The sequence below is a fragment of the Companilactobacillus jidongensis genome (assembly GCF_003946575.1).
Lineage (GTDB): Bacteria > Bacillota > Bacilli > Lactobacillales > Lactobacillaceae > Companilactobacillus > Companilactobacillus jidongensis.
The window spans coordinates 57672-115342 of the sequence record NZ_RHOP01000007.1 but is presented as its reverse complement, the minus strand read 5'-3'; the positions used below and the strand labels follow the sequence as shown (position 1 = coordinate 115342).

Annotated in this window: 47 protein-coding genes and 1 other RNA gene (2 of these 48 cut by a window edge); 15 read left to right on the top strand and 33 right to left on the bottom strand. The window is 35.6% G+C overall.

Features of this window, described 5'->3' with window-relative positions; all coding sequences use genetic code 11:
* A protein-coding gene (locus tag EKM68_RS06240; protein WP_125588906.1) for an Rqc2 family fibronectin-binding protein crosses the window boundary here: on the top strand, nucleotides 1-407 show its 3' end. The gene continues 1243 nt to the left of window position 1, outside the view; 407 of the gene's 1650 nt are visible here — the last part of the coding sequence; its start codon lies off the left edge, out of view; it ends in the stop codon at nucleotides 405-407.
* Nucleotides 408-426: 19 nt separating this feature from the next.
* Here the strand turns inward: EKM68_RS06240 and EKM68_RS06235 are convergent, their stop codons facing one another.
* The 7 genes from EKM68_RS06235 to EKM68_RS06205 form a co-directional block, all read right to left on the bottom strand.
* A complete protein-coding gene (locus tag EKM68_RS06235) occupies nucleotides 427-2823 on the bottom strand; it encodes an ATP-binding protein (protein WP_125588904.1) in 2397 nt (798 codons plus the stop codon).
* Nucleotides 2817-3902: a carbamoyl phosphate synthase small subunit gene (locus EKM68_RS06230; RefSeq protein ID WP_125588902.1), complete on the bottom strand. Its 1086-nt coding sequence runs from the start codon at nucleotides 3900-3902 to the stop codon at nucleotides 2817-2819. The genes EKM68_RS06235 and EKM68_RS06230 overlap by 7 nt, the downstream gene beginning before the upstream one ends.
* Nucleotides 3903-3951: 49 nt before the next feature.
* Nucleotides 3952-4479: a bifunctional pyr operon transcriptional regulator/uracil phosphoribosyltransferase PyrR gene (gene pyrR / locus EKM68_RS06225; RefSeq protein WP_125588899.1), complete on the bottom strand. Its 528-nt coding sequence runs from the start codon at nucleotides 4477-4479 to the stop codon at nucleotides 3952-3954.
* 103 nt (nucleotides 4480-4582) lie between these two features.
* Nucleotides 4583-5497: an RluA family pseudouridine synthase gene (locus EKM68_RS06220; RefSeq protein ID WP_404810797.1), complete on the bottom strand. Its 915-nt coding sequence runs from the start codon at nucleotides 5495-5497 to the stop codon at nucleotides 4583-4585.
* Nucleotides 5487-5951 carry a signal peptidase II gene (gene lspA / locus EKM68_RS06215; protein ID WP_125588895.1) on the bottom strand — a complete coding sequence of 155 codons (465 nt, stop codon included), beginning with the start codon at nucleotides 5949-5951 and terminating at the stop codon, nucleotides 5487-5489. Before lspA ends, EKM68_RS06220 begins: the two co-directional genes overlap by 11 nt.
* Nucleotides 5951-7633, bottom strand: a complete 1683-nt coding sequence (locus EKM68_RS06210) for a formate--tetrahydrofolate ligase (RefSeq protein ID WP_125588893.1) — start codon at nucleotides 7631-7633, stop codon at nucleotides 5951-5953. Before EKM68_RS06210 ends, lspA begins: the two co-directional genes overlap by 1 nt.
* Nucleotides 7617-8018 carry an EbsA family protein gene (locus EKM68_RS06205; RefSeq protein WP_125588891.1) on the bottom strand — a complete coding sequence of 134 codons (402 nt, stop codon included), beginning with the start codon at nucleotides 8016-8018 and terminating at the stop codon, nucleotides 7617-7619. The genes EKM68_RS06210 and EKM68_RS06205 overlap by 17 nt, the downstream gene beginning before the upstream one ends.
* Nucleotides 8019-8045: 27 nt before the next feature.
* Here EKM68_RS06205 and EKM68_RS06200 point away from each other — a divergent pair, with 27 nt between their 5' ends.
* The gene (locus EKM68_RS06200) at nucleotides 8046-8438 is read left to right on the top strand and encodes a reverse transcriptase-like protein (protein WP_125588889.1); all 393 of its coding nucleotides are present in this window, start codon (nucleotides 8046-8048) and stop codon (nucleotides 8436-8438) included.
* Between the two features lie 77 nt (nucleotides 8439-8515).
* Nucleotides 8516-9529, top strand: a complete 1014-nt coding sequence (locus EKM68_RS06195; RefSeq protein ID WP_125588887.1) for a lipoate--protein ligase — start codon at nucleotides 8516-8518, stop codon at nucleotides 9527-9529.
* 65 nt (nucleotides 9530-9594) lie between these two features.
* Here EKM68_RS06195 and EKM68_RS06190 read toward each other — a convergent pair whose 3' ends face one another.
* Nucleotides 9595-11022, bottom strand: coding sequence for a C69 family dipeptidase (locus tag EKM68_RS06190; protein WP_125588885.1), 1428 nt, complete (start codon nucleotides 11020-11022; stop codon nucleotides 9595-9597).
* Nucleotides 11023-11210: 188 nt separating this feature from the next.
* Here EKM68_RS06190 and EKM68_RS06185 point away from each other — a divergent pair, with 188 nt between their 5' ends.
* On the top strand, nucleotides 11211-12155 hold the full coding sequence (locus EKM68_RS06185; RefSeq protein WP_125588883.1) for a magnesium transporter CorA family protein: 945 nt from the start codon (nucleotides 11211-11213) through the stop codon (nucleotides 12153-12155).
* 5 nt (nucleotides 12156-12160) lie between these two features.
* Here EKM68_RS06185 and EKM68_RS06180 read toward each other — a convergent pair whose 3' ends face one another.
* The 4 genes from EKM68_RS06180 to EKM68_RS06165 form a co-directional block, all read right to left on the bottom strand.
* The gene (locus tag EKM68_RS06180; RefSeq protein ID WP_125588881.1) at nucleotides 12161-13279 is read right to left on the bottom strand and encodes a THUMP domain-containing class I SAM-dependent RNA methyltransferase; all 1119 of its coding nucleotides are present in this window, start codon (nucleotides 13277-13279) and stop codon (nucleotides 12161-12163) included.
* Nucleotides 13280-13349: 70 nt separating this feature from the next.
* Nucleotides 13350-13705: RNase P RNA component class B (gene rnpB / locus EKM68_RS06175), an RNA gene on the bottom strand.
* A gap of 21 nt (nucleotides 13706-13726) precedes the next feature.
* The gene (gene gpsB, locus EKM68_RS13805; RefSeq protein WP_318530721.1) at nucleotides 13727-14416 is read right to left on the bottom strand and encodes a cell division regulator GpsB; all 690 of its coding nucleotides are present in this window, start codon (nucleotides 14414-14416) and stop codon (nucleotides 13727-13729) included.
* A gap of 54 nt (nucleotides 14417-14470) precedes the next feature.
* On the bottom strand, nucleotides 14471-15022 hold the full coding sequence (locus tag EKM68_RS06165; protein ID WP_125588879.1) for an SLOG family protein: 552 nt from the start codon (nucleotides 15020-15022) through the stop codon (nucleotides 14471-14473).
* 132 nt (nucleotides 15023-15154) lie between these two features.
* Between EKM68_RS06165 and recU the strand changes: the two genes are divergently transcribed.
* Together recU and EKM68_RS06155 are read left to right on the top strand one after the other, a co-directional pair.
* Complete coding sequence (gene recU / locus EKM68_RS06160) at nucleotides 15155-15793, top strand: Holliday junction resolvase RecU (protein ID WP_125588877.1); 639 nt, start codon at nucleotides 15155-15157, stop codon at nucleotides 15791-15793.
* A complete protein-coding gene (locus EKM68_RS06155) occupies nucleotides 15790-18225 on the top strand; it encodes a transglycosylase domain-containing protein (protein WP_125588874.1) in 2436 nt (811 codons plus the stop codon). The genes recU and EKM68_RS06155 overlap by 4 nt, the downstream gene beginning before the upstream one ends.
* Nucleotides 18226-18272: 47 nt before the next feature.
* Here EKM68_RS06155 and EKM68_RS06150 read toward each other — a convergent pair whose 3' ends face one another.
* The 6 genes from EKM68_RS06150 to EKM68_RS06125 form a co-directional block, all read right to left on the bottom strand.
* A complete protein-coding gene (locus EKM68_RS06150; protein WP_125588872.1) occupies nucleotides 18273-18923 on the bottom strand; it encodes an endonuclease III domain-containing protein in 651 nt (216 codons plus the stop codon).
* A complete protein-coding gene (locus EKM68_RS06145) occupies nucleotides 18923-19546 on the bottom strand; it encodes a DnaD domain protein (RefSeq protein ID WP_125588870.1) in 624 nt (207 codons plus the stop codon). Before EKM68_RS06145 ends, EKM68_RS06150 begins: the two co-directional genes overlap by 1 nt.
* Before the next feature lie 109 nt (nucleotides 19547-19655).
* Nucleotides 19656-20135 carry a cell wall elongation regulator TseB-like domain-containing protein gene (locus EKM68_RS06140; RefSeq protein ID WP_125588868.1) on the bottom strand — a complete coding sequence of 160 codons (480 nt, stop codon included), beginning with the start codon at nucleotides 20133-20135 and terminating at the stop codon, nucleotides 19656-19658.
* Nucleotides 20136-20197: 62 nt separating this feature from the next.
* Nucleotides 20198-23002 carry a helicase C-terminal domain-containing protein gene (locus tag EKM68_RS06135; protein ID WP_125588866.1) on the bottom strand — a complete coding sequence of 935 codons (2805 nt, stop codon included), beginning with the start codon at nucleotides 23000-23002 and terminating at the stop codon, nucleotides 20198-20200.
* 18 nt (nucleotides 23003-23020) lie between these two features.
* Nucleotides 23021-26656, bottom strand: coding sequence for a helicase-exonuclease AddAB subunit AddA (gene addA / locus EKM68_RS06130; RefSeq protein WP_125588864.1), 3636 nt, complete (start codon nucleotides 26654-26656; stop codon nucleotides 23021-23023).
* Nucleotides 26649-30185 (bottom strand): PD-(D/E)XK nuclease family protein, encoded by a 3537-nt coding sequence (locus EKM68_RS06125; RefSeq protein ID WP_164509370.1) that lies wholly within the window; start codon nucleotides 30183-30185, stop codon nucleotides 26649-26651. The genes addA and EKM68_RS06125 overlap by 8 nt, the downstream gene beginning before the upstream one ends.
* 102 nt (nucleotides 30186-30287) lie before the next feature.
* On the opposite strand from EKM68_RS06125, the gene mvk reads away from it, so the two are divergent.
* Genes mvk through fni form a run of 4 tightly spaced genes read left to right on the top strand, consistent with a single transcriptional unit; the run spans nucleotide 30288 to nucleotide 34352 of the window.
* Nucleotides 30288-31247, top strand: coding sequence for a mevalonate kinase (gene mvk, locus EKM68_RS06120; protein ID WP_125588860.1), 960 nt, complete (start codon nucleotides 30288-30290; stop codon nucleotides 31245-31247).
* Nucleotides 31240-32205: a diphosphomevalonate decarboxylase gene (gene mvaD / locus EKM68_RS06115; RefSeq protein ID WP_125588858.1), complete on the top strand. Its 966-nt coding sequence runs from the start codon at nucleotides 31240-31242 to the stop codon at nucleotides 32203-32205. Before mvk ends, mvaD begins: the two co-directional genes overlap by 8 nt.
* A 25-nt stretch (nucleotides 32206-32230) precedes the next feature.
* Nucleotides 32231-33310, top strand: a complete 1080-nt coding sequence (locus EKM68_RS06110; RefSeq protein WP_191987373.1) for a phosphomevalonate kinase — start codon at nucleotides 32231-32233, stop codon at nucleotides 33308-33310.
* Nucleotides 33303-34352, top strand: coding sequence for a type 2 isopentenyl-diphosphate Delta-isomerase (fni, locus tag EKM68_RS06105; protein WP_125588854.1), 1050 nt, complete (start codon nucleotides 33303-33305; stop codon nucleotides 34350-34352). Before EKM68_RS06110 ends, fni begins: the two co-directional genes overlap by 8 nt.
* On the opposite strand, the gene EKM68_RS06100 is transcribed toward fni, so the two are convergent.
* From EKM68_RS06100 to EKM68_RS06090, 3 genes are all read right to left on the bottom strand, one after another.
* Nucleotides 34341-35693 carry an RsmF rRNA methyltransferase first C-terminal domain-containing protein gene (locus EKM68_RS06100; RefSeq protein ID WP_125588852.1) on the bottom strand — a complete coding sequence of 451 codons (1353 nt, stop codon included), beginning with the start codon at nucleotides 35691-35693 and terminating at the stop codon, nucleotides 34341-34343. The two genes, fni and EKM68_RS06100, sit on opposite strands and share 12 nt — an antisense overlap.
* 7 nt (nucleotides 35694-35700) lie before the next feature.
* Nucleotides 35701-36672 (bottom strand): hypothetical protein, encoded by a 972-nt coding sequence (locus EKM68_RS06095; RefSeq protein WP_125588850.1) that lies wholly within the window; start codon nucleotides 36670-36672, stop codon nucleotides 35701-35703.
* Nucleotides 36673-36770: 98 nt separating this feature from the next.
* Complete coding sequence (locus EKM68_RS06090) at nucleotides 36771-37532, bottom strand: hypothetical protein (protein ID WP_125588848.1); 762 nt, start codon at nucleotides 37530-37532, stop codon at nucleotides 36771-36773.
* 203 nt (nucleotides 37533-37735) lie between these two features.
* Between EKM68_RS06090 and lepB the strand changes: the two genes are divergently transcribed.
* The 3 genes from lepB to EKM68_RS06075 all read left to right on the top strand — a co-directional run bounded on the left by lepB (nucleotide 37736) and on the right by EKM68_RS06075 (nucleotide 39839).
* Entirely contained in the window at nucleotides 37736-38398 is a 663-nt protein-coding gene (gene lepB / locus EKM68_RS06085; RefSeq protein ID WP_125588846.1) for a signal peptidase I, read from the top strand.
* A gap of 62 nt (nucleotides 38399-38460) precedes the next feature.
* Entirely contained in the window at nucleotides 38461-38646 is a 186-nt protein-coding gene (locus EKM68_RS06080) for an LBP_cg2779 family protein (protein WP_025024457.1), read from the top strand.
* Between the two features lie 308 nt (nucleotides 38647-38954).
* A complete protein-coding gene (locus EKM68_RS06075) occupies nucleotides 38955-39839 on the top strand; it encodes a helix-turn-helix domain-containing protein (RefSeq protein ID WP_125588844.1) in 885 nt (294 codons plus the stop codon).
* Here EKM68_RS06075 and EKM68_RS06070 read toward each other — a convergent pair.
* Nucleotides 39829-40449, bottom strand: a complete 621-nt coding sequence (locus EKM68_RS06070) for a TetR/AcrR family transcriptional regulator (protein ID WP_125588842.1) — start codon at nucleotides 40447-40449, stop codon at nucleotides 39829-39831. The genes EKM68_RS06075 and EKM68_RS06070 overlap by 11 nt on opposite strands.
* A 115-nt stretch (nucleotides 40450-40564) precedes the next feature.
* Here EKM68_RS06070 and EKM68_RS06065 point away from each other — a divergent pair, with 115 nt between their 5' ends.
* Both EKM68_RS06065 and EKM68_RS06060 read left to right on the top strand, forming a co-directional pair.
* Nucleotides 40565-41266 (top strand): ABC transporter ATP-binding protein, encoded by a 702-nt coding sequence (locus tag EKM68_RS06065; protein WP_125588840.1) that lies wholly within the window; start codon nucleotides 40565-40567, stop codon nucleotides 41264-41266.
* Between the two features lie 8 nt (nucleotides 41267-41274).
* The gene (locus EKM68_RS06060; RefSeq protein WP_125588838.1) at nucleotides 41275-43827 is read left to right on the top strand and encodes an ABC transporter permease; all 2553 of its coding nucleotides are present in this window, start codon (nucleotides 41275-41277) and stop codon (nucleotides 43825-43827) included.
* A 59-nt stretch (nucleotides 43828-43886) separates the two neighbouring features.
* On the opposite strand, the gene EKM68_RS06055 is transcribed toward EKM68_RS06060, so the two are convergent.
* From EKM68_RS06055 to EKM68_RS06005, 11 genes are all read right to left on the bottom strand, one after another.
* Nucleotides 43887-45083, bottom strand: a complete 1197-nt coding sequence (locus EKM68_RS06055; RefSeq protein WP_125588836.1) for a DUF2075 domain-containing protein — start codon at nucleotides 45081-45083, stop codon at nucleotides 43887-43889.
* A 49-nt stretch (nucleotides 45084-45132) separates the two neighbouring features.
* On the bottom strand, nucleotides 45133-45318 hold the full coding sequence (locus EKM68_RS06050; protein WP_025024462.1) for a 2-hydroxymuconate tautomerase: 186 nt from the start codon (nucleotides 45316-45318) through the stop codon (nucleotides 45133-45135).
* 94 nt (nucleotides 45319-45412) lie between these two features.
* Nucleotides 45413-46786 (bottom strand): hypothetical protein, encoded by a 1374-nt coding sequence (locus tag EKM68_RS06045; RefSeq protein ID WP_125588834.1) that lies wholly within the window; start codon nucleotides 46784-46786, stop codon nucleotides 45413-45415.
* 9 nt (nucleotides 46787-46795) lie between these two features.
* A complete protein-coding gene (locus EKM68_RS06040) occupies nucleotides 46796-48208 on the bottom strand; it encodes a hypothetical protein (RefSeq protein ID WP_125588832.1) in 1413 nt (470 codons plus the stop codon).
* A gap of 106 nt (nucleotides 48209-48314) precedes the next feature.
* Entirely contained in the window at nucleotides 48315-51902 is a 3588-nt protein-coding gene (locus tag EKM68_RS06035) for a MucBP domain-containing protein (RefSeq protein WP_125588830.1), read from the bottom strand.
* Between the two features lie 21 nt (nucleotides 51903-51923).
* Complete coding sequence (locus EKM68_RS06030) at nucleotides 51924-52982, bottom strand: SLAP domain-containing protein (RefSeq protein ID WP_125588828.1); 1059 nt, start codon at nucleotides 52980-52982, stop codon at nucleotides 51924-51926.
* A 24-nt stretch (nucleotides 52983-53006) separates the two neighbouring features.
* On the bottom strand, nucleotides 53007-53210 hold the full coding sequence (locus EKM68_RS06025) for a preprotein translocase, SecE subunit domain protein (protein WP_125588826.1): 204 nt from the start codon (nucleotides 53208-53210) through the stop codon (nucleotides 53007-53009).
* A gap of 18 nt (nucleotides 53211-53228) precedes the next feature.
* Nucleotides 53229-54698: a peptidoglycan-binding protein gene (locus tag EKM68_RS06020; protein WP_125588824.1), complete on the bottom strand. Its 1470-nt coding sequence runs from the start codon at nucleotides 54696-54698 to the stop codon at nucleotides 53229-53231.
* A 49-nt stretch (nucleotides 54699-54747) separates the two neighbouring features.
* A complete protein-coding gene (locus tag EKM68_RS06015; RefSeq protein WP_125588822.1) occupies nucleotides 54748-55809 on the bottom strand; it encodes an SLAP domain-containing protein in 1062 nt (353 codons plus the stop codon).
* Between the two features lie 12 nt (nucleotides 55810-55821).
* Complete coding sequence (locus EKM68_RS06010; protein ID WP_125588820.1) at nucleotides 55822-57021, bottom strand: C39 family peptidase; 1200 nt, start codon at nucleotides 57019-57021, stop codon at nucleotides 55822-55824.
* Nucleotides 57022-57279: 258 nt separating this feature from the next.
* Nucleotides 57280-57671: the 3' portion of a recombinase family protein gene (locus tag EKM68_RS06005; protein WP_164509369.1), read on the bottom strand. 250 nt of this gene lie beyond the right edge of the window; only the last 392 of its 642 coding nucleotides appear in the window; the start codon falls outside the window, past its right edge — the gene reads right to left on this strand; it ends in the stop codon at nucleotides 57280-57282.

Below are 57671 nucleotides of genomic sequence, written 5' to 3'. Positions count from 1 at the left end.
AACGCAGTAAAAACGCTCGTAAGAAACGTAAGAAAAAGATCGGTGAACCGTTTAAGACGACTAATGGAATTGAAATAGTCGTTGGTAAGAACAATCTTGAGAATGATCAATTAACGATGAAGCTTTCACAGAAGAATCATTATTGGTTCCACGTTAAAGATATTCCTGGTTCTCATGTTATTTTGAAGACTAGTGACCCTGATGAACAATCAATCACTGAAGCTGCGACAATTGCCGCATACTATTCCAAAGCACGTGATTCATCTAAGGTACCGGTTGATTATCTCCAAATCAGAAATATTCGTAAACCCAATGGCGCAAAACCAGGATTTGTTATTTTTGAAGGTCAAAAAACAATTCTTGTTGATCCAGATAGAGATTTAGTAAATAAATTAAAAGAAGACTAGCCACTGGCTAATCTTCTTTTTATTTCAATAGTTTTGCAAGTTGCTCTTTGGTATCTTCGAAGTTCAAAAGATTGTATTTCTTATCATCGACTGTCATCAGATAACGACTATCTTGATTATTGTATATCTCTTCAAGAGTCTTATTGTCATCAATCTTGTTACCAAGAATCAATTTAACCAACGTGTCAATAACATGTACCGAACTAGCTAACTCATGTCGAATAATATCTTCAGTCATTCCTTCAAACGACTTGGAAACGATCCAATGATCATTGCTCTTAACAAACTCAAAGTTGAAAACATTAACTTCATGATTATCTTCCAATTCTTGATCGATCAGTTTAGAAATCGCACTACGATCATTAATTGGCAAGAAGTTATTGTATGAGCTAATTTCAAATGAATGACCATTATTTTCACGACGATAAATCACTGATGGAACGAGATAATTATTACCATCTGTCACTACCATAGCGCGCAATGAAATTTCACCAGGTATCTCAATACTCTTTAGTTGCTTGGCATTAATTTGAAAAACATCATCAGACTGATCTACATCAGTTAAATGTCTTGAAAAGTCAATTACCTTGAAGACTGTTTCTTGGGGTATCAAATCAAGTGACTTCATTTCCATATATGGGTCATCGATTTCAATAACTTTTTCTCGCAATGACAACGGTGCTGTCCAAGGCTCACGACCAATCACAATAGCTTCTAATCCATTTTGCGTAATAGATTGAACTAACTGCATTAGAACAAACTGTCTGATCATAATATCAGTCTTAGATGTGATAATAGGTGAACGAACAATAATTTTATTTTTATCATTCAACTCCAAATCACTACTAATACCTGCAGTCACGAAAAAATTTTGATTATGATAATTTCGATTAGAAACAGAAATAGCTCGCTTACTTTTAACAACAGTTTTAGTCACAACATCATCATTGTCCAATAGTAACTTGCTTTGACCGACACCTTTAACTCCCATTTCTACCAAACGTTCAATATTTTCAGTACCGATTTCATCATCGTCAATAAGACGCTTGATCTCCATGAGATTTTTTAGGACGGTCAAGTAAGGCATATTGATACCAGTGATTTCTGACAACACTGGCATTTCAAATTTGCGTCTCAAGGCTTCGAGTAAAACATCTAGCATCCAGTTAGTTGGATGAATGATTTTTTCGAATAGCTCATCATCATCTAATTTTTGTAATTGTGAACGTCTGTGAATATTATGATTTAATTTATCATTCAGCGCACCCTTATTGAACACCTCTTCAATACTGAAACCATTAACGACAATACTTGAGTCGGAAGTCTTACTTGGTCCTAAATACTTTTGACCGGGTTTTGACCACTGAGGGAAACGTGATGTGATGTGGTCAACGAATGGCTCTGAAGCACCGTTGAAACCACGTCCACCGTCTAATTGTAGTTTATCCAAATGATAACCTAAACTTAGTTCTACAACTGATGTAGCAATTGGATAACTTGTCGCATATTCAAGGAACTTAGTCTCCTCACTTAATCGTGGTATGAATTCAGTTATAAAGTATTCATTCGTTTTATGATTATAAGCAAAATGCACTGTACAGACACCGACAATATCAAAAGCTTGTGCAAGCTTCAATGAAGCTGTTCGCATCTTCTGAAGTTTGGAGTCATTCAATGAAATTGCTGGTGAGATCAGATTGGAATCCAAATGATGAATACCAATTGGTTCAATATCTTCGATCGTACCAATAAGTGCGGAATTATCGAACTTATCTCGGACCACAGTAAACGAATATTCACTGAATCCACGAATGCTTCGCTCAATTTCAATCCTTGAATCTTCAATATCTTCCAGAGCCATAAAATTATCTAACTCAAACAAATTATTAATATTAGTCCATCCACTTGAGTGACGGTTCGAATAACGCCTTCTGGCAATAATTGGAAATCCGATCGAACGAATAAAACTATAGATTTCTTTTTCATCATCAGACGAAACAAAATTGATTACTGGTAAATTATTATCTGTCAATTTTTTAATAAACAATTCACGCTTAAAAGTAGCTAATGATGCCATGTAATTTGAACCAAGAATTTTAACCTTGCCAATTTTACCATTCAAACTAGATACAATTCCTAAGGCATTACGATCGCCTACAGTTGGTAGAATTGCATCTGGATGGAATTTCTGTATATACTGCAAAACATGTTCACCAGTTACCCGTTCAACCACTATACGATCAAAAAATTTACCTGCGGATAATAATGAAGTTGGATCCTCAACAATAACGGAAGTTTTATATCCCAGCTGATGCAAAATTTCGACAGTGTCGTACATTGCAGTCGACAAATCAACATTCTTATCGCTGGTCGTCGGGCCGATGATCAATATATTATGTGGCTCTGTTTCTACCATTGATCAATACCTCCGTCCTGAAATTTGATTGAATCGATTAGATCAATAAATTCATCAAAAACATAATAGCCATCGTTAGGACCTGGTGCTGCTTCTGGTTCAAATAAAACACACATAATCGGCAAGTACTCATGACGTATACCTTCTATGCTTCCGTCCGCAACACAAATGTTGGTTACAATAAAATCTGACGAACCAATGTATTTTTCATCAATTGTATATGAATGGTTATGATTAACAAAATCAATTTTACCACTGGCTACTTCCTTAACTGCCAAGGAAGATTCATGATGTGGTTGAGCAAGCTTAATTATCTTGCAGTCATTAGCCAATGCAATTAAGAGATTTCCTAATCCAATTCCAAGAATAGGATATTTTTTTTGTAGCACTTGAATAGTTTTAATGGTTTGCGGAATATCGCTTGGTGCACCAGGACCATTAGAGAAGATAATCCCATCAGGATGTAGATTTTCGATTTCTTCTGATGTGGCGTTGTAATTTACAATAACTGAGTTACAGTCACGGTACGATAATTGACGTAAAATAGAATATTTTAATCCCAAATCTACTACAACGATTTTTATACCCATATTGGGATTAGGATATGATTGTCTAGTTGATACACGTTTAACCAAGTCAGGTGGTAATACTAGTGCCTTAATTTGATCGATAGCATGCTCATCGTGGGTATCCATGATGCTAGCCTTCATTTCACCGTGTTCCGCTATATGCTTAGACAGGGCTCTAACATCAACGTTCTTAATACCGGGTATTCCTAAACTAGTGATCCAATCTCCAAAGGAAACTGAACCGTCAATGGTTGTATGACTCGAGGAGCCTATTACAACTCCCTTACATTGAGAATTAATAGACTCATAAAAATCACGATTAATCCCTGAACTACCAATTGAGGGTATCGTAAAAGCCAGTATCTGGCCCTCAGCGTCAGGATCCGTCACTGATTGTTCAATACCGGTACGATTGTTAGAAATTATTAATTGTCCAGTCGTAATAATAGATGAACCGAAACCAACTCCTGGAAAAACTGTTCCATCTTCTAAAATTAAATAACGCTTCATTTAATGCAACTCCTAAAAAAGTTAATTAATAGTTCTCACTAATAATTAATTACTCGATTTCAATCTTATCCTCACCATCGATTTCCTTCATAGAAACCTTGATTTTTTCTTTTTGAGAAGTAGGGATATTTTTACCAACAAAATCAGCACGAATTGGCAATTCACGATGTCCGCGATCAACCAATACTGCTAGAGAAATTTTTTTAGGACGTCCGACGCTCATAAGGGCATCCATAGCTGCACGAATAGTTCTACCTGTGTACAAAACATCGTCAGTCAAAATAACATGTTTGTTATTGATATCAATGCCGAGCGGTTGTGGCTCAACGTCCGCAGGATTTTTTTCTTCATGCGTAACATCATCACGATAAGGTGTAATGTCTAATTCTGCGACTGGAATACTGATATTTTCCAATTGTTTAAGACGTGATTCAATTCTGTGAGCAACGTAAACTCCACGCGTTTTGATCCCCACCAATACCAAGTCATCGATTCCTTTATTTCGTTCAATGATTTCATAGGTAATACGAGTCAATGCTCGTGTCATAGTTTGTCCGTCAATTATCTCTTTAGCCATTACAACTTTCTCCTATTCTGTAAAAAAGGCACTCACAACGTGAGCGCCTTAATTTATTTCCCACTATATTAAATTCTAACTAAATTTATACAAGAGTACAATGTCAAAGCTTATTAGTACGTAACTTTTCTAAAGTTTCTTTGAATATTTCTGGTGGTTCAACTGAAAATTCCATCCATTTGTGAGTTCTAGGATGTTCGAACCCTAGAGTTTCAGCATGAAGATATTGACCATTACCAGGGATTGTATTCTTAGGTGCATATAATGGATCACCCGCAACCGGATGACCAATGTATTGCATATGTACTCTAATTTGATGAGTACGACCTGTTTCCAATTTTAGTTTGAGAAGTGAGTAATTTTCAAATTGTTCTAAAACTGTAAAATGTGTCACCGCATGACGACCATCATCTACCACAGCTTGTTTTTTACGATCATTCTTAGAACGACCGAGTGGTGCATTGATTTTTCCATTAACTTCCTTAAAGTTACCATGAACGATAGCAAGATATTCACGTAAGTTAGTTTTTGCTTTAAGTTGTTTCATCAAAGATTGTTTTGCCAAATTATTTTTAGCAATCATTAATAGTCCAGAAGTATCCTTATCAATTCGGTGTACAATTCCCGGACGGATCATATCATCATCATTGATCTTACTATGATACAGGATTGCATTAACAAGTGTACCATCACGATGACCGGCTGCAGGATGCACTACCATCCCTTGAGGCTTATTTACAACAAGAACATCTTCGTCCTCATATACAACGTCGATTGGAATGTTTTGTGGAATTGCCTCAATTGGTTCTTCTTCAGGTACTGTGATATTAATTTTATCACCAGCGGTTAATTTCATCCCTGTCTTGGCTGCAGGTTGCCCATTAACGAGAATGTTACCATCCTTAATGAATTTTTGGATCTGTGAACGTGTTAGATCTTCTAAACTATCGTTCACAAAATTATCTAATCTAGTTCTTTTTGTATCTTCGAACACTAGATCAATTGGATTATTTACTATTTTTTTCACCCTCCGTCATAAATATTAATGAAACAATTATAAGTATTACTCCTATTGTAATATAAGTATCAGCTAAATTAAAAATTGGAAAATTAATGAAATCGAAACTAAACATATCAACTACAAAGTGACGTGTAAAACGGTCAATAGCATTTCCAACTGTTCCAGCTAATAAGAATAACAGAGAAAAGCGATAAATATAATCTTTTTTATCAGATTTAATAAACAAATAAAGTAAAACGATGACTGCCACAATCGTAACGATATAGAAAAAAATCATTTTTCCTTCTAACATACTCCACGCTGCACCGGTATTAGTAATGTGTGTCAGCGATAAAATTCCAGGAATAAATTCGTGAAAACTCATTGTGGGGATGTTTGCAACAACATAATACTTCAGTGCTTGATCGCCAATGATCAGGGCTATGAAAAGTGCGACATAAACTATAAGCACTAGAATAACCCACTAATTCTGCCATCATTGTCAACATCCATATTCAATGCGGCTGGTTCTTTTGGTAATCCGGGCATAGTTAAAATGCTGCCGGTCAGTACAACCACAAATCCGGCACCTAGCTTAGGAACGATTTCTTTGACATGTAGCGTGAAGTCCCTAGGACTGCCCAATTTTTTAGGATCATCACTCAGCGAATATTGTGTTTTAGCAATACATACTGGCAAGTCATCCCAAACATTATCTTTTAATACTTGTAATTGACGCAGGGCTTTAGGGCTATATTCGACATTATTGGCACCGTATATTTCTGAAGCAATCGTATCGATTTTTTCAATTGTTGGTTGAGCATCTTCATATAGACGTGTGTAATTGGCCTCTTTATCAGTGGCTTTTACAACCATTCTAGCCAAGTCTAATCCACCTTGACTACCATTGTTGTGAATATCTGCCAATCCAACTTCAACTCCAAGTTCATCGCAAAGTGTTTGAAGTAATTTGATTTCATTATCAGTATCAGTCGCAAACTTGTTGATAGCAACGACAACTGGAATATGGTAGTAACGCATATTTTTAACATGACGTTTTAAGTTTTTAAAGCCAAGATTCAAAGCATTCAAATCTTCATTTTCCAAATTTTTCAGTGCTTGTCCGCCGTTGTATTTCAAAGCACGAATAGTCGCAACAATTACAATTGCATTAGGAGCATGGTCAAGCTTTGGAGTGACAATATCCATAAACTTCTCACCACCAAGATCAGCACCAAATCCTGCTTCAGTAATTGTATAGTCACCAAGCTTCATGGCTAACTTAGTTGCCAAAATACTATTGCAGCCATGTGCAATATTTGCGAAAGGTCCACCATGGATAATGGCTGGTGTATTCTCAAGTGTTTGAACCAAATTTGGCTTCAAAGCGTCTTTCAACAACATGGTAATGGCACCTTCAACATGTAGGTCACGCACAAAAATTGGTTTCTTATCATACGTATATGCTATCAAAACGTTGGAAATACGTTCTTTTAAATCATCAATATCTTGTGATAAACATAAAATTGCCATTAATTCACTTGCAACTGTAATTTCAAAATGATCCTGACGGGGAATTGAATTCGCCGGACCACCAAGTCCAATCGTAATGTTGCGCAGTGAGCGGTCGTTAATATCTAGAGCACGTTTCCAAATAATACGGCGTGGGTCAATATTTAATTGATTTCCTTGATGAAGATGGTTATCGATCAACGCTGCCAAAGTATTAGTAGCACTAGTCAAAGCATGCATATCACCGGTGAAATGCAGGTTAATATCTTCCATAGGAACAACCTGGGCATAGCCACCGCCAGTAGCTCCCCCCTTCATTCCCATTACAGGGCCAAGTGAGGGTTCACGTAAGGCCAAAATCGACTTTTTACCTATAGCCTGTAATGAATCCGCAAGACCAATAGCAACGGTTGATTTGCCCTCTCCAGCAGGAGTTGGATTGATTGAAGTTACCAAAATCAACTTTCCATCATCATTCTTCATTGCTTTACGAATACCATTTGCTGAAATCTTAGCTTTAAAATGACCATAAGGTTCAATATCATTAGGATCCAAACCGACTTTTCCAGCAATTTCACTAATATTCTTCATTTTTTCGTGCTCGTTTATTTGAGCTATTTCAATATCACTTGGAAATGACATTTGCATCACCCGCTTCTTTCTTAATTTTCTTCAAAATTTTCTTAGTAGAAGTAATCTTCAATGGAAAATAATCATGATTTTCAAAAATAAATTCCAGAGTCCATTTACTATCATTTTTCAATTTGACCTCAGATTGATCAAATACTCTGGCCTTGTAATAATTGGGCTCTTTGATAATAACTGAACCATTATCAAATTTTACCCATGAATTAGTTATAATATAAATTACGAGAGCGATTCCTAAAATCCATGCTAAAAATGGAAGTATACTGAAGCTAAATACTTCTAACTGTAATACAACACCCAAGCACAATATACTCAATGCAAACGACCACATGATAATTCCCCATGAACCCGTGGGTTGAACGAAATATTTCTTTGACATAATTACTCCTGAAAGGTTTTTAATAAGATGATTAAATTGTACACCGACGCCGGTTTAAATTCTAATTTAAATCTAGCCGCTACCGCCTATGTTATAAAGTATAACGATCAAACAATCAATCGTGTACAGCCACAAGATCCAAATGATAATCACTATCTCGAGTTTTTGGCACTAGAATTAGCATTAAGAGAGCTTTTAGAACGAGAATGGGATGATGACATTCTCTTCATTCACTCAGATAGTAAAATTCTAACAGATAGTATAGACAAAAAGTATTCTAAGCACTATCAATCTATCCTGAACGATATTTTAAAACAACTCACAAACTTCCCCTCATACTTTGTGAAACATATCTCAGACAAAGATAATCGAGCCGCACACAGCTTGGTTCATCATGAGTTGATAAAATTGCGCAAGTGAATGGTTTTTGTATGTAAGATTTGTGAAAAATGTGATACTATTAAATCGCTTACAAAAATACTCAAGGGGGCTTTTTCATGTATTACGTTGTAATGAAGGACAGAGATATTCGTGACAATCTGGCCACAGAACAATATTTAATGAACAATGTCGAATTTGACGAACCACTTGTACTCTTCTATATTGAAGGACCATGTATCATTGTTGGCCGTAACCAGAATACAATGGAAGAAATCAATCCAGATTATATCAAAGATAATAATATTACAGTTACTCGTCGTCTATCTGGTGGTGGTGCTGTATATCAAGATCTTGGTAATCTATGTTTCAGCTTTATGGTTGACTCAGATGATAAGAATTTCGGTGATTTTAAATCATTCACACAACCTATTATTGATGCATTACACCAAATGGGCGCAACTACTGCTGAAGTTTCAGGCAGAAATGACTTACTAGTTGATGGTAAGAAGTTCTCTGGTAATGCTATGTACTCAAGAAATGGCAAAACATTCTCACATGGTACATTATCACTAGATGTTGATTTGGATGTCTTAACAAAAGCTCTACATGTTCAAAAAGACAAAATTGCTTCAAAAGGTATCAAGTCGATCAGAAGTCGTGTAACTAACGTTCGCCCTTACCTTGATAAAGAATATCAAAATCTTACAACTGAACAATTCCGTGACAAACTATTATTGGAATTATTCCACGCTAATTCACTAGATGATATCAAAGATCACGAGTATGTAGTGACTTCAGAAGATCAAAAAGAAATTGATAAGATCAAAGAGAAATTCTACTACAATTGGGATTGGGTTTATGGTAAATCACCTGAATTCACTGCTAAACAAAGAAAGCACTTTGATATGGGTACTGTTGATGTCCGTTATAATATCGCTGATGGTAAAATTGCCGACGTTCAAATCTATGGTGATTACTTCGGTATGAAAGATGTCACTGATATTAAGAGTAAGTTACTTAATACAAAATTTGATCGTGACGATATTCTAGCAGTGCTTGATAAATTTAATTTAGATGACTACTTTAAAGGCATTCCAGAAACTGAATTATTAAATCTATTTACACCATAAACAAAAACTTGTAAATAAAAATCTTCCTGATCATTTTTGATCAAGAAGATTTTTTTGATTTATTATTATAAATTTTGACCTTTTTCCCAAGTTGTCTTAGAAAGCATCAAGCCCTGTTTAACAACATCGTCAAATAACTTATGTGTACGACTAGAAACTTCAGCAGCTGTTTCAATACTACTTTTAGTTAAGAAATCTGAAACATCCCCACTTAAGGATTCAACTGCGTTATCAGTAGTTTCTAATCGTTGACGAGCATATGATTGACAACCATCAAGATACGCATGAATCATATCTGAATATTCATGATAATGTGGTTCGATCATGACAGACAATGTCTTTTCTAACCAATATACATTATTAACGTCAACATCATTAGTCGTGTTTTTGTAATCAACTGGTGTGTCAGTGATATTAGTGTAGAACGGTACATAAGGACTATAAGCAAAGAAACCAAGTGACAACCATTGTACACCAGCATATTTTGCGTCAACATCATTTCTGATTTGAAGAATTGATGACGCTTGATTACGATCCATCGCAATTGAACGGAATTGTCGTTGTTCAGCTGCTGTTCCAGAAGCAAAGGTACCAAATGGATCATACTTTGTTCCATTGTAGTGTGATGACAAGAAGTATTGAACATCTTCAATTGCAATCTTCTTACTTGGCCTTCTGGTCAACGGCATATCTTGAGCAGTTGGTTCCTGTTCAATTTCAGGATTGAATAATTTTTGACCATACCAAGTACGAGGTGTGTTGTAATATGCATCAGCTTCACTCTGTGTACCAAAAATCTCACGGAAGTTAAAATGACCTGGTTGTGGATTCAAATTATGTTTTTCAACAAAACTGACTAAGTCAGTTGCTACTAAGAAGTTATCTGTATCATTAACATCAACTTCTTGCATGACTGTTTGATTAGGTACAATGGCATAGGTATCTTCTGGCAAACGCATTGCTGCCCAGTGATGACCACCAGCTGTTTCTAAAAGCCAAATTTCGTCTTTATCATTAAAGGCAATACTATTACATTCGCCCGTACCATATTTTTCTAGTAAGGCACCTAAACGAATAGCACCTTCCTTAGCAGTCTTAACGTATGGCAAAACTATCGTCAACATTGCTTCTTCATCAATACCATCGTGAACTAGTGGATCATAACCCAGAACTCGGGCATTGGTTGCCGTCGTTTCAGTTGAGCTCATCCCTACATTATACTCATTGATACCAGCCTCTTCATATTGACCATCACTTTGATCAGCCTGTGGTGTAGCGGTGTAACGAAAAGCGTGATCAGGTAGTGGTACCCTTACATTAGTAGTTATTGAAACATACTCAGCATTCTTTTGATTCTTTGCTTCATGAGCAACAAACTTAATCGGATTGATTGGACCATAACCGTCTTCATTACGGGCGACAATAGTTGAACCATCCATACTAGCAGCTTTACCAACTAGAATTTCAGTACAATCAGAACTTGTATTTTTCATTTACGTTCACTCCCTCTTTGTTAAATAGTATAGGATTAAAGTTTACTCTATACCAGAGTAATTATTAAAAAAATTATAATTAATTCAGAATGACATTAATTGATCAAACTAAATAATCTCAACTATTTTAAATTGCAAATAGTTGAGATTATTTTTTATGCTATTATTGTTTTCGAGGGAGAACTACTATGATAAATTCACAAAAGCTGAACCAGGACTTAACATTGATCGATATTCACTCCAAAGAAAATTTAAGTGACCAAGATCGTACCGAATTAATTGAAAAATATGAGATTACAAATGAGATCCTTGATTACGCTGATGATACAAATGAACGTGCTCGTCTTGAATTAGATGAGCACACCAACACCTTTTTGATTGTCTTCAATGTCCAAAGAGAAACTGTCATTGATGATAATTTATCGGATATTACTCTACCAGTTTCCTTTGCCATCAAAGATGATCAACTATTCCTATTCACTAACAACGACACGCATTACTTGGTAGATTATATTACTAAGGCTGATAATCACTTCACAGGCGACTTAGATGATCGCATATGGGAAATTATCTTCAATACATTTGACCAAGTTACAAGTGATTACAACGACCGTATGAGTGAAATTAATCAAGATCGGAATAAAATCCAAGAACACATCAAACACAGTCGTTCTTCTAAGAATCAAATTCTAGAATTAGCCGGACTAGAAGATTTGATTACGTATATCAGTACAGCTATCAATGGTAATTTTAATGTTGTTAAACAAATCGAGATTATTTCATCAGGTAAAATCCAAAACATTAGTTTGTCCAAAAAATCTAAAGAACACTTACATGATTCAATTGTCGAAATCGAACAGATTCGCGATCAAGCCAGTTTGAGTTCTGACATTATTGATCGAGTTTCTAATACGTATAACAATATTTTAAATAACCAAACAAATACGACCATGAAAGTACTGACAGTTTACACAATTGTCTTAAGTATTCCCACGATCGTATCAGGTTTTTATGGTATGAATATGAAACTGCCAGTCGCTGACAAGTGGTGGTCATGGTTCTTCTCACTTATTGTAACCGCAATTATGATTTTGCTAATCCTTTGGGACCTACATCGTCGTGATAGTTTATAACCAAATTAATGACGTCGAGTTGCCCAATATTGATAGTAATCTGCTCTGATTGAACCATTGTAGAGCTTACGTTTTTTAGTAGCTCTTTCACCGTAATATTTTTCAAATTCCAAATCACTAGTTAAAATATATTTACTCCAAGTGGGAGCGGTCCTAAAGACTTCTCCCATTTCTTTGTATAGTTTTCTAACGTTTTCCATATCACTCATACGTTGACCATATGGAGGATTGGCGATGATAACTCCATCTTCGCCTTCGATCTTCAAATCTTTCACAGCAACTTGCTTAAATTGAATATCGTGAAGAACTCCGGCGTCATGAGCATTAAGTTTGGCAACATCGATCATTGAACCATCGATATCACTAGCAAAGATATTTAATTCAACATCTTTTTCTCCAGCTCTAGCTTCTTCTTTTAGATTACTTAGAATTTTTGGATCGAACCAATCGAAATCTTCAAATACGAAATGACGCTGAATACCAGGAGCAATATTTCTAGCTAAACGAGCAGCCTCAATGGCAATTGTACCTGAACCAGTTGTTGGATCGATGAATGGCATATTTGGATGCCAAACTGTCAATAGGATCATGGCAGCCGCAAAATTTTCTTTCAATGGAGCGGCACCGTGTTCAACGCGATATCCACGTTTGTAAAGTGATGCTCCTGTTGTATCAAGGGTCACTTCAACTTCATCCTTATGGATACGTGTTTCAATTTGGAAAGTTGCACCAGATTCTGGCAATCTTCCACGGCGCATGTAAATATCAGCCATTTTGTTAACAATGGCTTTTTTTGTAATTGCTTGAATATCACGTTCGGAATGAAGCGCAGACTTAACAGTTCTAGCTTTAATTGGGAATGCCGCATTCAACGGCAACCATTGATCCCAATCGATTGCATAAACTTTGTCGAATAGTTCTTCAAAGGTTGTGGCTTTAAAAGTACCGATCAAAATCTTGATTCTATCGGCGCTACGTAACCAGAGATTAGCTTTAGCTACGTCTTCGTATTCACCTTCAAAATATACTTTGCCATTTTCTGTTTGAGTCTCATAACCTAAATCTTGTAGTTCACGTGCGGTTATAGCTTCAAAACCGCTTGACATCGTTGCAATTAATTTCATTTCTACCTCTTCATGAGTTAAATTTTTATACAAAAAAAGGACGAACAAGTCGTCCCTTACCTTAGTAAATTTCTATAAGCCACGTTCTGTTCATGTATCGGCTAGGCACTCCGATACAGTTAGTAATCATCTATCTACAATTACGCCTTCACAGTAGATTCATTTCTCGTTATGAAGCGCCCCTACCAAAGTTTGGGTTGCCCACTCGCGGGGTTTACCTCGTTCCACTATTACGGTTTCCCGTAATACTACGTCTCTGTGGCACTTTCAAGCTAGTAACACATGGTCGAAACTTTAGTGCTTTCGCTGCCGTTACCATAAGGTACCTTGGCTTATTGGGCCAAGCACGAACACTACAAGCATCTCAGCTCGTGTGGGCGTGGACTTTCCTCAGCTTAGATAACTAAGCCGCGATTACTCAAAATTTACCGATGAATTCATTATACACTAAAATTGATTAAAATTACCATTATTATTCATATTTCCATTATTTCCGTTAAAACCGTTGATATTTTGACCTTGACGATTAGATTGGAAATGATTAGGATCATTAAATCCTTGTTGTTGATTATTAATTGGCGATTGTTGTGGTTGCATACGAGGATTGATCTCATTGTGTCCACTTTCCACACCATTACCAGCCATGTTATTTGGAACAGCAGCAGAAGCAAATTGTTTTACTTCATGATTGCTTTCGTCTGGAAGTCCATTAGAAAAATCATGACCAAATACACGATTCTCCAAATTGGAAATTCTTCTCAAAATATCATAGTTAGTTGAGGATTCAGCGGTTGCACTTGATGCAGCTTGATTCTTCACTTGTGGTTGTGGTCTTGAAACACGATTCTTAGGCATTTGTTGCTGAGCTTGCTTTGGTTGTGGCTGTTGGCCTTTTGCACCAAGCTGTGTCTGAAGACTTTCGTTTTCTGATTGAAGACGATTCAACTCATTTGAATAAGCTTCATAATCCTTGATGATTCCATCTAAGAATTGATCGACTTCAGTTGGATCGTATCCTCTCATTTTTGTTTTAAATTCTTTTTGAAGAATATCGTTTGGTTGGAAATTTAAAACAAAATTATTATCATTACCTTGTGGATTTTGATTAAATCCATTCATTTGATTCATATTATTCATATTGAACACCCCAGTTTGTGTTAATTAATTATACCAAAAGAAGTAACTCTTAGGCTAGTTATCAAACATTATATTAGCAAAATCTTGCATTGTGTCAAAATCTACCAGTTCTAATTCATAGTTATTTCCCGCGGAACGATAATTCTGGATAGCTTCATAATCAAACTTTGGCTTCCCACCGCTATCCGGATCGTAAAAAATTATCGCTCCATCAGTATGTTTCAACATAAAATTCTGCCATGTTCGCAACTGTACACTTGAATGATAACCTAAATTAGATAATTTGTTAGTATAGTCAGCATTTCTTAAAAAAATATTTAGTAATTGCTGATTATTCTCATTCCATTTTGCACCAAATTCAGAAAATGGCAACATAACTGCGTGTTTTATGTCATATCCTTTATCTTTTACATCTTTTACTGCCTTACCAACAATTTGTTCAGTCCCCATCTGTGCACCAGTCAAGACCCATTCCATACCGTCCTCGGCATAATTAGTTATTCGCTCTGCAAAAAACTTTTGAATTACTTTTGCCTTTGGATCGTCCGGTTTGAATAAACCTATCTCGTAGGATCGATATCCAGTTATCCATAAATTTTTAATCATTAAATAAATCTCCTTGAATAAGTTACTGATATATTGCTGTATAATGTTCTAAATCAAAACTGATTAGATGAAAGGCGCCCGCCTTTCCCCACAATGCAATCATGGTATAATGCTCAAGTAGGAGTTGATATTTTGAAATTTAATTACCCTGATGGCAGGTCATTTAACACTTCGCCATCACCTGCATCAAGCAAGCCCTCCGTTGATACCTCAGCCAAAAAGAAATTGATTTTTGGTGATCGTGGTATGACTCTAGAGGAAGAAATAAACGAAAGCAACAAATATTACCGTAGTCATGATGTTGCTGTAATTTATAAAAAACCAACGCCTATACAAATTGTCAAAGTAGATTACCCTAAACGAAGCCGTGCAGTAATCAAGGAGGCCTATTTTAGTAAAGCATCCACAACTGATTATAACGGGGTCTATGAGGGTCACTACGTTGACTTTGAGGCTAAGGAAACAAAGCATAAAAATACTTTTCCATTAAAAAACTTTCATCAACATCAAATCGATCACTTGAAAGCTTGTCAAAAACAAGGTGGAATATGTTTTGTTATCATCAAGTACGTTGCTTTAAAACGGTATTTTATTATGCCTGCAGATAATTTATTTGAATATTGGGACGGACAAAAGCATGATGGTGCTAAATCGATTCAGCTAAAACAAATAGTTGAATGCTCTATCGAAATAAGTCCTAATTATAACCCTACTTTACCCTATATTAACGCTGTTCAACAGCTTATAGAAAGTGGGAGGGAGAAAAAATGAGTAAAAAGAAAAACAACGCTCCTTCATCTAATACAATCGCCAAATCAATTTTTAAATGGATCTTTGCCATTATTGGCGTGTTGGCAGGACTCTTCATTGCTGTCTTCATCTATTATGCGATAAGTGCTCCTGTTGTCAGCCAAGAAAACCTTCAAAGTGGTGGTTCTTCTACTATTGTGGATACAAATGGAAAAACCATCGCCTCACTAGGTGCCAACAAAAGAAATTACGTAACAATCGACAAAGTGCCCCAAAGAGTTCAAGATGCTGTCATTTCCATTGAAGACAAAAATTTTTATAACGAGCCTTTGGGTGTTGACCCAGTGAGAATCGTTAAGTCAGCAATCACCAATATAACTAGAGGAACACTACAAGGTGCCAGTACTTTAACACAGCAATTGATCAAGTTGACTGTGTTCTCGACTGATGCTAAAGACCAGACGTTCAAACGTAAAATGCAAGAAGCTTATCTGGCAATGCGCGTCAGCCAAAAATTCTCCAAGCAACAAATTCTTGAGTTCTATCTTAATAAGGAATACTTCAATAATGGTATTGGTGGTATCAAGACTGCTTCTAAATACTATTACGGCAAATCATTGGATAAATTAACAATTGCTCAGACAGCACTACTTGCTGGTATTCCTAATGCACCAAGTAATTACGATCCCTATGTTCATCCTGAAGCAGCTAAGAATCGTCGTAATTTAGTTATTTATGCGATGTATGAAAATAATAAAATTACTAAGGCCGAGGAAACAGAGGCTTTGAACACGCCGATCGATGACGGCTTACAACCATATAAAAAAGTAAGCAATAGCAACGATACCAAACGTATTGTTTCTGATCCTTACATTAAGGAAGCCATTACTGAAGTTAAGAAAAAGGGATTTGACCCCTATCGTGATAATTTGAAGATTACCGTCAACATGGACTATGCGGCTCAAAAAAAACTGTACAGCATCGTTAATTCAGGTACAGTAAGTTTCCAAGATTCAAAAGAACAAATTGGTGCAACCATCGTCAATCCTAATAACGGAAATGTTATTGCAATGATCGGTGGAAGAAATCTTTCTAATATCCAATTTGGTCTCAACCGTGCAGTTCAAACTTCTCGTAGTAATGGTTCAACCATGAAGCCTATCCTGGATTATGGACCGGCAATTGAATACTTGAATTGGTCAACCTACCATCAAGTTGAAGATACAGCCTATACCTACGCTGGTACCGACATCGAGTTGAAAGACTGGGATGAGGAATATGAAGGACAGATCAGTATGCGTGATGCCCTGGTAAATTCTAGAAACATTCCAGCTATCCGTACTTTAGGTGATGTTGGATTATCCAAAGCAAAAGGGTTTGCCAATAATCTTGGTATGAATCTCAAGAGCAGTGATCCATTAAGTGTTGGTATTGGTGCCGAGGCATCCAGTTTGCAAGGTGCTTCAGCCTACTCTGCCTTCTCAAATGGCGGAACTTATTACAAGCCAACATATGTATCTAAGATCGAGACCGCCGATGGTATCACACACAGGTACAGTTCTAAGGGCAAACGTGTAATGAAATCATCAACTGCTTACATGATCACTGATATGCTCAAAGGTGTACCAACTGAATATGCTACATACGCTAATATCTCAGGGCTTCATCAAGCAGGTAAAACTGGTACAACTAATTATGATGATAGTGCTATTGCAGCTAATTCAGCTCTCAGTGGCACTGCTAAGGATGCCTGGTACAATGGATTTACTAAGAACTATTCAATGAGTGTTTGGACCGGTTATGACTCACCTAATAGTTCAGGTATTTCAATGACGTATCAGAGCGTACCCGGCAAGGTCTACAAAGAAATGATTCAATATCTTCAAAATAGATCTGACAGTACTAACCCTAACTGGAAGAAACCTAGTTCAGTCGTAAGATTAAATATTCTTAATAACGGATCAACATCAGCCACAGTTGCCCCTTCATCAAGTGGTTCAACTAGTGAATTATTTGTTAAAGGATATGCTCCGAATAATCCATACAAGGGTACTGAAAGTTATTCTTCATCATCAAATAGTACTTCTGAATCCAGTTCTAATGATGCAACAACTACTAGACCATCAAGCAGTAATTCAGAATCAACTGATGAAAATAACGATACCAATGAGAATAATTCAACCACGACTGGTACAGGTACAGGTACAACCAATAATAACAGTACTTCAACTGATAATAATCAAAGTGGAACTACATCTAATAATAACAATACCGGTAATACTGGTAATACCGGCAGCAATAATGGGAATACCAACACTGGAAATAACAGTGGTGGAACTACCGATAACAACAGTAATGGTAGTACAAATAATGGCGGTACAACTGGTGGCAACACTAATAATAGCCAAGGTGGTTCAACAACTACCCAGAGTGGAACTACGTCATCTAATTAAACACAAAAATAGTCATCAAAATCGAAATTTGATTTTGATGACTATTTTTATATTTCGGACTCATTTTCTTCATTCAATTTGTCACAATCGATAATCAACTGACTAACTTCTTTATCCGGAGTTAATTTCATTGAATACTTGCGGCCGTATTCAATCATTGTGTGATGTGCCTGATGTAATTCTTCTGGCTGTAACACGCCAACAATTTTATTTTCAACTTGTAACGGGGATGCCTTTTGATCGACAAAATGCATTCGTTTAGATATCGCAGAAACATGTGTATCAACGGCAAAGGTGGGTTCATTGAAAACATCGCTCAATACAACATTCGCCGTTTTACGGCCGGCTCCAGGTAACGCCATGATACCCTTACGATCTGTGGGAACTACGTCATTCAATTCCTCATGAACGATTCCTGCAGTTTTAATAATATTTCGAGCCTTATTATGAAATAGTCCAACACTCTTAATGATACGTTCTACACTTTCAACGTCTGCATTCATCAAATCCTTAGGCTCTGGATAGAGTTTGAACAAAGTAGGTGTAACTTTATTAACTGACACATCTGTCGCTTGTGCGCTTAAAATAACCGATACAAGATATTGGAACGGTGTTCTTGAATCTAGTGAAGGACCAACAGGTCCAATGTCTTCTTCCATCTGGTGAATTGCCCAGACAATCTGTTCGTCCTTTAACATTAATATCCCAGCTTCTTTCGTCTTTCTTGGAGTTGCTCAGCTGTCTTAATATTACTCTTTTCCCAACTGATTAGAATACGATCCATGTACTTCATTGAATATGCTTGATTAAGCACAGCCTCTTTTAGTGCCAAATCGATCAACTCAATTGAATAGTGATCATCATCGATCCACTGATGAACTTGATCTTGTTCAATGGGTGAAATAGGACGACCAAATTCGACCTCTATTTTTTTAAATAATTCTTCTGTTTCAGACATCAATTGATTTTTTTGGTTCTCATCAGACTTCTGTGTCAACAGAACCTCTAATCTTTTAAAAATTGGTGTTAGAGAATAAATATCACGTTGCTGGTGATGATCAATTACTGTTTTTAATTCAATAATGCCTAGCTTGATCAATCCTTGGATAATCGTATAAATTGTTGATTCATCTATCCCCGTATCAGCTGCCATATTAGCTGCCATTGGAAATTGAATTCCCTTTTGTGCATACAAAGATAGTTCTAGATAAACAATCAAATCCTTTTCGGTCATGCCAAGCTTGCTATAATTTTGAATAATCAAATTACTGATACTCGTATTTCCACTGCTCAAAAATTCATCAAAAGTATTTTCATTCATTAAATTCACTTCTTCCTATCAAATAATAGCTACTATTACGTACAAAAAGAACGCTATTTACCAAGTAAACAACGTTCTGAATAACATTCAAATCTTTAAATACGATATTTTATAAGTTATTTATAATTTGTACACTTTTGCCCGTACGAAAATCAACTAAGTTATAGCCGATAGTACCCTTCTTGTTTTGGAAAGATACTTCCCAAGTTGGTTTGCTTTTATAAATACCTAGATTAATGTGCAAGATTTTCGTTGCACTATATCTGTCAGCAACCCCTTGAATGACATCCTTACGAACAGGCGCATTATTCAAATCAATTGTTTCAGTTTTACCGCTCTTCGCATTGATAATGACATAACGGTATTTATCATTCTTTGTCAGACCACCAACTGAATAATATTGTTTTTCACGAGTAAAATTACCAAAATAGTCTGGTTGAGTAATCCCCGCCTTTTGTTCTGCAATAGAATCAGCCTGTGACTTAGCACTTGAGTTCGGTGCAGCAGAAAGATTAATATACGTTAATGCCGAAACGACAACTAGCGCAACTAGTGATATCGCCAGTAAAATTTTTGTGCTTCTATTCATAATTCTTCCTTTACCTTAGTCAAATGAAATATTACAGCAATAATAGTATATCAACTTATTACTTAATTCAAAAACTCATTTATATCTTTTTTAATTAAATCTATGTTTTCGTCAACAACCTGCAATCCATTTGGCAGTGAGTTAAGTATCTCCTTACCGTAATTCTTAGTCAAGATACGATTGTCTAGTAGCAAGATAACCCCTTTATCTTCAGGGCTTCTAACTAATCGACCTAATCCTTGTCTTAACTGCAAAATGGCCTTTGGCAAAGCATCTGCCTTAAAGATATTCAATCCACGTTCACGCAAAATATCTTGACGAATTTTTACATCTGGTTGTTCAGGCGATTCAAACGGAATTCGAGTAACAATCAAGATTTCTAGCATCTTATTGGGAAAGTCGACACCTTCCCAGAAAGAATTAGCGCCAAGTAAAACAGATCTCTTACCTATTGCAAAACGTTTTTTGATTTTTTCATTAGTTCCAGTCACACCCTGGGCCAGAATTTCCCATTTCTCTTTTACATCGGTTCTCATCAATCGATCGTATACATTGCTTAATGTATTCAATGAATTGAAGAGAATCATTGTTTGGTGATCCAAGTTGTCGAGAATCTCAACAATGTAACGAGTAACCATGTCAAAGTATTCATCTTCACCAAGTGAAAAAATATCCGGAACATCTGATGGTAAGAAGATTTTACTATTCTTAGCCATGTTATTAGCATCCGGCAAAATCTTCATTTGATTGATCTGCTCTTCATCTAATTGAAGATCCATGATGAAATGTGAGAAATCTTTTTGAATAGTTATGGCTGCACCAATAGCAACAATTTGACTGAATCTATCCGTGACTTCATTGATAAGATTTTTAATATCAAATTGACGCCAACTGATCTTCAAGGTATTAGGTTCATAGTAATCACGCATTTCTATCTCAACACCGAATTCTTGCTTTTGTCCTTGTAATGACTGTAACAATTCATCAACATTTGCTAAAGTTCCACGTAACTTACTGTTTTCAATAATTAAATTAGAAATAATTTTTGATAATTCCACTGAAATAAAATTCTTTTGAAAATTATATTGATCGAACAATGTATCAATTCGATTAACTATCAGCGAAAGCTCCACGATTAAGTCCGACAGCAAATCGATCAATTCGGAATTATCTTTTCCAAACTTCTGTTCACTATCGATTATTGAAACAAATTGCTCACGATTTTTAAATGAAACATTATCCTGAACATAGTTCTCAAAAACATTGAACTCCAACCTCTCCATCAATTCGTCGATTGCTTGGAAATGACTATCCATATCCTGTAAATCCTGATAATTCCACAGTTGAGTCGTCACTTCGGTGAAGGCATAACGTAAGGTTACGCGATTCTGATATAAAATATCACTGATTTTTTTGACGTATTCATTCATCTTCAAAAAATCAACGCTCGGTGAGGCAACATCCCTCAAACTATTAGCGAAATGATTAGCTTCGTCCACTACAAGATAAGAATTATTACCCCAAATCGTACTGTCAATATTTCTTGCCAAATACGATTGATTAGTCACTAATATCAACGATTCCTGATAATGATTCTGTTGATACATCCAGAAGTCATCTCGACTGAACAAAGTATTTTCTTTTTGTTCGCCACGATGTCTAATAATTGTAAACAAAGGACTATTGTAATTTGTCAGATGTAACTCACTTAAATCACCTGTGGTTGTCATCGTCAGCCAAACAATAATCTTCATTTTCAAAATAGCCGTATGACTATGCATACGATAATTGTCCAATGCTTCATAAAATCGATCAAGATCAATGAAATTATAACTGCTCTTCACCACTTCAGCGTGATGGCTATTCCCGGTGACCTGATTTAACAATGGTATCGACTGATCGATAATCTGTTGTTGAAGAACCTTGGTCGTCGTCGCAATTATTAGCTTCTGATTACTATTGACCACATATGAAAGTGGTAATAGATAACCCAGTGTCTTACCTGAACCGGTTGGAGCTTCAATCAGATTCCATTTTTTACCCTTATTGCGGTGCTGGCTAGTTTGATAAATATCGTCCATTAATTTAGCTTGGTTCTTACGATAATCTAGGACACCTTCCAACATCTTTTGTTTACTCAGCTTAGTGTCAGGATATTTTGAAGTTCTATCGATAGTTTCACCGATATGCAAATCCTTTTTTCGTAGGATCAGACCATTTCGTTCATACAAATAATCAGGCAGAACATTATTCTGACCTTCAACTTCTTGAACAACTTGTTTAAAGACTAAATTAGTGTCACGAATTGTATCTTTGCCAAAATTAGCCAACAACTTCAAAGTTTGAATTGGTAATTCTTCTAGACGTTTAATAATTATCAAGAATAACTTTGCCGTTACCAAAGCATCACTATCAGCACTATGTGGATTATCGTGCTGAATACTCAAATAACCAGTTAAATCTTGCAATTTATAACTACTAATAGTTGGAAAGAGAATTTGTGACAATTCAACAGTATCAATTGCTTTGATGTTCAACTCATTCATTCCAATACGTTTGAATTCACGGTTCAAAAACGTGAAATCAAAATTAACGTTATGAGCAATAAAAATTTTATTTTTCAATAATTTAAAAATCTTTGGTGCAATTTCTTCAAAAGTAGGTGAATCACGTACATCTTCATCGCTTAATCCCGTTAAGGCTGTGATTCGGCTAGGAATCGGTACCTGCGGATTGATTTTTTGATTATAGATCTTGACGATCTCACCATCTTCTATGAGTGCACAGCCAAATTGAATAATACGCCCGTTGTCATGCCAATTAGCATTAGTTGTCTCAAGATCAACAACAGCGTAGGAATTTTTCAATATAGTTCACCACTAATCTTAGTTAATATTTTTATTTAAATTTACTGCCTGATCAATTTTCAAGAAGTACAGATATTTTTCTTTTACTGGCTTGTTGCGGATAACTGATATCGCTTGTGCATAGAGATTCAATTGTCCGGAATATTTCTCAACTGCTTCATTGAGATTTTGATTATTCACATTGTCAGTTTTGTAGTCAAAGAGAATTATGCAGTCCTCTAGTTCAATCACTCCATCAATAATACCATGAACCAAAATCTTATCATCACTAGAATCACTTTTTTCTACGTTTTTAAACAATCTTTTTGCTGGCATTAGAACTGAAAAAGGGAATTCTCGTGAAACTGTTGCTTGATGTTCAACTATTGACTGTCCCAAATCGCTTTGGTAGAGATTTGCCAAACTCTGAAGATCAATTCTTTTTCCGACATTTTCCTCTATCGTTCCATCAGCAATTGATTCAGTTAATAATTTTTCAAATGTTTCTAGTGTTGGTGTTTGTTCAAGATTGACTTTTTGCAGTAATAAGTGAGTTGCACTACCTATTTCAGCTGCGGATACTGACTTAGTTTCAGCTAAAAATTTGGGTTTTGCAAAGGTATCCTGAATATACTTACCTTTATCTGACAACAAATCTGTCGCCATTTCATCGTCATCTGGATCGGCGAATAATCCTTTGATTTCGGAAACTGATTGATACGCAGTTGTTTCAACAGCCTCTTGATGTTGATATTTGAAATTCAAGATATTGCTGACTGTATCACGGAATAGTTTGGAAGGTTGTTCCGTCGCAATTTGAATAACTTTGCTAGTCGTCACGGTCTTCGACGCTTCGTCTTCTTTGACAATCTGCAACTCAATATGTGCATCACGATTTTCGTAATGGTTCTCACCATCTGCTAGCAAACGCTCGTTATCTGAGAGTGTGCTCATTCCTATCAAATTTTGATATGTACCAGCACCTAAACGTGATGCTTCGTCAATCACACCGCTGTCTTCAACAATAGTGCTATCCCAGCGTCCAAACATTTTGCCAATATTTTTTTCAAAACCAATCATGATCAGTTTTTGTTTAGCACGTGTTAAGGCAACATATAATAGACGCATTTCTTCTGAAACAGTTGCCACCTTCTTTTTGGTAGCAATCAGTGAACGTTGAATTGTTGGAATAGTAATCCTTGTATCTGTGTTGAGCAGAGTCATTCCTAATCCCAAATCAACGTCATACAAAGTACTACCGACATAGTCTAATTTGTTGAAACCATGACTAAGATCTAAGAAAATCACGATTGGAAATTCCAGTCCCTTAGAAGCATGGACGGTCATAACTTTAACAGTATCATCGACCACTTCGATACTGTTAGGCTGTGACAGGTCTTTTTTCATTTTTTCCATTCTTTGGATGAAATCAATAAAAGCATGTAATCCCTTGAAATTAGTCTCTTCATAACCGCTAGCACGTTGGTACAAAGCATGCAGATTAGCCGCACGTTGCTTTCCACCAGGCATCCCCGCAACATATTCCAATATTCCTGTTTCTTGATAAATCTTCCAAATTAATCGAGCAATACTATTTTTGTTAGCAAAATCACGATAAGTCTCCAACTGTATAAAGAATGTTTTAAGACGTTCGGCAAGTTTATTATCACTATTATCAGCTTCAGCATAAAGTTTCATCGCCGTATAGTAATCGTCACCTTTATCGGTTAAACGAATTTGTGCCAGTTCTTCTTCGTTCAATCCAACTATCGGCGAACGCAATACTGCTACTAACGGTATGTCCTGTCTAGGATTATCAACGATTTGTAACATCGCCATCATAATTTGTAATTCCGTTGTTTGAAAATAGTTTTGTGCATCCGTAACCATTAATGGAATCTCAGCTTTTGAAAAATATGAGATCAAGTCGGTATTATTACCTTTGGTTCTGGACAAAATGGCTATATCTGAATATTTCAAGTCACGATATTCTTTGTGTTTATTGTCATAAACTTGAAATTTTGAATCCATTAATTCTTTAATACGTTTAGCTGCAAATTCTATTTGAGACTGCCGCTTGGTAACTTGATTGATATTGTGTTCCTTAGTTAAAATATAAAGTTCATTTTGAGTATCTGAATCTTCTGGAAAGCTGGTACCTTCAACCAATTGAGAATTCTTATCATAATTAATATCACCGATCGTACGATCAAAGATCTTCTTGAAAATATTATTAACAAACGTATCGACCGAGCCTGATGATCGGAAATTCATCGATAGATTGACTAATTCATTAGGATTATCATCTTTTTGGAACTCATCATATTTGTGAGCAAAGATATACGGAGCAGCTTGACGAAAACCATATATCGACTGTTTGATATCCCCTACCATGAAAATGTTATTGTCGTCATTTGCTAATAACTGAATAATATTTTCCTGCATGGCATTAACATCTTGATATTCATCGATCATAATTTCATGGAATTTGCTTTGATAGTAATCCAGGGCGATTTGTCTATTATCAACCTTAGTTGACAATATTTGAACAGCCTGGTGTTCCAAGTCATTAAAGTCCAATGCGTGATTCGTCAGTTTAATTCTCATAAACTCCTTCATGAACTTGTGTTCAACTTCAATCAATTTATCGATTATTTGAGCGGAATCATTCATCGATGCTAAAGTATCAGTTTCATTTTGGATAAAGTAGTCATTGATCAAATCATCTCTGATTCGTTTAGTTATATCGTCTTTAACACTTCTAACAAAATCAAAAATCGTGAGATCCATATCTTTTTTTTGTTTAGCCAAAACTTTTGGCACTGAAGTGAATTTAAGTTGAATCACACTTTCCTTTAAGTCATCAAAAGATTCTGTCACAGCATCTTTTTTAATCTGATCCACTTGTTCAATCATTTCTTTGAACATTTTGGCATACAGTGATCCTAATTCATCATCAAGTGCTGTATTGATAGCTCCTTGTGACATTGAGATGATTTGATCTAGTGACTTGAAAAATTGTGGTAAAAACTGTTTTTGATAAAAGTCAGTTTGATTAAATGGCGCATCGAGTTTGTAAGTTGAACTCAGATCGTCTAACCATTCGTCAGTCTTAGCATTGGTAATTGCGAAGTCATAAAGTTTAAATACGACATCAACTAAACCGTCATCACTACGATCATCAGAAAAATTCTCGGTCAACTGCATAAATTTTTCATCATTCTTTTCGTAGTATTTATTTCTAACATTATCAAAAGCTTGTTCCTGCAACATTGATTTCTCAGTATCATCACTGATCAATCTAAAATTAGGATCAAGGTCAATCACATAATAAAACTTCTGAATAACACTCAAACAAAAAGCATGCAAAGTACTGATATTAGCGATAGGAATTTTAAAAATTTGTTTCTGAAGATGTTCTCTAATTTCTTTGTCCAATTCTTTATCCTGTAATAGCTCTTTGATACGGGCAATCAAACGGTCCTTCATTTCCATGGCTGCGGCTTCAGTAAATGTTGAGACCAACAAATTATCGACATTCTCACCGTTCTTTAGCATTTCAATAATCCGTTCAATCAGAATCGTTGTCTTACCAGATCCAGCCGCAGCTGAAACCAAAATATCATGTCCATGATGAAAAATAGCTTTGTTTTGATCATCGGTCCATTTAGGCATCTTCTTCACCATCCTCTAAGATATCTTCAATCCGCTTCAAGACATCAATTTTTTTATATTTAATAATTTCATGATAGTCATTCTCTGGCAGCATCGCGTCAAATTGAAAAATAGACTGGTAGTCACTGTATGTCAATCCAGTCTTCAATTGATAGTCTCGATAGGGATTAAGATTCAATTTACCAGAATAGATTTTTTCGCCAGCCTTAGTTATTAAATGACGATTATAATTCAATACTTTAAAGAAATCAGACTGACTTAGAACACTGTCTGGTTCACCAAGCGCTCCGACATCCTTCTTGTACTTCACTGGTACGATTGGCGATTTGCCGCTACCAATTAACTTAGTATCAATGTTTTTAAGTAATTGTTCGTCATCTAATACTAATCCTTTGAGTTTAAATTCTTTTAATAAATCAGTATCAGTAATTGCACTACGGGTCAATTTTAATTTTGGGTTCAAGATCCGTGAGTAAAAGGCTCCAGCCACTTTAGCATCATTCGCGTCTGTCTCTGTTTTTAATATATCCAAATTCTGATTTAAGCTTTCCAAGTAAGTCGGCATCTGCATCGTCAAACCTTCAAGAAAATTAGAAAAATCAAAGTCTCTTTCACTAGATTTATAGTCAATAACTGCTAAATAGTCAGTTCCATCAACTACCATTTCGTCAATTCGATCAATCTTTCCACGTACGTTGATCCAGTGTTTATCAAGGATTTTAAATGACAACCCAGGTAGATTCTCTTGATTATTGATTCGACCAAAGGTAACTTCTGAAGCCCTAGGGATAAATTTATTACGTGACAATTGACGTTTGATTGCCAAGGCTAACTGACGTAAGGTCTTTTCGATTTGACTAGCAATAAATTCCATCCTTGCAGAAGCTAAAAACACTTTATTTTCAGGATAACTAACTTTTTCCTTGAAGATATCACTAACTAATTTTGACAGTTGTTCATCAGTTAAATCTTGAATCTTAACCTTTTCTTGGTTGGTATATTTGACTAGACCATCCAAGACTGCATGAAACAATGACCCGGTTTGTGCTGGTGTTATTTCAAATAATTGTCTTGGCTTCAAACGCAATCCGTATTTAAGGAAATATTGGTATTCGTTCTCATAAAAAGTTTCAAGTCTTGAAATAGAAATATTCATATCTTTCCCGTACAAACGTTCAACTGTATCAGGACTCAAGTCGTGCGGAATGTTCTTGTAATCTAATGAACTCATAACAAACTTAGTCTGATCCAAATTATCATTCGTCAAACTACTACGAACATAATTCCATTGACTAGATAAGCCGATTTTATTATCCAAGGCAGAACGTGATACACGAATCAAATAATTCAGACTAGACGTTTTCGAACCAATATATCTTATAACTTGATTCTCTTCAGCATCTTTAGAATCAGGATTAAGCAAAATGTTTTGCTCTGGCAATTCAAAATGATTCATGATCCTAACAACATAGCTGGATAATTCTTGTTGTTTATTATCATCAGTGAAGTTTGGATACGTGAAGATCAAACGTTCTTTAGCAGTCGTAAAAACAACATCATGCAAGAATGGTTCAGAATTATTGACGATCTCATCTGAATCTTTAAGATACTTCCCATCAACCAGTGCCCCAGAAATAGCTTGTCGTTCATCATCTGAAATAATGTTGTTCGACACAGAAGTTCCCGGCATATTGTTGACGGTTGAACCAAGAATAATAGTAATTTGACGATCATTAGGTTGAATCATTCCGATTTCAGAAATACTTACGGCATCCAATGTCGATGGAACTTGTGAGTATGTAGCAGTCTCAAAACCAGCGTCCAGTATCTCAATAAAATCGTCACTGCTGAAATTAGCGTCCCTAAAAACATTGACATACTCATCTAATATTTCATTGAACTTGTTGACGACTTGCTGTGGCCGATCGGCCTGAGACAAATCATGCTGTTCTGTGGCCAGTTTTTGCCAATCAAGCAATTGTTTGAAGACTCCGCGATCGGTTAATAAATTATAAACAAAAGCTGTTGCTTCAACCGTTGTATGAGTTTCTTCAAAGAAATTATTCAATTCATTATATAATGATGAAACATAGTCTTTGACGGTATTCATTAATCGATAGCCACGAATTTTTTCAGCATCGACCTTACTGTCCAGCTTGGCGTCAGGTACAAAGTCTTTACCTAACCATGACCTTCTAGTAATTCCATTAACAAGTACGTAATTCTCAGTTAGATCCACTGCTTCACGAAAAACTGAAATATCAGTTTTTTCAAATACTTCCGGAATCAGTAATTCTGTCCTAAGTAATGCGATAACGTCGCCACTTTGCATGCCTCGATTGACCCATGCAAACAGCAGATCAATCATCTTCTTGAATGGATGATCGGTCATTTTATTTTGAAGATCAATAAAGTACGGAACCTCATTGTTCTCCATAAATGATTCAATAAACGAACTGTACTGTCCTAAATCACGCGTCAAAATCAAAAAATCTTTGTAACGATAACCTTGATTAGCAACCAATTGACGAATATATGTGCTGATTGAAGAAACCTCTGTTTGCTTATCAGTACATTTCCATACCTGAACTGAACTCTTATCATTCAATGAAGTATTTTGGATTTTTTCACTATATTCACTGGACTGAATCCAATAATCTTCCAACTTACCAATATCTTCAGAAACTCGTAATCTATCGGCAAAGAAGTTATGAAATGCAATTTGTCCTGCACGTGCAATTTGATACAACTGATAATAAGTATTGGCTGGACGATAATAGAAATCCGAAACTTCATCCATCTTAAGAACTGGCTGTTCCAAGGCAAATAAAATTGTCACATTGTGGCAATTCAAAATCATAGATTTAACCAAATTCAATTCTGCGGCTGTAAACGATGAAAAACCGGAAATATAAAAATAATAATTTTGTGTATGTAAATTCTCATCAAAAAATTTACTTAATGCATCCAATTGAAAAGTATTTGTTGCTAAGCCTTGAATTTGATTAAAATAGTCTTGATAAATAATATCTAATTCTTGAATCTTATCCGTAAATACTTCAGGATTATCCTGGCTCAAGACAGATTCCAGGTCATCCGGCTCGACTTGTCCATTCAGCAATTCTGTGAACTGTGTCGATAGCTGATCAATGAATCCAGGTTTGCCAACCATCCCTGAAAAGATTTTTAATTCAGATTTATGTTGTAAAATAATATTGCGTAATAACATAGCTGATTTAGTTTCAGTTAAGGAATCTGTGTTATAAATACTTTGGTCACGTAAAAAATACCAAGCTAAACGTGATAATGAAAAGGTCTGGACATTGCTTGTTGCAATCAATTCATCGTCATTTCCATTATCTTGTCCTAGTGCCTTCAATGTATTAATTTCAGATTCGAATTTAATATGATTAGGTACTAAAAAAAAGAACTGTCCGTTGGAATTTTTTTGATAGTCACTTTTGAATAATTCCATCATTTTTTTTTGATGGTCGAGTTGGTTTTTACCGAGTACAAAATTTAATGTCATAATCATTCTCCTGAAAAAATTCTATCATAGTTAAGGTAATCACAGTGGAAATCAAAGCTTTAGATGTATAAAATATAATTTTAGAGAAACTGAGGTGAGCATATGCTTAAAGGAATCGGAAAAAGCCATGGAAAAACAATTATCATGGGAGAACATGCTGTAGTTTACGGCTATCCCGCAATCGCCATCCCTTTGGTCAGTATTCCAGTTATTGTTCGTATAAATGAAATTGATGCTCAAAAAGAAAGCACCATGTCATCTAAATATTATGTTGGAAAAATCAATCAACTTCCAGATTCATTGTCTGGCGTAAAGTATTTAATCAACTTGTTAGATAAAAGATTGAATGCTGAGCATATTAATTACACAATCAGTATCGACAGCAGCTTACCTATTGAACGTGGTCTGGGTTCTTCAGCAGCCATTGGTACTGCTATAACTAGAGCTTTTTTCAATTTTTTTGATGATATTCTTGATCACGACACATTACTAAATTACGTAAACAAATCAGAAACCGTCACACATGGTAAAGCCTCTGGATTAGATGCACTAACAGTTATCTCAAATTCACCAGTCCAATTCAGTAAAAAAGATCCAGTCGATTACTTTACTTTTGAAACCGATGGATTCTTAATAATTGCGGATTCAGGAGTTAAAGGTAAAACTAAAGAAACCGTCTCTGATGTTAAAAAAATGTACGACAAGGATCCCAATGAGGTCGGTAAAATTCTCAAACAACTTGGTCAATGTACTAAAAAAACCAGTTTGGAATTGAGTGGTAATCGTCTAAAAGACTTAGGACAAACTTTCAGTGAAGCCAACGGCTTACTGTCACACCTGAACCTGGCCATAGATAAGACAGATAAATTAATTGAATCAGCTAATAATGCCGGAGCCCTTGGAAGTAAAATCACCGGTGGTGGTCGCGGTGGATGTATTATTAGTCTGGCCAGAAACTTAACAAGTGCAGAAATGATTCAAAAAGCACTGATCAAATCAGGTGCCGAACAAACATGGCTTCAACCACTTTCTATTTATGCGGAGGAATCAGACGGTGACTAAAACAGCTCGAGCTTACACAAATATTGCGTTAATAAAATACTGGGGAAAAAAAGATCAGAAACTCAAGCTCCCCTATACTAATAGTCTTTCTCTAACTCTAGACCGTTTTTATACTGATACTAAATCAGAAATAATCGATAGTGAAAATGATCAAATATACTTAAACAATGAGTTATTAAATAAAAATCAAAATAAACGTATTGTTAAATATTTAGATTTTGCTAGAGAATACTTTGGTTTCAATGAACATTTTACTGTTGATTCAGTTAATCATGTTCCAACTTCTGCTGGATTTGCTTCATCGGCCTCCGGTTTTGCAGCTTTGGCTGCCTCACTGAATCAAACGATGAAATTAAATTTAAATAATAAAGAACTGTCTATTTTGGCTAGAAATGGCTCTGGATCAGCAACTCGCTCAATATATGGTGGTTTCGTAGAATGGATTTCCGGAACAAACAATGATACTTCTTACGCTGTGCCTATTGATGAACACCCTAATATTGATTTATCATTATTATCTGTTGTCATTAATCAAGATGCCAAAAAGGTTTCAAGTACTGCCGGAATGGAAAGTAGCGTAAAAACCTCCCCTTTTTATGATAATTGGGTTACACTAGTGTCTTCAGAGATAAACGAAATTAAGCAAGCAATTGCTCAAAAAGATGTTCAAAAAATCGGTGAGTTATCAGAACACAATGCCATGAGTATGCATGCATTGACACTTTCGGCCAATCCATCATTTACGTACTTTGCACCAGAGACGATCCAAGTTATACAACTTGTAAAATCAATGCGTAGCCGAGGCGTCTTCGCTTACGTAACCATTGATGCTGGGCCAAATGTAAAAATTATTTGTACTAAAGAATCAACTCCAGTTGTTCAAAAGTACATCAAAGATAACTTACCCACCGTCACCACAGTTGTCGCAAACATTGGTAATGGTATACAATACATCTGATATTTATATTGAAAGGTATGATATTTTGTCTACGGGAAAAGCACCTGGAAAATTATATTTAGCAGGAGAATACGCCGTTGTTGAAACTGGCTTCCCTGCTGTAATAGCATCAGTAAATCAATATGTGACTGCTCACATAACTAAATCATTGAATGGTGGAACCATTCAATCTAAGAACTTAAACAAAGAGCTTATTCATTGGGACCGGCAAGGAACGGAACTTGTTTTTGACGATACTGAAAGTCAACTTCAATATATCTTGGCGGCCATTAATTTTGTCGAAAAGTATGCTCTAGAAAAAAATATACGGCTTAATTATTATGATCTATTAGTAACCAGTGAGCTCGATTCAAAAGATGGTAAAAAGTACGGCCTGGGATCATCCGCTGCTGTTACAGTTGCAGTTGTCAAAACCCTTGGTGACTTCTATCATCTCAATTTGTCTGCCATGGATGTCTATAAACTCTCAGCCATTGCTCACCTATCCGTTCAAGGTAATGGTAGTCTTGGTGACATTGCTGCGAGTGCTTTTGGTGGAATTGTGGCTTACAAATCACCTGATCGTAACTGGGTCTTCAATATGATCAAGAATCATAGTCTAACTAAGTTGTTAGGGCTTGATTGGCCTGAATTAAAAATCGAAACTCTGCAACTACCTGAAAACCTCGAATTAACAGTCGGCTGGACAGGCAGTCCAGCTTCAACTTCAATTTTGGTCGACCGGATTGCTTTGACTAAAGCACAAAAAGTTGAAAAATATCAAAACTTCTTGAAATCTAGTCGTCAAAATGTTGAAACTTTGATTGACGGATTTCGCAGCAGCAATTCAGACATGATCAAAGATATGATCAGCAAGTACCGTACTCTCTTGGCTGACCTGGCTGAGTTCAGTGATGTTCACATCGAAACCGAAATGCTGACACAATTGTGTGATATCGCCGAAAAACTTGGCGGAGCTGCTAAAACGTCTGGTGCCGGTGGTGGTGATTGTGGAATCGTCATCAGTGATCACAAACTAAAACTAGAAAAATTAAAGCAGGAATGGGAAAAAGTTGGAATTACTCCCCTATCCTTAAAAATTGGAGAAATAATCGCTAATGCCTAAACAGGACGAACAAATTCAACGTAAAGTTGAACATTTATTTTTGGCAGAAAAGTATTTTACTGATGAATCATATGCAGATTTTGACAGTGTAAGATTACTTCATGATGCGGTGCCAGAATTAAATTATCGCGATATTGACTTAAGTACTGACATTTTGGGGACTAAATCTAGTCTTCCATTTTATTTCAATGCAATCACAGGCGGATCTAAACAATCCGCCCGTTTTAATATGGGCTTAGCTCAACTAGCTAACAAATTAGGCATCCCTGTATCAAGTGGTTCAATGGGGGTTTACTTACGTATACCTGAAACCAAAGACACTTTCACACCACTTCGTGAATACAATCAAGATGGTTTCGTTATCGCCAATGTCTCAGCTAAAGCTAATGCCGAACAGGCGCAACAAGCAATTGATCTACTTCATGCCGATGCCTTACAAGTTCATCTGAACGTCATTCAAGAACTTGCAATGCCTGAAGGCGATAAATCATTTTTCTGGTTAGATAACATCAAGGAAATTGTTGAAAAAATTAATATTCCAATTGTTGTTAAGGAAGTCGGTTTTGGTATCTCTAAAGATACTATGCAAAAGCTGATCGACGTTGGTGTTAAATACATCGATGTTTCTGGTTTCGGTGGAACTGACTTTGCTCAAATTGAATCTGCGAGAAACCACGAGATCGACTTGACTTATCTTGACCAATTCTCCATGTCAACTGTGGAATCATTGATTGAAGCACAACCAATTATGAACGACGTAACGGTTTTTGCATCTGGCGGTATTCGCACACCAATGGATGTCGTTAAAGCCATCAAAATGGGTGCTAGTGCCGTTGGTATGTCGGGACTAGTGCTGCATCATCTTCAAAAATACTCACTTTCAGAAGCAACACTATTTTTTGAAAGTTTTGCTAAGCAAATTCAAATCATTATGGCTCTTCTTGGTGCTAAAAATATTGCCGAAATCAAAAAAGCTCCCATCATTTTTGATGAGAACTTAGTTAACTATGCTAGTCAAAGAAAAATCAAATTACCTTCTTAGACCCTTTGGATAAACATTCTTAATTTGATTATTACTGTATCTACCCCAGCTGAATAGCTTATCTTGATAACTTAGACCGATCCATTTATTGTCAAAATCAGGTTTATTAGCCAAAATGACTGATTCACCGTGCATATATGTTTCATATTGATCATCGTTTAACGTATAAATAGCTTTTAACTTAGTAGGTTCGATTGCCAATATCCATGCGATATCAGGCTCGAACCTATTTTTTTTGAATTCTCCAAGTTTTAATCCGTTACGAAGTACATGTAATGACTTGAATCGATTGTCTAAGCTTGCAGCTTGATACAAGAAGTCGCTGACTTTAAACCAATTGTTCTCAGTAATATTTAACAAGTTGGCTTTAGAAAATTTATCGATCAATTTGATTTCATCTTTACCAATACCAGTCGAAATATTTTTTTCACGATTGTTGGAAGTGACACCTGATTTAATCATCTTGCACATAAAATGTCCTTCGCCCTCAAAAGCGTCAGGGAACATTCTCAAAGCCTTAGTCAATTCTTGATTATCATTACCCCACTCTGGCTTACCATCTTCCATACCTGGATATTTTTTGATTTCAGACATCGACATTTCTTCATATTGTGTCAAAAAATAATCAATGTTTGCCTCGTTCTCTTCTGGCGAAAAGGTACAAGTTGAATAAACTAACGTCCCACCTGGTTTCAAAAGTTTGAAAGCTGAATCCAAGATATGTCGTTGACGATTTGCACATTGTTCAACGTAATCCAGCGACCAGTACTTAACTGATTCAGGATCTTTACGAAACATTCCTTCACCAGAACAGGGTGCATCAACTAGAATACGGTCAAAATAACCTTCAAATTTATTTTCAAAATCTTTCGGTGAATTATTTGTTACAACCGCATTAGTTATGCCCATTCTTTCAACGTTAGAAGACAAAATTCGTGCACGTTTATTGTTTATCTCGTTAGTAACCAAAAGACCTTGTGCGTCCATTTTGGTAGCAATATAAGTTGATTTGCTTCCAGGTGCTGCACAGAGGTCCAAAATCTTATCATTTTTTTGTGGATCTAATACTTCGGCAACATACATTGCACTAGGTTCTTGACTGTACAAGTATCCTGCTTGGTGATCAATGGAATTACCATCAATATCACCATAATAACCGACATCACTATAAGGAATCGGTTCACTCAAATCGACATTGACGTTCTTATACTTGGGTTTTAAGGGATTAACACGAAAGGCATTTCGACTATCGGTTTCAATCGCAGCAAAAAAGTCGTCAGCACGTGCTCCCATTAAATTACGATATTTATCTTTAAAATCTGCACTCAAATCAACGTTCATAGATCTGTTACTCCACCTTTTTTACAAAGAATATTTGATATAACCCAATCAATACAGTTATAAATACCGAACTGACCATAAACATATTAAATGTTTGATGACTGATAATAACAATTCGCCAACTGACAAATGCATAACCTATTGCATACGGAACTAATGTATAAATTAAATATCTCAATAATAATCCATTACGATAATTATTTTTTAAGTCACCCGTCAAATGAGATCTAGTCAGGTCAAAACGTAATGGTATTAAAATATAAAACTCCATAGCGATTGCTAAAGCAAACAGAATGATTATTCCAACCATGTACAATTCACCATTATTATTGGTTTGTACACTACTAAAATCATCACTTTGAGGACTGTATCTATGTGTACTAGTAACATGTAGCGTCTTCTTAATAACTGCATAGCTTTCCTTAGAATTCAGCGCTCTTCCATCTAGCACAGCAATCACTCCAGATAACTTGATCTTGATCTGTGGTTGATTTGGAGACAGTGAAACTAGTGTCTGACTATTCAAGATATCAGCACCATTGAAGCCAATATTACCGATCACAGAGACATAACGCTTTCCAACTTTGATATATTCCTGACTCTGTGGTTTGTAACTCTTTACGTCAGAGTCCTTACCTTGAACTGCGAATGGAATCTGTGATGAAAAATCACTTTGCGAGAAATATCTTCCTGCTGTAACTGGAATCTTATTAGCCCTTTTATGACTGTAGATATACCCAAAATCGCTATTATCTTTATTAAAGAAAATAATCTGGTAGCCTACTAGTTTTTGTTTATCTAACTCTTTCACAGCCGTAATTAGTGACTTCTTAGAATTTGTTCGCAACACTACGGCACTGTCGCTCATACCTAATCGATTCATCGTATTATTATATTTGATCGAGTCGCTCTTAGAGATGGATACACCAGTCAACAGAACTACTATCAAAATAATTATACTAGAAATAATTTTTTTCATTAATACTCACCCATTTTTACACGTTTTGTATCTGATATCTTATTTTACACTACTAACATCAAAAAGCACTCAGCCATTTTAATGACTGAGTGTTTATATTATTTTATCAAATAAGCCTCGTCATGTACTAAATCATAACGAGAATAGATCTTGTTCAATTTATTGATAGCCGAATAATCAACAAACTCGGCATTATCCCAAAATTCTTTGCTGTTAGTAGCTCCGTATTTTTCACCAATACATATCAGCATCAAACCATAGTCGCGAATTTTCTTGAGAACTTCGTAATCAATATCATCACGATCAGGGCTCCATGCCAAAATAACGTAATCAACATCTTCATGATACTTATCGATAGCTGCCAAAGCATCAAGCCTTTCAGTTTCAACTAGTGGTTCATGTCCGGTTTTACTTTGTTTTGACCAGCTCTTATCATCAGTACAGATTGAAGTTTTACCCAATGTTTGCAACTCTTTTGAAATATAACCATTTCCTGCCATTATCTCCAAATATTTGGCATTTCCAAACTCATCCGCCCAAGCTTTCATAAAGTCCTTAGTAATAGTTGCCCAATAGCCAAAGCGTGTTTGGAGATAAGTTCTAAATTCACCTAAGTCGTGATCAAACGTGTTCAAATTAGCGGACATAGCCTGAAAGGCAATTTCATCAAGACTTATATTATGCTCCATATAGTAACTGATTTCTTTTTCACTTAACTGAAATTGAGGAAAATGATATTTTGGCACATCTCCTTGTTCAAGTGCCTGACAAGCATGTTCCATAAAGTTGATTCTGGCATCAAAAACTTCTCCATGTGGTAACGCTTTGGTGTCATCTCGTAAATTTTCAATATATGTCATATGATCTCCTCAAGTTAAAAGTTTGTTTACATTTTAGACTTTTTATTGATTACAGTACTATCAATTTGCTTAAAATATGATTTTTTTAATTATACAATATGTTTGCTAGACAATTTGTTAAAATTTCTTTGAAAACTACACATTTATTTCCAATAATTCTGAAAAAGTGTAATATTCTATGTAGTACATGTATGAGGTGAATTATGGATAGAAATAATACAAGACGAAAGCCGGAAAAAGAAGAAAGCGGCTGGAAGTTTTGGCTGCAGACTATTGCTCTAACGGTCGCGATTTATGCAGTGTTTTTCCTACTGATGCAGTTTGTATTTTCAAACGATAAGGTCTCAGGACCATCAATGCAACCGACGTTTGAAAGCGGCGAAAAATTAATTGCTGTTAGACATACTAACTTGCAACGTGGGGATGTCGTTGTACTAAAAGCACCTGACGAACCTGGCTCTTTTTATATTAAGAGAATTATTGGTCTACCTGGCGATACTGTTACTTCAAAGAACAATAAGATGTACGTTAACGGCAAGAAGCTTGATGAAAGTTTCTTGGATGCTGGTTCAAAGAAGAAGGAACCAGACACAAGCATCTATGCTGGTAAAGCATACAGTTACACTTACAACTTTACTTTGAGCCAATTAGCCAAGACAGCTCCCGAGTGGCAACAGAGATACAGCACTTCTACTTTGAACAAGATTGCTAAAACAAACAAAGTACCCGCTGGTTCCTACTTCGTCATGGGAGATCATAGAACTGTTTCAAAGGATAGTCGTATAATTGGCTTTATCAACAAAAAAGCAATCGTTGGTGAAGTTAAATGGCGTTACTGGCCAATAACTAAATGGTCAACGTTTTAAAAAATATACTCAATAAATTAAGTCTTAAATGATATGATGGACTTATCGGAGGTTATTTATTTATGGACAAACCAAGTATAGCTGAATCAATTATTCAATTTGAACGTAGTAAGGATATGAATGACACTCAATTTGCTTTTGAAAGTCACCTATCAGTCGAGCGAATTCATAATCTCAAGTCTGGTGACTATGAAGCAACTGCAGATGAAAAGAAAATCATCTTAGAATATATTAAACTGCATCAATAAAATTCCATTAATAGTGGGTCTACGGACTCACTATTTTTTTGTCCTCATTTAGGAATCACATACACATATCAGTTACACGATGTTATCTCATTTGTCATCTGAGCTAGCACATTATAAGACAGTTATTCAAAGCAAATCCATCTTTAGTAAATCTGTTTATTTTGCCGTTACACTTTTTTCTGACATTTAAATAAAAATCATAACGGTAATTACTGGATAAAATTCACTAGTAATATTACTATAAGTAATAAATAGTTAATAATAAGACTCTTATTATTACAAATATAAATATTAGATGGAGGTAAATTATGCTTTTAGGCAAAGTAATTCAAAATCAACGAAAAAAATTACAACTTAGTCAGGCTGAATTAGCCGACGGAATTTGCACTCAAGCAATCATCAGTAAAATGGAAAATCAAAATATTTCTCCTTCCACAAACGTCTTAATCTCCGTCTGTCAAAAGTTACACCTAACCTTAGACAATGTTTTTTCCCAATTCTCATCCTTACCATCCAGCAACTTGTATCTAGATAAATTTCAAGCCATGGATCAAGCTGTTCAAGACAAAAAAACAACCGCTTTAGAATCGATGATTGCTGAAATAAAAGAAGGTGCCCTTCCCTCTTCAGAGAAAGCACACCTGCATTTTTTATTAGCACTACTTGCGGAATCAAAAAAAGATTCTGACGAAGCCGTTTTTCAATTAAATTACTCATTGGAATTATTGCAAAATCGTAAAACCTTTTGGGGAACAATAATTTATTCTGAACTAGGTTCAGTTTATCTTGATAAGAATCAAAGAGTTAAAACTAATTATTATTATGATCTGGCATATTCAAATATCAACAATATAACCGTTAATTCTAGTACGGAGTTCTATTACTATCGATCCGTAATCACAAAAATAGCTACCTGGTACATGGAGAACAATAATTTTGAACGCAGTGATTCACTGATCGACATGGGTCTGCATAAATTTGATAAATACTTCACCGGTAAATTCACAGACGTTTTGTATTTTACTGCAGCTCAGAATGCCCTTAATAGTCCTCCAATCGATTACAATCGACTCAGCCACTCATTGACCACTTCAATAGCCTTTGCTGAATACAATAACAATCAAGCACTGCTAGATGAAATTAAACAGCTAATGAGCAAACATAATATTAACGAACTAAAAATCAAACCCTAATCGTCTTGCCAAATTGATTGTCAACGCCCAGAAGGTCATAAGGACTCAAATAGCGTGTTTTCATAATGATATCTGTGATGACCTCCTTACTCTCTGGCTTATCCTTAAACAGCCAGAATTTCATTGTATCGAGTATTCCTGATACCACGATCTCATAAGCATAATCATTAGGAATTTGATCAACCATCTCATCATTACCCTTTGCCAAATACAATCCATGATTAACAACTTGGTAAAGTACATTTTTGACACGCTTCTCAAACGTAGTTCCGCTACTACTCATCAACACTTTGATCAATTCGAACTCAGATTCAATGTATCCGATGATTGTATCGATCACAGGATATGATTCGATGCCTTGACTGATATCTTGATACTTCATCGTTGAATCCAAATTACTGTTCAATTGATCACTCAATTCATTTAAAATTGTATCCTCAAAGTGTTTCTCCAATGCATATTTATCTTCATAATGTGCGTAAAAAGTACTACGATTTATTTTTGCTATTGTCGTAACATCACTTACAGTTAAATGTTCAAATCCTTTAGTCTTCATCAATTCGATGAAGGCTTTTTTTATTTTCTCATCAGTTTTGGTTAGTCTTTGCATAAACGTATCTCCTTACTAATACAACACTTAGTTGTTTATTGACGGTTGCTATTAAATCACACATATTTTAATCTTTTTATTAAACAACACATTGTTTGTTTAAGGAGATTATAACATGTCATACATCGAAGTAAAACACAGTTCTAAAATTTATAATAATAACGGTACTACATTTTATGCTAACAATGATATTAACTTCAATTTGAATAAAGGTGAACTAACCATTATTGTTGGTGCATCAGGTGCTGGTAAATCTACATTATTAAATATATTAGGTGGTATGGATTCTAATTCAGAAGGTCAAGTAATAATTAATGGGCGTGATATATCTAACTATACTGATAAACAAATGACCACTTATCGGCGGAAAGGAATTGGATTTGTTTTCCAATTCTATAACTTGATTCCTAACTTAACTGCACTAGAAAACGTTGAATTGACTTCACAAATTGTTTTTGACGGATTCAGCCCTATCCAAGTTATGCAAAGTGTTGGATTAGAAGATCATACCAATAATTTCCCAGCCGAACTATCCGGCGGAGAACAACAGCGTGTATCAATAGCCAGAGCTATTGCAAAGAACCCTGATTTACTACTATGTGATGAGCCTACTGGTGCGCTAGATTATCAGACTGGTAAAAATATTTTGCAGCTATTACAAAACTTTTGCCACAGTACCCGCAAGAACGTTATCATCGTTACCCACAATGGCATGATCAAACCTATGGCAGATCACGTAATTGAAATCAGTGATGGTAAAGTAAAACTTGATCAGGTAAATCCCAATCCAACTCCAGTTGAATATATTGAGTGGTAGGTCATAATATGAAAATTCTAAATAAAAATATATTCAGAGAATTCAAATTCTCAATCGCACGTTTTGTCTCGATCACTACCCTACTCGCCTTGGGAGTGTTCATTTTAATTGGTTTGAAAGTAACTGGCAATGATATGCGAGTAACCGCCAATAATTATTATGAATCACACAAAATGGCAGATGCCATTATCAAAAGTAATTCTAATATCTCGATTTCTGATCAGACAAAACTAAAAAAGTTAAAGCATATAAAAACTATCGAGTTTACCAAAAGCATAGATGGACTAATTGCTAATACCGACACAGGGATTCGTATTCAAGAAAAAACTTCTAAACTTTCTACCTATCAAGTAACTTCAGGACAATTACCTCTGAAAGCAGACGAAATTGCTTTAAGTGTATCTGAACATGGTAAATATAAAATTGGCGATTACATAAAGTTAAAGAATAAAAACAATAAAAAAATTTCTGAACTAAATAAATCTAAATACAGAATCGTCGGTTTTGTCACTTCTTCGGATTATCTACTAAAACAAAATTTAGGTGTAACATCTGTCGGAACTGGCCAAATAAATACCTATGCGGTTGTGGCAAAATCGGCATTCATTTCTGATACGCCTACGACCGCTTTGATCAGTTATGACAATGTAAAGGGTTCAAGTTATTCTAACGGTTATGAAAAGAAAGTTGAACAAAATGTCGTAAACTCCGAATCCAGGATTCAACAAATTGTCAAAATTCGTAAAGAGAAAATAATCAATGCATCATACGCAAAAATTGATGCACAGTTACCAATCCTACAGAAAACGTACGGTGATAATGCTTCTTTGATGATCACTAAGGAAAAGACGCAAGTCAACACTAAGGTCGATGCACTCACATACCAAATTCAATCTAGAAACGACTACAACGACGGATATAATCAATTTGGAGAAGATGCTAAGCGAATTGATGTATTATCAAATACATTTCCAATTATCTTTTTTGCCGTAGCTATTCTAGTAGTTTTGCTCACAATGTCACGCATGGGTGAAGAAAAACGAATCGAACTTGGAACACTTCGTGCTTTGGGATATACAAAACATGACACAATGAAAGTCTTCTTGCTATATGGATTTTTGGCCAGCATAATTGGCACTTCGATCGGTGCTTGGCTAGGTACGACCTTTCTGCCTAAAAAAATATTTACGGCTTATGCGGCCAACTTTGTAATTCCTGATTTTCAAACTCCCATATCTTGGAAATGGATCGTTATTTCACTCGTAATAACCACTATCTGTACAATATTACCCGCCGTTTATGTTGCCGGAAAATCACTCAAGGAAAAACCAGCAACACTCATGCTACCAAAACCTCCAAAGACCGGTTCAAAAATAATATTAGAACGTCTTCCGTTCATCTGGAAAAAATTATCATTCAATTACAAAGTTACATTGCGTAACTTATTTAGATATAAGTTTAAATCATTCATGACTGTTATTGGCATTATGGGATGTACAGCCCTACTAATTACCGGATTCGGAATCAAAGATTCATTGAACAATATCGTAAATACTCAATACAAAGATATTATTCATTATGATTTGATCGGCATGTATAATCCGACCGACACAACTAAGAATATTGATAAATATAAAAATAGGATTTCTAACATCAATGGACTTAAAAATAAAACGACAATTTACTACGAAAATGTAACCTCCAAAAATTCTTCAATGACTAGTAATCAACAAATATCATTGATTGTTCCAAAACACGAAAGTCAATTTGACACGTACGTTACTCTTAGAAATCCTAATACGTCTAAAAAAGTCGAACTATCTAACAATGGTGCAGTGATCACGCAAAAACTCGCTAAAATAATGAATGTGACAATTGGCGATAACATTACAATCAAAACAACTTCCGGTCAAAAATATCGAGTTAAAATTTCCAATATTACCGAAATGTACGCTGGACATGATATTTACATGAATTCGATTTATTATAATAAAATCTTCAAACAAGCAATAACTTATAATTCCATTATGATGAATTTTAAAAATCGTTCAGCCTCTAACATAGACAAAATTTCACGTCAATTAACAACACAACACGCTTCAGTTACAGTAGTTCAGTCCGACGATGCCAAACAAACTATCAATAATATTTTGAATGGACTAAATAATTTGGTTCTTATTATTATCATTGCGGCATCATTACTAGCATTCGTTGTATTATTTACCTTAACCAATATCAACGTTTCTGAACGTATTCGTGAATTATCGACTATCAAAGTTCTGGGATTCTATCCGATGGAAGTAGTCATGTATATATACCGCGAGACATTCATTCTAACTTTACTTGGAATTATTCTGGGATTTATTGGCGGAAGTTGGCTTCACAATTACATTATGCAGACACTTCCACCGGAAACAGCCATGGCTGATATGACATTGTTCTGGACCAACTTCACACTTTCAGGATCAATGACAATTATCTTCTCTATCGTAGTAATGATCTTCATGGCTCGTAAAATAAGAAAAGTTGATATGCTTGAAGCACTCAAATCAGTTGATTAGAAATGTAGCTTCTAATAATTTAAGTTATGTAACCTTAATCGAACAAAAAAGGCAAAGCTTCAGCTTTCCCTTAAATAATCATAAATTTTAGCATCATGAAAATAAATATAGACACCCTTAATTCCACGCTTCATTAATACATTGATGGAATTAAGAATTATTGCCTCTTTCGCTGCATCTATATTATCAATATCATTTTCGTGACGTTTCTTGAATGCTTCCTGATCCTCATACGAACCAATATTAATTCGTATGTGGCCATCTCCTGCGTATTCAATTGATGGACCAATTATCACCGCTACATAATTTAAATCAAATCCTTGAACAGTATAAATCGAACCTATTTCATCGATTGTAGAATCCTTTTGTGCCCAGGTCACACGATCATAGTTGTACTGATCCCACGGCAAATGAAATCCCCCTTCATTGACGTAATGTTTCTTACCATCTAAAGTAGACGGATAATCAGCCGTCGCCACAATTCGAGATTTTTGATATTTCTCATTATCACGACGTAATTGTTGATACATCTTTTCAGCATCTTGATAAATTCTAAATTTGTAATTTGAACTAGAGTTATCAAGAAATTCTGAATTACTGGAAGTAACAGGATCAAGCTTCAGCTCCTTAGTTAGATCATTGATCCAATTAATTACCGAACGAGGCGCCTGCATACGCATCTGAACACGTAAAGTTTCAAGTTTGTATTTCAAATTAAATCTCTTAACCAAATTATCAATTACATACTGTGACCAATAACTCTTCAACTTCAAAACTTGCCGTTCATCATAAACAATAATTACAACTTTGGCCAATTTAATGATTTCTTCCAATTGATTATGTTGCTCAAAATTATTGTATCGATCCGCTTCACTCAATAATAAGTGTGCTTCATCAATCACAACGACGTCAGCAATTTTGTGTTCTTTGTTCATGCGATTGATAAACGTAGTCGGACGCAGGAATCTATTCTTCCTCAATTCCGCAAAATCACCAGCATTATCTTGATAGACTTTTAATAACTCGGGATGATTGACCAAGAAATAATTATTCGTAGAATTTTGTTTGGCATCACGTTCTATATTCAAAAACAATTGAGTCAATATGACACTCTTGCCGGTACCGGCATCCCCGTTTAACTGAAATAATCCTTTAGTGTTACTCTTTAAATTATCATTGATAAAATCTAATATTTCATTAAAAACATCTTGCTGCTCGTTGGTAAGATGTTTATTTGGTAAAACTGAATCTAACATAGTATCTCCTAACAAAAAATAGCACACCCAAAGGTGTGCCAAGAATCAATTACTCGTCACTCTTCAAAACACCACCAACAGCGTAGTGTTCTTTTTCCATTTCGTTCAAAACAACGTGAACATGTTCAGCAGGTGCACCAGTGTTTTTAACAATGGCATCTGTAACGTCTTTTACCATACCCTTTAGTTGTTCTGGACTACGTCCGGCAATTAGATCAATGTGTACTAGTGGCATAATTAGTTCTCCTTTGATTGGATATTTAATTTATTAATATGTTTAAATTATATACTTTTGCTAATCTCTTGAAAATAGATAAGTTAATTGATAACTAGTTACTAGCATAATCAGCATATGCTTGAGTCAAATCATCATCAAGCATTATATCGTGACCACTATATATTTCACCAGATGACGTAATACCAATGTTTTTACCTGTATCACTTATTTCATTTCCTTCTTCAGCAAACGAATAATATATTCTATAGACCATCGCTACAGTCTTTTTCTCTCCACCAAAATTCTCTAAAACTGGAAGTGTTCCTCCATCATCTGACTCCATTACATGAAAATTAGAAGTATCATCATCTTTTTGATAATAGTCTGTCAACCAATCAACAAAATCTTCTTTAGTTGGAAAGACTTCCTTTACACTTCCACCATTTGAATCACTGTCAGATCCCTTATGCATCTGTGAATCAAAAATGGAAACTGCATAACTATTAATATAATTATCATATTTAGGCTGACTCTGTGACGCGTCATTCGGGTGATTGTCTTCCATCTTCCAACTAGTGAAGCTACTACCAAACAACGTCAAAGTATTATTCACATATTTTAACTTAAGAGTTTTAGCAGCCAATGGTTTACCTGATTTTTGATATTCAAATCCGCCTAAATTCATTAAGTTACCATAATAAGAATTAGATTGGCTAGATACATTTAAAGTCATCGTTTGTGTACTTGAGTCATAAGAATAAGTACCTTCAAAAACTGCCATCACTGCGGAATTTTTAGAAGTGTCATTTTCATCTTGATAACCATATCTCCAGATGAAATTACTACCTTTGAAGGCAATGGCATTCATAGGTGTGTCCATGCCATTCGAAGTAAATCCATGATTAGAGAACTTACCATATGAACTATTGTATTTGCTCATTTCAGATTCATAATGTTTACGATAATTAACTGTCTTCTTATCTGTTTGATAAAGTTTGACATTATTCACTGTCCCCAACAAGTAAGTCGTCTTGTTCTTGATCTTAATAGCATGGTCTTCGGCAGCGTTCAAAGTATTACCTTCTCTTTGAACAATACTTATTGGAGCTACCCCACTCGACAAATCAGAATCACTGGCAAATCGTTCTTCAGTAACACTGACAATATTCATGATTATATCGCCGTTCTTAGCAATAGTATATGTTCCTCGTTCAGTAAATCTTCCTGCAAAACCATTCGAACTAATAATATCTTGAACGAAGTTTCCATCTTTGCCAAAGTACATCGAATACTTGTAGTCAGGATCTTTTGAAGATCCATCCCCTTTATGCGTGCCCTTAAAATTATGACCTTTGATAATTATTTTTTTAACTGTGTTCTCGGTGTTGTTAGAACTGGCCGTACTTTGAGAATTACTACCACATCCTGCCACGGTCAAAAGTGCCAAAACACTGATTGCTATCAGTAGATACTTTTTTCGTTTCATATTTTCCCCTTAGTTGTTGTTTACATAATCTGAATATGCTTGAGTTAAATCATTGTCTAACATAATAAAATGACCAGAATAAATATTTCCATCTGAATCGATGGCAATTGTTTGAGCAGGCTCAATAGCAGAATCATCATTTAGTGCTGTATATGAATAGGCAAGACTATATACCACCGGTACAGCAGATTGATTGTTGTCCATATCTCTAACCTGCACAGTTTCCCCGGAACCACTTCCAGTAACATGGAAACCTGGTGTATCATCTGTTGCCTCACTTCCCTGATCTGTGAAGTAAGAACTTACCCATTGTGCAAAGTCTTCTTTGGTTGGAAAGGTATCTGTAACAGACGCAGACGACAATGATTCGTCAGTCTCGTTATTAGCATCTGTTTTAGAAGCTTCCTCTTTTGCTCCAGAATCCTCAGTCTTTTCCATACCTACTGTATAAACATTCGGTTGATTATTCTTACTCATCTTTGCATAATTAGGCGTTCCATCAACAGTTCCATAATCTAACATATCGTCAGATTTATAATCCTTAAACTTCGTAATTAAATGCAGTTTATTATTCTTAGTAAACTCAAATACCAATTTTTTTGGTATATCAGATCCTGTCAATTTTGATTGGAATTGCATATTATTCAATTGACTTACAGTGCCTTGATAAACATTTGAATGATATTGCAAATACAATATCAATTTATTACCCTGTAATTTGTAATTACCCATAAATGAAGCAAGTCTTGCACCTTGTTCTGTTTCATTGGCAAATTTAGAATCTGGACCACCATATGTCCAAATGAATCGACTACCCTTGAAAGCAATTCCGTTACTAACCAACTCAGTCGCTGGACTCATGAATCCGCGGTCTGACAATTTAGTATCTTTTCCGTAGTATTTCTCAGTAGTTTTTTTCAAATAAGAATCATAACTGGAAGCATCCTTCTTGTCAGTCAAAAATAACCCGTCTTTCTTGCTGACCTTGGAAAAGGAAACATAATTCTCATCTACATATACGTAGCCACCCATATTACTATCCTTATCCACCTTATCTTGATGCATAAAGACTGGTGTGGCATGGTTATTCATATCTTTCTCACTAGCATATGATTCATTGATACCCTTTAAGTAAGTTAGTTTAACTTTGTTACCTGACATCTTTTTATATTTGACATCAAAAACTAATCTTCCCCATTCATGACCAACTTCAAACTTACCTGACTCAATCACAACGGCTCGTTTGTTATCCACGAAATGAATGGTCATTTTCCCATTTGTAGCATCCTCAACTGGTGTCTTGCCGGAAAATGATTTTCCGACAAATCCGGCGTTACTACTAGACTTAGCAGTATTACTACATCCCGCTAAGACAAGTCCAAAAAATAATACAATACTTAAAATTTTAATTAATCGTTTCATACTTCCCCCTAATAACTTTTAATATTTTCACAAAAATAAAAAGGTCCTCACAAGTAGCCAAACGACTAACTTAATGAGGCCTTTTCTGTCGAAACAAACAATAGCATTAACCTTCGGGTTGTAGAGGTGCATCATTAGAAATGTACGTAAACATATAATCATTATCGATTGGATCTACATCCAACGTTATTTCTTGAGTATTGCTTTTATTGTATGCTTCGTCAACTCTATATCCTGACATATCAGGGGCCGTAATTGTTATTTTATCACCGCTCTTCCCTGTCAATGTCTTCATTGGTATAAATGCATTACTGATATACCCAGTACGATCATTCTTAATCAATCTATACGTAACTGTTCCAGTAGTTGATTCACCAACTGGAATTACATAATCTGTAGTCCAGGTTGTTTTACCTTGAGCTAATAAATGACTTGCAGTATCACTTAAAGAGTATACATAAGGAACGAATCCAATTGGATTACCTTTAGTATCATATGCTAAGAATGCTCCACTACCTACGCCTTCATCCCAAATTGACCCTTCATTATGCTTAGTTGTAGACCATTTAGTATAGTCACTTAAACTTTTGAAGACTCTGTCCCCAAAGTAGGTTGTCGCACTTTTTGCAATTTCAGAAATAGGTGCGCTGTGAGAAGTCGGGTCAGTAGGTTCACTTTTTGCAGCCTGTAAGATATCTGCGCTTGTATATCCTAAGTCTGTTATTGAAGCTGTGTTATCCATTTCTGGGTCGTATACTGATTCTTTACCACTACCTGCAAAATCTTGCATAGCTAAGAATTGACCATTATCCAACTGAACAACACTCAATCCTGTCTTGCTATATTCTGGATCCAACATATTCTTATTATGATCTGGAGAGTTTTTCCATTGATTAAAAGCATTTTGAGCTACAGTATCTACACTATCACCATTAGTTACTAGTAAATTTTCAGCTTTAAATAATGAATTATCTTGTTTAATATGTGATTCTTGATCAAACATTGTTTTATCTGAATTAAAGTGATCTGCTTTACCAATATCACCAGAAGTATTTACTTCATTAGCTTCATCAGCAGCACGTGCATCAGAACCTAAAGTTAAATTATCATCTTCTGTCAATGGATCTTGTGAGTTTGCAACACGATAATTGTTAATCAAAGTAAGTAATTTATCTTTAACATCTGATGTGCTTATGCCATTTTGATTAGAGTCTTTAGTATATGTGAACGTAACAGTCTTATCCCCGTCAACACTTACTGTTTGCGTAGCTTCACCATCGACTGTATAACCGTCAATTGTCTTAGCAGTGGCAGTATAATCTTTGCCATTATCAACTTTTTCAGTTACTGCATCAGCAATTTCATTTTTATCTGCATCAACAAACTTAGTAGTAACAGTCGATTGAGTTACAGGTTCAGCATTTTTAGAATATACAAATACAACTTCATTGCCATCTTTAGAAATGACTACATCTTGAGACGCATTGCCTTTAACAGTATATCCAGCAATATCAGTTGAATTAATGGTCTTAGTAGAACCCACTTCTTCTGATGTTTTTGTATCTGGTGAGATGGTTTGACCAGACTCATCTTGATAATGAACTAATACATCAGCCTTGGTTGTGACTGGTGTAGTGTCTTTGAGTTTATAAGTAAATGTGATGACATTTTTAGTACTATCCTTATCAACATTCACAGATTGAGTTGTTTGAGAAGTTAACTCATATCCATCAACTGAAATAGCATTTACTGACTTAGTTGAACCAACATCTTCTGATGTAGTAGCACTTTGGGCAATCTCTTTGCCTGTTTCGTCAACATACTTAACAGTAACATCAGATTTATCAGCTACTGGATCAACTGGTGTGGTTGCATCTTTTGTATAAGTAAACGTAATTGTATTGCCTTCTTCAGCAATAATTACATCTTGTGAATTTTTGTCGACTGTATAGCCATCAACAGTAGCAGCTTGTTCAGTAATTGTTGACCCAACCTTTTGACTTGATACAGTCTTAGGTTCAGCAACTTTATTACCATCAGCGTCTACATAGTTGACAGTTACATTAGCTGTTTTATCTGCTGGATCGACTGGTGTGGTTGTATCATCTGCTTTGTAGTTGAAAGTAATAGTGTTATTACCATCTTTAGAAACTGTGACAGACTTAGATGCATCATCATTCAACTTATATCCATCTAGTGTTGGAGCATCTGCACTAACAGTTGCACCGACAGTTTGGCCTGCTAGTGTCTTACTGCTAATTGTCTTGCCATTCTCGTCTACATAATCAACAATTACATCTGATTTTTTATCTGCTGGATCAACTGGTGTGGTTGTATCATCGTTTTTGTTGTAGTAGAAAGTAATGTCAGTTGAACCTTCCGCAACATTAACAGTTTGAGTCTTATCACCGATTAATGTATAACCATCAATGTCTTTGGCAGTTGCTACAAATGGATCTCCAACTGTCAGCATTGTTCCGCCACCGATATTTTCGATACGCATGCCAGTAGCTTTATCAACGTAGTATACATTTACATTTCCGATATGCTTATACTTGAATGTGTACTCGTTAACGCCAGCTTTAACTTGAATATCACGATCAAGACCATCTTCACCACCGAAGTCTACCCAATAGTGACCAATTTGTGCAGACTCTGCACGATAAGTTGAACCAACTTTGGCGGTATCAGTAACATCGTCGGCTAGTTTTTTACCATCTTTGTCGACGAAATGCAAAATAATTGTTGCGTCTTTTTCTGAACTTGCTTTGGTATACGCAAAGATAATTGTATTGTTGCCATTCTTAGTAACTTTGATAGATTGAGTATTGTTGCCATTTACTGTATATCCATCAATTTTGGCAGCCTTCGAAGTATATGTTTCACCGACTTTTTGCTCAATTGTAGATGTTGGGAAAATCTTATTACCATTCTCATCAACATACTTGACTGTAACATTTGCATATTCAGTTTCAGTTGAACCGCCATTATTGTGGCTACCACTACTACTTGAACCATTATTATTATCTGTATCTGGTGTTGTAACAGTTTCATCATCAGGTGCATTCTTAATATAATTCTTGTCAGAACGACTATTTTCTGAAGTGAGATTAGCATTATTTGCCTTAACCCATTCGTTTGTGGCAACACGATAATATGTCACTCCATCAACGGTTACTTTTTGATTAGTGATCCAATCAGAATTACCAGCCAACCCACGGTTTTTAATTTGCTTTGCACCCTCAAGCGGATTGGTATATAGAGCAGCGTACTCGACATTCCCGACATGCACTGTACCACTTAATTTTTGTGATGATGTTTCATCGGCCAAGTCCATTTCGTTTACATTGGCATATTCATTTCCACCAACCAAAACATAAGTTTTGCCATCAACACCTTTGACAGCCTTGGCTGTTTTCCAAGCAGTGCCATTTTGCAATCCTCTGTTTGCCTTACGAATGCTGTCTTTGGTGACATTATTCCATAATTGGACATAACTGCCAGTTGTTGAATTAGCTGTTGCAACATTGTTTACAGCCGATGCATCAACTGTCTTCTGACCTAAAGCGGTCAAACTAAATAGTGTAACAAATGTTAGACCAACTGTGATCCAACCCTTTTTACCATGGACTAATTTGACACGATATGTTCTTTCTTCTAATGCTTTGTTTAAACGCCTCTTTTTAAAATTCATCTGTTTCCCCTTGTATGTTTATTAATTTAAGTATCCCCAATATTGTTTATATAATCCTGGTCCGATTTTTTCAGGATCAGTCATCGTTAATCCCGGTTGTGCTGTCAAAGTCATAATAGTACCTTGATCAGTCTTAATTTCAGTGCCATTGTCAGCTACCGTGTATCCAGCTAGTCCCAACTTTGATTTTTCAGCTGGTACATTAGAGCCCTCACCTGAGAAATAACAAATCTGTGGCTTGGTCTTTAAAATATAACTTGAGTCTCCCCAATCAGCATACAAACTTGATGTCGCATTGAAATGAATCAAACCACTAGAATCAACGGTATATGTTCCCTTCTCATATTTGATTCCTGGATTAACTGTGTGATTTGTTGGTCTACTATAGTTGTATACATACTCACCATTACTCTTCAATAATAATGAATATACATTATATTGGTACTCAGTTGAATATGGCACATCAAGATATGGTTTTTGATCATTATTACTGTTGTTATCAGTATTATTTGAATAATTACCGCTCAAGAAAACTTTGTCTCCACGATATTTTTCTGAGATCAATTGACTATCTGAACCCTTAGTCCATTCATTTGTGGCAACACGATAATAAACTTGACCATTAACGATCACACGTTGATCGGTATACCATTCGGTGTGCTTCATCAATCCACGGTTTTTAACAACGTGCGCACCATTCAATGGATTAGTGTATAAAGTAACGTAACTACCGTTGCCTGATCCTGATTTAACGTCACCAGTCAATTTTTGCTTTGAATTCTCAGTTGAGCCATCCATTTGGTTTGCATTGGCATATTCATTATTACCAACTTTGTAATATGATTCTCCATCTGATGCAGTGATTCTATTTCCAACATTCCATGAAGAGCCACTAGACAACGTATTGCTATCTCTAGTCTTACCGCCATTAATATTGTTCCATAATTCAACTTGACCATAACCAGAATTAGCAGTCGCTGAAGCAGCATCAACAGACGTTTGATTTAACAAAACTGTTGTACTTACTAAAGTTGCTGAAGCTATTCCAGCAGTTAATAATCCCTTTTTAAAATAATTCATATTTAACCCCACACTATTTTTTATTTACCATTTAATTGCAAAAAATATAACCAAAGCAAGAACTCCAAAGATAATAATTACCCCTAGATGATTCAAAATAAAGCTTATGCCGAAAAGTAAAGCAACAATTACTAGAATTGCGATTATACAACCGCATCCGCAACCACCGCCATCATCTTCGACCCAATTCATTTCTTGAAAAACTCTACCTGGTTCCCAATGTCCCATAAACGTGACTCCTCCTAATTAAGCAAAAACACGTTTAACGCCAACAATGGTTCCACGTGAGCCGTAGATTGAATGTACTTGAACAGCGAATGGCCATGATTCAATCATAGTATCTGGATTCAATAAAATACCAACATGCCATACAACACCAGTTGATGGATCAGCGAAGAAAATCAAGTCCCCACGTTGACGATTATTGAAGTTTACTTGTGGGATTCTTGCATCTGCCCAGTAGTCACGACTATTCCATTCATGTCCTGGTTGTGCATGTTGAATATTTGAAATTGGTGCTGAATTAATACCTGAAGCATACAATGCTTGTGTGACTAATCCAGAACAGTCAACGCCATAAGCAGGCATTGAAGCTGCACCAGAGATCCAAGGTTGACCAATGTACTTGTATGCTTGGTTGATCATTGCTTCAATGTGATCTGAACGAGTACTTGTAATGTTTGTTTGTAGCGGAGCAACATACGAATCGATGTCATACCAATCAGATTCTGAATAACCCATTGCTTCCCAAGTTGCTAGATTAACAACACCTGTAACAGGCAATCCTTTACGTGATTGTAAGTTTCTAACTGAAGATGCAACTGAACCATCATAGATTGTATGTGCATTTGAATAACCAAAGTATCTTCTAACTAACCACGTCTTGATACCTTCAACGCCGTTGTATAAGTCATAGCCAACATTACCAACTGGTTGAATTTGTGTATTTTGAACTTGTAACCAACCATTTGGATTTTGATATGCAGGAGCAACTGTAGCATCATCACTGTTTAGCCAAACATTATTAGCAATTTGATAATAAGTTAAACCACTAGCATTATCAGTCTTGTTATATTTCCAAGTTGAGTTAGCAGCTTGGTTAGCTTGACCATTTTTGACAAATCCAGTATCTTCACGTGCATAATTTACTGCTCCGTCTTTTTTAACACGAATAACACCAGTAGCTGATGTACCGTATTGCATTGTTACATCATTACTATTTGTATATTCATTTGTGGCAACACGATAATAGTTTGCTCCATTCAATGCCATCTTTTGATCAGTTGCCAATGGAGTGTTAGCCATCAAGGCACGGTTCTTAACTTGTGTACCATCTTTTGTATATAGATAAGTCATTTGATCATGAGTTTCTACAACTGCATTAATATGTGTAATATTTGAGGCAGTAGCATCTGCTTGTGTTGAGGCCGTTTGTGTATCATTTGTAGTTGCTTGTTGTTGTGTATCTTGTGCGTAATTTACAAGTGATGATGTATCGTCATTTGTAGTACTTTGATCAGTATTTTGATCAGTTTGTGGAGCGGCAGTAGTGGCTTGTGATACTGCTTGCGTATTATTGCTATTTGCATTAGTTGTAGCAACGTTTTCTACTTGTTGTGAATCCGTCGTTGTGTCAGCTTTTACTGTTTGTTGAGTTGCCAAAAATGTTGTTAAAGCAAAACCACAAATCATTACAAACTTTGTTCTGTTATTCATATGTATTTCCCCTAATTTGATAATTTAATTTAAAATTTTTAAACATATATTATTGGACTGAATCTTTAGAAATAAACTTGGTGTTAGGATTTGAACCTGTGTAATTGTATAGTGCATCATATTGATCTATTGTGCTGTAATTCCAATCAGCAGTGAATGCCGCAGCATCCTCAGAGATTCCTAATCCAACTGTTGGACCAGAATAAATTAATGCGGCACGATGACCAAAATGACCAGCTTGTCCCATTGGAATAGAATTGTAATCATCGTCATACCAATCTTTTAAGAAATAGTATGCAGCATCTTTGTCGGATCTAATTCCTCTAAATCTAACTATTCCATCTAACCCTGTTCCATCCAAATCTTCGGATGTCTTTCTAGCAGCTGTTGAATGATCCAGTACATGACCTTCTTGTTGATTAGCACGTTGTTGAGCATAGCTCATCATGTCATCTGTCAAACTTACTGGTGTAGTTCCATTGGCCTTATGTAAAGCATTAAGATACTTAACGAAATACTCATTTATCTTTGAGACATCTGGTTGATATGTCACATTCACAGTATTTATATCTTTTATAGTTTCTTTAGAAATTGAACTTTCTGGTACATTAATCGTTGTATCTACTGCATCAATATATAGATGACTTCCTATTTGATAAAAAGTTTTACCAGTAGCTGATTCATAAAGTACACGTCCAACTTTCCATGATGTCCCATTCTCTACCACTCCCAGAAACGAGTCGTCATTATCTGAATGAGTAAAGGCGTATTCTCTAGATACGTGTACAGTAGCTACAAATGAACCATTGCTTGAATGCGGAGTATTATCAGACAATATAGAATCATTTGCCTTCAAATATTCATTAGTTGCAACTTGATACATAGTTGTTCCATTAACAGTGATTGTCTTACCAACCCTCCAACCAGAATTAGCTTGTAGTCCTCTATTCTTGATTTGTTGACCAGTTTTTGTGTAGATATAAGTCACTGGCACATCTTTAGTCGTGGCAACACTTGCAGCATCTACATCTTGAGACAAAACTGAACTAGTCACAAAGGCAGCTAATGCTATCCCTGAGACTGTCATAGATTTCACTAATAATGATTTCATAAATATTCTCCCCTAATAACTTATTGCACGTCTATTTTGTGTATTCCAATTATTGATAAATGAATTAATATCCATTTGTGTTGTCTGATTAGTCCAGCAATCGTTGTAATAAACGTATTGTGAGTCATAACCAGTCACTGTTAATGCGTGATATGGGAATCCATGTAAAGTATTCCAAGTCACAACCGGATGACCAATATTGATTTGATACTTAATGGCATCTAATCCCTGTCCAGTCAAGTTCTTAGCAGTACCAGTATATTTCTCTACTAAGTTCATAAGTGCAGGTGGAAAGATGGTGATACCAGTACCATCCCAAGGTTGACCGATGTAACCATAATTAGGATCACCACTTCTTGGCATCTCACGAGCCATCTGCATCTTATCAACCTTGGCGCCTGCATATTGCAACATCATGGTTACAGCAGTGATCTCACAGCCATTCGGTAATTCTGGTCGTTGAGAGATCAGCGGAACACCCGTTAACCAGTCAGCAGATTTATATTGACCACCATTTACTACGACATAATCTTGTGGCACCCAAGTATTATTACCGATCTGATACCATTCTTTACCACCGACATTGACATGATTACTTATCTTCCAATTACTTCCAGTTGGTAAATCATTTCCTGAATAAACAGCATTGCTACCATAACCCTTGAAGTCATGAATGCTTGATCCACTCTTGTAGACAACTGTCGCGTTTCCAACATATGGTTGAACGTATGGTGTATAACTGCCATCACTTCCGTTTGCATACTCATTTGTAGCAACACGATAATAGTTGTAACCATCAGTCATTGTTTGACGAGCATTCGTGTACCAAGCAGTGTTAGCCATTAATGCACGATTTTTGATTGGTGTACCATCAGATTGATATAACATTGTAACTTGGTTGTTGGTAGAATACACACCATCAATTTTTTCAACACTTTGAACTTGTTGGACATTTGTCTGTTCTGTTTGTTGAGTATTCTGAGTTAATTGAGACGAATTAGTATCATTTTGTTCCTGATCTGAATTAACTTTCGTATTTGTCTCTGGTGCTGTTTCATTTGTTTCGGTTTGTTGAGTTGCTTCAGATACAGCTTGACTAGTAGGCTGATTATTATTCGTGTCGGCAATTGTATCTGCCTTAGCAATATTTGTTGAAAGCAAACAACTGGAAGCAAACAAAGTGGCATAGAGTACTTTTTTCTTAAAATCCATCTTATCCCCCATGAAATTCAAAATGTAATTGAAATATTACAAATTTTTGACTATTAAAATAATCCCTCCCAATTTGTTCATGACAGAACTGCCAAAAACGAACGTAACTGACATAACAAAAAAAGTGCTGACATGAACTGAACAAACTCAGTCATATCAACACTTTTTGCGGGGTATTTCATAGGGCAATTGTGCTGTCATATACGTTCGTATATGGCAGTAAATACCATTATTTTTATGTAATAAGTATAAGTCAAGCTAATCTAAAAATGAAGCCCCATTTTTAAAAGATCGAGATAATTTGTTATCTTTTGCGATTCTATAAACAGTTCTTTCCGAAACTTTACATTTTTCTGCGACCTCCTTAACTGTTATATCGGGATTTCTATACATGTTTACAACTTTTTGACGAATATTTTCATCATACGAAGGTCTACCCAAAATTTTTCCATCTAATTTGGCTTGGCGAAGTGCTTCTTTGGTTCTCGTTCTCAGAGTATTGACCTCAAATTCGCTAAACATCGCCAATAATTGCATCATTAGAATACCAGTAGCTGAGGTCGTGTCAATATTTTCATTGATCGATCTGAACGCAATATTACTAGCTTTTAAACCTTCCAAAATATTCAATAGTGAAGACATTTTACGAG

What these genes read in the sequence shown, in the direction of transcription:
- EKM68_RS06165 (WP_125588879.1), bottom strand. Translation starts at nt 15,022, where the DNA reads ATGATTAAAAATTTATGGATAACTGGATATCGATCCTACGAGATAGGT.
- EKM68_RS06125 (WP_164509370.1), bottom strand. Translation starts at nt 30,185, where the DNA reads ATGACATTAAATTTTGTACTCGGTAAAAACCAACTCGACCATCAAAAA.
- EKM68_RS06100 (WP_125588852.1), bottom strand. Translation starts at nt 35,693, where the DNA reads ATGAACGTTGATTTGAGTGCAGATTTTAAAGATAAATATCGTAATTTA.
- EKM68_RS06155 (WP_125588874.1), top strand. Translation starts at nt 15,790, where the DNA reads ATGAGTAAAAAGAAAAACAACGCTCCTTCATCTAATACAATCGCCAAA.
- EKM68_RS06045 (WP_125588834.1), bottom strand. Translation starts at nt 46,786, where the DNA reads ATGAAACGAAAAAAGTATCTACTGATAGCAATCAGTGTTTTGGCACTT.
- EKM68_RS06180 (WP_125588881.1), bottom strand. Translation starts at nt 13,279, where the DNA reads ATGAAATTAATTGCAACGATGTCAAGCGGTTTTGAAGCTATAACCGCA.
- mvk (WP_125588860.1), top strand. Translation starts at nt 30,288, where the DNA reads ATGCTTAAAGGAATCGGAAAAAGCCATGGAAAAACAATTATCATGGGA.
- EKM68_RS06185 (WP_125588883.1), top strand. Translation starts at nt 11,211, where the DNA reads ATGATAAATTCACAAAAGCTGAACCAGGACTTAACATTGATCGATATT.
- EKM68_RS06205 (WP_125588891.1), bottom strand. Translation starts at nt 8,018, where the DNA reads ATGTCAAAGAAATATTTCGTTCAACCCACGGGTTCATGGGGAATTATC.
- EKM68_RS06090 (WP_125588848.1), bottom strand. Translation starts at nt 37,532, where the DNA reads ATGACATATATTGAAAATTTACGAGATGACACCAAAGCGTTACCACAT.
- EKM68_RS06195 (WP_125588887.1), top strand. Translation starts at nt 8,516, where the DNA reads ATGTATTACGTTGTAATGAAGGACAGAGATATTCGTGACAATCTGGCC.
- EKM68_RS06015 (WP_125588822.1), bottom strand. Translation starts at nt 55,809, where the DNA reads ATGAAATCATTATTAGTGAAATCTATGACAGTCTCAGGGATAGCATTA.
- EKM68_RS06065 (WP_125588840.1), top strand. Translation starts at nt 40,565, where the DNA reads ATGTCATACATCGAAGTAAAACACAGTTCTAAAATTTATAATAATAAC.
- EKM68_RS06030 (WP_125588828.1), bottom strand. Translation starts at nt 52,982, where the DNA reads ATGAATTATTTTAAAAAGGGATTATTAACTGCTGGAATAGCTTCAGCA.
- EKM68_RS06025 (WP_125588826.1), bottom strand. Translation starts at nt 53,210, where the DNA reads ATGGGACATTGGGAACCAGGTAGAGTTTTTCAAGAAATGAATTGGGTC.
- EKM68_RS06230 (WP_125588902.1), bottom strand. Translation starts at nt 3,902, where the DNA reads ATGAAGCGTTATTTAATTTTAGAAGATGGAACAGTTTTTCCAGGAGTT.
- EKM68_RS06050 (WP_025024462.1), bottom strand. Translation starts at nt 45,318, where the DNA reads ATGCCACTAGTACACATTGATCTAATTGCCGGACGTAGTCCAGAACAA.
- EKM68_RS06040 (WP_125588832.1), bottom strand. Translation starts at nt 48,208, where the DNA reads ATGAAACGATTAATTAAAATTTTAAGTATTGTATTATTTTTTGGACTT.
- EKM68_RS06145 (WP_125588870.1), bottom strand. Translation starts at nt 19,546, where the DNA reads ATGAATGAAAATACTTTTGATGAATTTTTGAGCAGTGGAAATACGAGT.
- EKM68_RS06140 (WP_125588868.1), bottom strand. Translation starts at nt 20,135, where the DNA reads ATGAATAGAAGCACAAAAATTTTACTGGCGATATCACTAGTTGCGCTA.
- EKM68_RS06200 (WP_125588889.1), top strand. Translation starts at nt 8,046, where the DNA reads ATGATTAAATTGTACACCGACGCCGGTTTAAATTCTAATTTAAATCTA.
- EKM68_RS06190 (WP_125588885.1), bottom strand. Translation starts at nt 11,022, where the DNA reads ATGAAAAATACAAGTTCTGATTGTACTGAAATTCTAGTTGGTAAAGCT.
- fni (WP_125588854.1), top strand. Translation starts at nt 33,303, where the DNA reads ATGCCTAAACAGGACGAACAAATTCAACGTAAAGTTGAACATTTATTT.
- lepB (WP_125588846.1), top strand. Translation starts at nt 37,736, where the DNA reads ATGGATAGAAATAATACAAGACGAAAGCCGGAAAAAGAAGAAAGCGGC.
- EKM68_RS06080 (WP_025024457.1), top strand. Translation starts at nt 38,461, where the DNA reads ATGGACAAACCAAGTATAGCTGAATCAATTATTCAATTTGAACGTAGT.
- EKM68_RS06020 (WP_125588824.1), bottom strand. Translation starts at nt 54,698, where the DNA reads ATGAATAACAGAACAAAGTTTGTAATGATTTGTGGTTTTGCTTTAACA.
- EKM68_RS06055 (WP_125588836.1), bottom strand. Translation starts at nt 45,083, where the DNA reads ATGTTAGATTCAGTTTTACCAAATAAACATCTTACCAACGAGCAGCAA.
- EKM68_RS06095 (WP_125588850.1), bottom strand. Translation starts at nt 36,672, where the DNA reads ATGAAAAAAATTATTTCTAGTATAATTATTTTGATAGTAGTTCTGTTG.
- EKM68_RS06150 (WP_125588872.1), bottom strand. Translation starts at nt 18,923, where the DNA reads ATGTTAAAGGACGAACAGATTGTCTGGGCAATTCACCAGATGGAAGAA.
- addA (WP_125588864.1), bottom strand. Translation starts at nt 26,656, where the DNA reads ATGCCTAAATGGACCGATGATCAAAACAAAGCTATTTTTCATCATGGA.
- EKM68_RS06035 (WP_125588830.1), bottom strand. Translation starts at nt 51,902, where the DNA reads ATGAATTTTAAAAAGAGGCGTTTAAACAAAGCATTAGAAGAAAGAACA.
- pyrR (WP_125588899.1), bottom strand. Translation starts at nt 4,479, where the DNA reads ATGGCTAAAGAGATAATTGACGGACAAACTATGACACGAGCATTGACT.
- EKM68_RS06060 (WP_125588838.1), top strand. Translation starts at nt 41,275, where the DNA reads ATGAAAATTCTAAATAAAAATATATTCAGAGAATTCAAATTCTCAATC.
- gpsB (WP_318530721.1), bottom strand. Translation starts at nt 14,416, where the DNA reads ATGAATAATATGAATCAAATGAATGGATTTAATCAAAATCCACAAGGT.
- EKM68_RS06210 (WP_125588893.1), bottom strand. Translation starts at nt 7,633, where the DNA reads ATGTCATTTCCAAGTGATATTGAAATAGCTCAAATAAACGAGCACGAA.
- EKM68_RS06075 (WP_125588844.1), top strand. Translation starts at nt 38,955, where the DNA reads ATGCTTTTAGGCAAAGTAATTCAAAATCAACGAAAAAAATTACAACTT.
- EKM68_RS06010 (WP_125588820.1), bottom strand. Translation starts at nt 57,021, where the DNA reads ATGGATTTTAAGAAAAAAGTACTCTATGCCACTTTGTTTGCTTCCAGT.
- EKM68_RS06235 (WP_125588904.1), bottom strand. Translation starts at nt 2,823, where the DNA reads ATGGTAGAAACAGAGCCACATAATATATTGATCATCGGCCCGACGACC.
- EKM68_RS06070 (WP_125588842.1), bottom strand. Translation starts at nt 40,449, where the DNA reads ATGCAAAGACTAACCAAAACTGATGAGAAAATAAAAAAAGCCTTCATC.